General features: G+C 37.1%; 46 protein-coding genes and 2 riboswitches. Of the genes, 25 read left to right on the forward strand and 21 right to left on the reverse strand.

Going from position 1 to position 56,425, the window contains the following annotated elements:
* The first annotated feature begins 265 nt into the window (after positions 1 to 265).
* The 5 genes from IC621_RS09825 to IC621_RS09845 all read left to right on the forward strand — a co-directional run bounded on the left by IC621_RS09825 (position 266) and on the right by IC621_RS09845 (position 3,150).
* The gene (locus IC621_RS09825; RefSeq protein WP_191158119.1) at positions 266 to 1,573 is read left to right on the forward strand and encodes a CitMHS family transporter; all 1,308 of its coding nucleotides are present in this window, start codon (positions 266 to 268) and stop codon (positions 1,571 to 1,573) included.
* Positions 1,574 to 1,826: 253 nt separating this feature from the next.
* On the forward strand, positions 1,827 to 1,967 hold the full coding sequence (locus IC621_RS09830; protein ID WP_191158120.1) for a hypothetical protein: 141 nt from the start codon (positions 1,827 to 1,829) through the stop codon (positions 1,965 to 1,967).
* 308 nt (positions 1,968 to 2,275) lie between these two features.
* Positions 2,276 to 2,464: a hypothetical protein gene (locus IC621_RS09835; protein WP_191158171.1), complete on the forward strand. Its 189-nt coding sequence runs from the start codon at positions 2,276 to 2,278 to the stop codon at positions 2,462 to 2,464.
* Between the two features lie 164 nt (positions 2,465 to 2,628).
* Complete coding sequence (locus IC621_RS09840; protein WP_191158121.1) at positions 2,629 to 2,832, forward strand: hypothetical protein; 204 nt, start codon at positions 2,629 to 2,631, stop codon at positions 2,830 to 2,832.
* Positions 2,833 to 2,856: 24 nt separating this feature from the next.
* Entirely contained in the window at positions 2,857 to 3,150 is a 294-nt protein-coding gene (locus IC621_RS09845; RefSeq protein WP_191158122.1) for a spore coat protein, read from the forward strand.
* Positions 3,151 to 3,311: 161 nt separating this feature from the next.
* Here IC621_RS09845 and IC621_RS09850 read toward each other — a convergent pair whose 3' ends face one another.
* The 6 genes from IC621_RS09850 to IC621_RS26985 all read right to left on the reverse strand — a co-directional run bounded on the left by IC621_RS09850 (position 3,312) and on the right by IC621_RS26985 (position 9,368).
* Complete coding sequence (locus IC621_RS09850; RefSeq protein ID WP_191158123.1) at positions 3,312 to 4,181, reverse strand: class II fructose-bisphosphate aldolase; 870 nt, start codon at positions 4,179 to 4,181, stop codon at positions 3,312 to 3,314.
* A 2-nt stretch (positions 4,182 to 4,183) separates the two neighbouring features.
* Entirely contained in the window at positions 4,184 to 4,654 is a 471-nt protein-coding gene (locus IC621_RS09855) for a PTS sugar transporter subunit IIA (protein ID WP_224752434.1), read from the reverse strand.
* A gap of 6 nt (positions 4,655 to 4,660) precedes the next feature.
* Positions 4,661 to 6,097, reverse strand: coding sequence for a PTS fructose transporter subunit IIC (locus IC621_RS09860; protein ID WP_191158124.1), 1,437 nt, complete (start codon positions 6,095 to 6,097; stop codon positions 4,661 to 4,663).
* Complete coding sequence (pfkB, locus tag IC621_RS09865) at positions 6,094 to 7,023, reverse strand: 1-phosphofructokinase (RefSeq protein WP_191158125.1); 930 nt, start codon at positions 7,021 to 7,023, stop codon at positions 6,094 to 6,096. The genes IC621_RS09860 and pfkB overlap by 4 nt, the downstream gene beginning before the upstream one ends.
* 573 nt (positions 7,024 to 7,596) lie before the next feature.
* On the reverse strand, positions 7,597 to 8,376 hold the full coding sequence (locus tag IC621_RS09870; RefSeq protein ID WP_191158126.1) for a MurR/RpiR family transcriptional regulator: 780 nt from the start codon (positions 8,374 to 8,376) through the stop codon (positions 7,597 to 7,599).
* Positions 8,377 to 8,546: 170 nt separating this feature from the next.
* Positions 8,547 to 9,368, reverse strand: coding sequence for an AraC family transcriptional regulator (locus tag IC621_RS26985; RefSeq protein ID WP_318153021.1), 822 nt, complete (start codon positions 9,366 to 9,368; stop codon positions 8,547 to 8,549).
* 368 nt (positions 9,369 to 9,736) lie between these two features.
* Between IC621_RS26985 and IC621_RS09880 the strand changes: the two genes are divergently transcribed.
* From IC621_RS09880 to IC621_RS09895, 4 genes are all read left to right on the forward strand, one after another.
* A complete protein-coding gene (locus IC621_RS09880) occupies positions 9,737 to 11,101 on the forward strand; it encodes an MFS transporter (protein WP_191158127.1) in 1,365 nt (454 codons plus the stop codon).
* Between the two features lie 65 nt (positions 11,102 to 11,166).
* Complete coding sequence (locus tag IC621_RS09885; RefSeq protein WP_191158128.1) at positions 11,167 to 12,708, forward strand: sulfatase family protein; 1,542 nt, start codon at positions 11,167 to 11,169, stop codon at positions 12,706 to 12,708.
* A gap of 187 nt (positions 12,709 to 12,895) precedes the next feature.
* Entirely contained in the window at positions 12,896 to 13,783 is an 888-nt protein-coding gene (locus IC621_RS09890; protein ID WP_449809431.1) for a formylglycine-generating enzyme family protein, read from the forward strand.
* A gap of 176 nt (positions 13,784 to 13,959) precedes the next feature.
* Positions 13,960 to 14,613 carry a cache domain-containing protein gene (locus IC621_RS09895; RefSeq protein WP_191158130.1) on the forward strand — a complete coding sequence of 218 codons (654 nt, stop codon included), beginning with the start codon at positions 13,960 to 13,962 and terminating at the stop codon, positions 14,611 to 14,613.
* Positions 14,614 to 14,882: 269 nt separating this feature from the next.
* Here the strand turns inward: IC621_RS09895 and IC621_RS09900 are convergent, their stop codons facing one another.
* A complete protein-coding gene (locus IC621_RS09900) occupies positions 14,883 to 15,851 on the reverse strand; it encodes a formylglycine-generating enzyme family protein (RefSeq protein WP_191158131.1) in 969 nt (322 codons plus the stop codon).
* 74 nt (positions 15,852 to 15,925) lie between these two features.
* Positions 15,926 to 16,966 carry a LacI family DNA-binding transcriptional regulator gene (locus IC621_RS09905; RefSeq protein WP_191158132.1) on the reverse strand — a complete coding sequence of 347 codons (1,041 nt, stop codon included), beginning with the start codon at positions 16,964 to 16,966 and terminating at the stop codon, positions 15,926 to 15,928.
* Between the two features lie 433 nt (positions 16,967 to 17,399).
* On the opposite strand from IC621_RS09905, the gene IC621_RS09910 reads away from it, so the two are divergent.
* Both IC621_RS09910 and IC621_RS09915 read left to right on the forward strand, forming a co-directional pair.
* Positions 17,400 to 19,178, forward strand: a complete 1,779-nt coding sequence (locus IC621_RS09910; RefSeq protein WP_191158133.1) for a sulfatase — start codon at positions 17,400 to 17,402, stop codon at positions 19,176 to 19,178.
* Between the two features lie 85 nt (positions 19,179 to 19,263).
* On the forward strand, positions 19,264 to 20,649 hold the full coding sequence (locus IC621_RS09915) for an MFS transporter (protein WP_191158134.1): 1,386 nt from the start codon (positions 19,264 to 19,266) through the stop codon (positions 20,647 to 20,649).
* Positions 20,650 to 20,927: 278 nt separating this feature from the next.
* Here the strand turns inward: IC621_RS09915 and IC621_RS09920 are convergent, their stop codons facing one another.
* Positions 20,928 to 21,812, reverse strand: coding sequence for a LysR family transcriptional regulator (locus tag IC621_RS09920; RefSeq protein ID WP_191158135.1), 885 nt, complete (start codon positions 21,810 to 21,812; stop codon positions 20,928 to 20,930).
* 229 nt (positions 21,813 to 22,041) lie between these two features.
* Here IC621_RS09920 and IC621_RS09925 point away from each other — a divergent pair, with 229 nt between their 5' ends.
* A complete protein-coding gene (locus IC621_RS09925) occupies positions 22,042 to 22,668 on the forward strand; it encodes a chromate transporter (RefSeq protein ID WP_191158136.1) in 627 nt (208 codons plus the stop codon).
* Position 22,669: 1 nt separating this feature from the next.
* Entirely contained in the window at positions 22,670 to 23,209 is a 540-nt protein-coding gene (locus IC621_RS09930; RefSeq protein WP_191158137.1) for a chromate transporter, read from the forward strand.
* Positions 23,210 to 23,264: 55 nt separating this feature from the next.
* Here IC621_RS09930 and IC621_RS09935 read toward each other — a convergent pair whose 3' ends face one another.
* Positions 23,265 to 24,497, reverse strand: a complete 1,233-nt coding sequence (locus IC621_RS09935) for an AraC family transcriptional regulator (protein ID WP_191158138.1) — start codon at positions 24,495 to 24,497, stop codon at positions 23,265 to 23,267.
* A 171-nt stretch (positions 24,498 to 24,668) separates the two neighbouring features.
* On the opposite strand from IC621_RS09935, the gene IC621_RS09940 reads away from it, so the two are divergent.
* Positions 24,669 to 26,969, forward strand: a complete 2,301-nt coding sequence (locus IC621_RS09940; protein ID WP_191158139.1) for a glycoside hydrolase family 3 C-terminal domain-containing protein — start codon at positions 24,669 to 24,671, stop codon at positions 26,967 to 26,969.
* 583 nt (positions 26,970 to 27,552) lie between these two features.
* Here IC621_RS09940 and IC621_RS09945 read toward each other — a convergent pair.
* A complete protein-coding gene (locus IC621_RS09945; RefSeq protein WP_191158140.1) occupies positions 27,553 to 27,951 on the reverse strand; it encodes a hypothetical protein in 399 nt (132 codons plus the stop codon).
* A gap of 299 nt (positions 27,952 to 28,250) precedes the next feature.
* On the opposite strand from IC621_RS09945, the gene IC621_RS09950 reads away from it, so the two are divergent.
* Together IC621_RS09950 and IC621_RS09955 are read left to right on the forward strand one after the other, a co-directional pair.
* Positions 28,251 to 29,522, forward strand: a complete 1,272-nt coding sequence (locus IC621_RS09950) for a sugar ABC transporter substrate-binding protein (RefSeq protein ID WP_191158141.1) — start codon at positions 28,251 to 28,253, stop codon at positions 29,520 to 29,522.
* Between the two features lie 274 nt (positions 29,523 to 29,796).
* On the forward strand, positions 29,797 to 31,230 hold the full coding sequence (locus IC621_RS09955) for an extracellular solute-binding protein (RefSeq protein WP_191158142.1): 1,434 nt from the start codon (positions 29,797 to 29,799) through the stop codon (positions 31,228 to 31,230).
* A gap of 851 nt (positions 31,231 to 32,081) precedes the next feature.
* On the opposite strand, the gene fbp is transcribed toward IC621_RS09955, so the two are convergent.
* Both fbp and thiW read right to left on the reverse strand, forming a co-directional pair.
* Complete coding sequence (gene fbp, locus IC621_RS09960; protein WP_191158143.1) at positions 32,082 to 34,013, reverse strand: fructose-1,6-bisphosphatase; 1,932 nt, start codon at positions 34,011 to 34,013, stop codon at positions 32,082 to 32,084.
* Between the two features lie 308 nt (positions 34,014 to 34,321).
* Entirely contained in the window at positions 34,322 to 34,819 is a 498-nt protein-coding gene (thiW, locus tag IC621_RS09965) for an energy coupling factor transporter S component ThiW (RefSeq protein ID WP_191158144.1), read from the reverse strand.
* Positions 34,820 to 34,949: 130 nt separating this feature from the next.
* Positions 34,950 to 35,058, reverse strand: a riboswitch (TPP riboswitch).
* 404 nt (positions 35,059 to 35,462) lie between these two features.
* Here thiW and IC621_RS09970 point away from each other — a divergent pair.
* Positions 35,463 to 35,747 (forward strand): hypothetical protein, encoded by a 285-nt coding sequence (locus IC621_RS09970; protein WP_191158145.1) that lies wholly within the window; start codon positions 35,463 to 35,465, stop codon positions 35,745 to 35,747.
* On the opposite strand, the gene IC621_RS09975 is transcribed toward IC621_RS09970, so the two are convergent.
* Positions 35,744 to 36,070 (reverse strand): hypothetical protein, encoded by a 327-nt coding sequence (locus IC621_RS09975; protein ID WP_191158146.1) that lies wholly within the window; start codon positions 36,068 to 36,070, stop codon positions 35,744 to 35,746. The two genes, IC621_RS09970 and IC621_RS09975, sit on opposite strands and share 4 nt — an antisense overlap.
* 464 nt (positions 36,071 to 36,534) lie before the next feature.
* Here IC621_RS09975 and IC621_RS09980 point away from each other — a divergent pair, with 464 nt between their 5' ends.
* A complete protein-coding gene (locus tag IC621_RS09980) occupies positions 36,535 to 37,155 on the forward strand; it encodes a GNAT family N-acetyltransferase (RefSeq protein ID WP_191158147.1) in 621 nt (206 codons plus the stop codon).
* Entirely contained in the window at positions 37,145 to 38,110 is a 966-nt protein-coding gene (locus IC621_RS09985) for an alpha/beta hydrolase (RefSeq protein WP_224752435.1), read from the forward strand. Before IC621_RS09980 ends, IC621_RS09985 begins: the two co-directional genes overlap by 11 nt.
* Before the next feature lie 132 nt (positions 38,111 to 38,242).
* Here the strand turns inward: IC621_RS09985 and IC621_RS09990 are convergent, their stop codons facing one another.
* The gene (locus tag IC621_RS09990; RefSeq protein ID WP_191158148.1) at positions 38,243 to 38,788 is read right to left on the reverse strand and encodes a DUF420 domain-containing protein; all 546 of its coding nucleotides are present in this window, start codon (positions 38,786 to 38,788) and stop codon (positions 38,243 to 38,245) included.
* A gap of 530 nt (positions 38,789 to 39,318) precedes the next feature.
* On the opposite strand from IC621_RS09990, the gene IC621_RS09995 reads away from it, so the two are divergent.
* Genes IC621_RS09995 through IC621_RS10020 form a run of 6 tightly spaced genes read left to right on the forward strand, consistent with a single transcriptional unit; the run spans position 39,319 to position 47,659 of the window.
* A complete protein-coding gene (locus tag IC621_RS09995; protein WP_191158149.1) occupies positions 39,319 to 40,665 on the forward strand; it encodes an aspartate aminotransferase family protein in 1,347 nt (448 codons plus the stop codon).
* A gap of 6 nt (positions 40,666 to 40,671) precedes the next feature.
* Positions 40,672 to 42,183 carry a pyridoxal phosphate-dependent decarboxylase family protein gene (locus tag IC621_RS10000; protein ID WP_318153022.1) on the forward strand — a complete coding sequence of 504 codons (1,512 nt, stop codon included), beginning with the start codon at positions 40,672 to 40,674 and terminating at the stop codon, positions 42,181 to 42,183.
* Positions 42,167 to 43,930 carry an IucA/IucC family protein gene (locus IC621_RS10005; RefSeq protein ID WP_191158151.1) on the forward strand — a complete coding sequence of 588 codons (1,764 nt, stop codon included), beginning with the start codon at positions 42,167 to 42,169 and terminating at the stop codon, positions 43,928 to 43,930. The genes IC621_RS10000 and IC621_RS10005 overlap by 17 nt, the downstream gene beginning before the upstream one ends.
* 22 nt (positions 43,931 to 43,952) lie before the next feature.
* Positions 43,953 to 44,504, forward strand: a complete 552-nt coding sequence (locus IC621_RS10010) for a GNAT family N-acetyltransferase (protein WP_191158168.1) — start codon at positions 43,953 to 43,955, stop codon at positions 44,502 to 44,504.
* The gene (locus IC621_RS10015; RefSeq protein WP_191158152.1) at positions 44,479 to 45,846 is read left to right on the forward strand and encodes a lysine N(6)-hydroxylase/L-ornithine N(5)-oxygenase family protein; all 1,368 of its coding nucleotides are present in this window, start codon (positions 44,479 to 44,481) and stop codon (positions 45,844 to 45,846) included. The genes IC621_RS10010 and IC621_RS10015 overlap by 26 nt, the downstream gene beginning before the upstream one ends.
* Positions 45,847 to 45,865: 19 nt before the next feature.
* Positions 45,866 to 47,659 (forward strand): IucA/IucC family protein, encoded by a 1,794-nt coding sequence (locus IC621_RS10020; protein WP_191158153.1) that lies wholly within the window; start codon positions 45,866 to 45,868, stop codon positions 47,657 to 47,659.
* 578 nt (positions 47,660 to 48,237) lie between these two features.
* Here the strand turns inward: IC621_RS10020 and brnQ are convergent.
* From brnQ to thiC, 6 genes are all read right to left on the reverse strand, one after another.
* Positions 48,238 to 49,575: a branched-chain amino acid transport system II carrier protein gene (brnQ, locus tag IC621_RS10025; protein WP_191158154.1), complete on the reverse strand. Its 1,338-nt coding sequence runs from the start codon at positions 49,573 to 49,575 to the stop codon at positions 48,238 to 48,240.
* Between the two features lie 363 nt (positions 49,576 to 49,938).
* On the reverse strand, positions 49,939 to 50,643 hold the full coding sequence (locus tag IC621_RS10030; protein ID WP_191158169.1) for a DUF421 domain-containing protein: 705 nt from the start codon (positions 50,641 to 50,643) through the stop codon (positions 49,939 to 49,941).
* A gap of 243 nt (positions 50,644 to 50,886) precedes the next feature.
* Positions 50,887 to 51,201, reverse strand: a complete 315-nt coding sequence (locus IC621_RS10035) for a PTS lactose/cellobiose transporter subunit IIA (protein ID WP_191158155.1) — start codon at positions 51,199 to 51,201, stop codon at positions 50,887 to 50,889.
* Positions 51,202 to 51,429: 228 nt separating this feature from the next.
* Complete coding sequence (locus tag IC621_RS10040) at positions 51,430 to 52,779, reverse strand: PTS sugar transporter subunit IIC (RefSeq protein ID WP_191158156.1); 1,350 nt, start codon at positions 52,777 to 52,779, stop codon at positions 51,430 to 51,432.
* A gap of 16 nt (positions 52,780 to 52,795) precedes the next feature.
* Positions 52,796 to 53,101, reverse strand: a complete 306-nt coding sequence (locus IC621_RS10045) for a PTS sugar transporter subunit IIB (protein ID WP_191158157.1) — start codon at positions 53,099 to 53,101, stop codon at positions 52,796 to 52,798.
* Positions 53,102 to 54,044: 943 nt separating this feature from the next.
* Positions 54,045 to 55,829: a phosphomethylpyrimidine synthase ThiC gene (gene thiC / locus IC621_RS10050; RefSeq protein ID WP_191158158.1), complete on the reverse strand. Its 1,785-nt coding sequence runs from the start codon at positions 55,827 to 55,829 to the stop codon at positions 54,045 to 54,047.
* Positions 55,830 to 56,131: 302 nt separating this feature from the next.
* Positions 56,132 to 56,248: riboswitch (TPP riboswitch) on the reverse strand.
* Positions 56,249 to 56,425: the final 177 nt, after the last annotated feature.

The raw sequence follows: 56,425 nt of genomic DNA on the forward strand, positions 1-56,425 counted from the left end.
CATTTAGACGTTCCATTGTAACTTTGTATATATAGCTTATAGATAAAGGCTTCCTCTTTAGATAAATTTTCTATTAATGAAAAATAGGGAAAACAACTAATCTTCTTCGTGAACAAAATGAACAAAATGCATTTTTAAAATTAAAAGAATCTTATTTTGAAAACGGTTACACATTAAAAAAACTACTTTATAATTCAACTTAATATTCAAAAAATAATCAACAAAATGAATTGGAAGCGTATTCGAATTTGGGGGGATGGTAGTTTTGCTTGCTTTATTAGGATTTTTAATGATTATTGTATTTATGTTTTTAATCATGACAAAAAGAATGTCAGCTTTAATTGCACTTGCGGTCATACCAATATTGTTTGGAGTGATTGGCGGCTTTGGTCTTAAATTAGGACCCATGATGTTAGAAGGAATTGAGACTGTAGCCCCGACTGGGGTCATGTTACTGTTTGCGATCCTGTATTTTGGAATTATGATTGATGCGGGTTTGTTTGATCCTCTTATTTCCACAATATTAAAGATTGTTAAGGGAGATCCGTTAAAGATTGTGATTGGAACAGCAGCACTTTCATCGATGATTGCATTAGATGGGGACGGAACAACAACTTATATGATCACCGTTTCAGCGATGTTGCCGCTGTATAATCGTATAGGGATGAATCCTCTCATTTTAACATGCATAGCCATGTTATCATTTGGAGTCATGAATATGACTCCATGGGGTGGACCGACTGCAAGAGCTGTAAGTGCCCTGCAGCTTGATGTAGCTGATGTATTTATACCACTTATTCCAGTTATGGCTTGCGGCATTATTTGGATCTTTGTGACAGCTTTTATACTAGGAAAAAAAGAGCGCAAACGATTGGGAGTTGCATCAATTCAATATTCTCCAGAAGAAAAGCATACATTTCAAAGTTTAGCAGCAACTGCTGAAATTGATGACTTTAAACGCCCTAAGTTAATATGGGTAAACTTATTGTTAACTTTGGCTCTTCTTACTGGATTATTTCTAAGTATATTGCCTCTTCCAGTATTATTTATGGTTGCTTTCGCATTAGCTGTTCTTCTTAACTATCCAAACTTAGAGGAACAGAAGAAACGTATATCCTCACATGCTGCAAATGCTCTTGCGGTTGTCTCATTGGTATTTGCCTCGGGGATTTTTACTGGTATTTTATCAGGAACAGAAATGGTGGACGCGATGGCAAATAGTTTAATTTCGATTATTCCTGAATCTCTTGGATCTTCGATGGCAGTTATTACTGCGATAACAAGTCTTCCATTTACGTATTTTATGGCAAATGATCCATACTATTATGGAGTGTTGCCGATCATTGCAAAAACTGCTGCTGCCTATGGAGTTGAACCTGTTGAAATTGCACGTGCCTCTATATTAGGCCAGCCAATACATGCTATGAGTCCATTAATGGCATCCGCTTACCTTTTAGTAGGAATGGCGGGTGTAGATTTTGGAGAACATCAGAAATTCATATTCAAATGGGCACTTGGAACAGCTGTTGTTATGATCATTGCTGCTATATTATTTGGAGTTATTACTTTTTAACTGCCGCTTCAATATACATTCAATAGAGTTTTCCAGGGTCATTTGCAGGAATTTAAAAAACTCATAACAGGAATGTATGATTTAGCCTGCTGATCAGCTTTCCTACTTGTTATAAGTGTCAGACCTTCTGGTGAACCAAATAAAAAAGCTGCAAAAAAGGGTTATAAAATTAAATAAGAGATCATTTACTTTTAATAGGACAGACAATAAGAAACAAGATAAGAACCGTATCAACATAGGAGGCTAAAGACAAATGTGGGTAATCACTGTTTACTCAAAGAAAAATATCCGGATGTTTGAATTTGATAATGAGAAGGAAGCAAAAGAGAAATATAAAAGTATTAAAGAATGTAAGATTTTATCGAATGTGATTTATTATAATGATGTGATGTAAGGGAATGAAGGGAATCAAAAAGCTATTATAGCTTTTTGATTCCCTTTCTTTGTTTTAGACTCCTTATTAATTTTAGATAAAATAATTTTAGTTAACCTTCTTCTTTAAGGGCTGGCGGCATTTCTTAAAGGGAAAGGAACATCTTTGCTAACCATTTTTATCGTATGTCTATTTGCATATAAAGGAACAATATAGAAGATGAAGACTCGAAGGAGTTCCTGATCTTACAGTAATGCTTTTGTAAAAGGCAATTTTAAAGGATTGTATAAAAGTTCAGTTAATTAAAAACTAACATTGGAGGTTCTAACGTGGGAAAAGAAAATATAGAACAATATCATGATGATTCAAATCTAAATTCGAAAAGAAAGGCAAATGAAGAAGTGTTAGAAATAAGTTCAACAGGATATGGATTAGAATCTGTTTCAAAAGAGACTGTAGAAGAAGGGCAAAAATTACAAGATAAAAGAGAAGGAAATTCTTCATGTGGAGGATTATAAAGGATTATTATTTCATATGAAAATTCCCAGCTTAACTGGTTTTTTTTACAAATCGCGCTTTTTATTTGATAAAACTACCAACAAAAACTTCGTTAAACGGATAAAAAGCAGGAAATCGATGAATACTAGCAAGAGATAACATTACGTTTCTTGGGGGTGAAGGAATGCTTCAGCTTACATCAAAAGAGCTGTCTTTTATTGAAGATGAAATAAGAGCAGAGGAAATTACAGCAAAGACAATGAACTGGTGTGCTTCGCAATGTAAAGACCCTGAGCTCCGAAAAACACTGGAACAGCTTGCAGAGCATCATCAATTAAAGATTGCTGATCTTGCACAATATTTCAATCGGGCTGGAATGATTCAATAAAGGATTGAAAAGGGGGTACAACATATGCCAAATAACATGGAAGGACGCGGCTTGACGGATCGAGAAATGCTGCAGCTTTGCTTGGAATTAGAGAAGGGCCGGTGTCGGAGCATCAGCAATACCATGTTAGAAACAAGCCATAAAGAACTCCGCGAAATTTATAAACAGAATTTTGAAAATGCGAGCAGCAATCATGACGAGCTATATAAAATAATGAATGAAAAAGGCTGGTATAAAACTGATATAGCTTCAATGGAGCAAATTGGCAAAGTACAAGAATTTATGCAAAACAACTTACACCCTGATAATGAATTTTAACGTAATTGCTAACCTCCTTTGAAAAATAAAATGAAAAATAAAGAAGAGATTGTCCAAAATGATAATTGTTAGACAATCTCTTTTTTATTCAATTGTAAAAAAATCAAAACATCCTGACGTAAATAGCGTCAGGATGTTTTGATAACTTTCTAGTTTGCTAGTTAGACAAAGGCAGGAACGACTTTTCCTTCACTGCCGACCATACGGATTTTAGACTTAGCCATTTCTTTCGCTGCATCTTTTGCTTTTTGCAAGTAGGCGCGCGGGTCTAGGCTGTCCGGCTTAGCTGCAAAATGATGGCGAATTGCTTCGGAGTACGCGTTTTTTAACTCTGTTGAAACGTTGACCTTCGCCATGCCGAGTGACACACAGCGGCGAACGTCTGCGTCTGGAACTGCAGAGCCGCCATGAAGCACGAGCGGCACATCTACCATCTCAGCGATTGCTGCAATTCGATCAAAGTCGATGTCTGGCTTTCCTTTATAAATGCCGTGAGCCGTACCAATTGCCGGTGCAAGTGTAGGGACGCCTGTCATTTCAACAAACTGCTTACATTCTTCTGGGACTGCTTTTTGTGCATCCTCGTCAGCCACGACAATATCATCTTCTACACCCCCGACTTTACCAAGCTCTGCTTCGACGTTAACACCAAGTGACTTCGCGAGCTGTATTACTTCTTTAGTACGAGTAACGTTTTCTTCAAAAGGATGCATTGACGCATCGATCATCACAGATGTGTAACCTGCACGAATCGCTTCCTTAATCACCTCGAAATCCGTACAGTGATCAAGGTGGAGACCTGTTGGAATGTCATAATGCTCGGAAGCAGCTTTTGCCACTTGAACGATGTTCTTAGGGCCTAATGATTTTACCGTTCCAACGGTTGTTTGTAATATAACTGGCGATTTTAGCTCAGCAGCAGCCTCAAGAACCCAGAAGATGCTGTCAAAAGAGTGAACGTTGAATGCAACAATGCCGTGGTTATCTGCTTTTGCTTTTTCAAGCATCGGTGTTGTTGATAAAAGAGCCATAATTAGTTTTCCTCCTGAGTTGTAGTAATCGCTTTTTCCACAAGTTGTGCAAGGTCTTCATTCGTATTTGCATTAAGAAGTGCTTGGCGGTCCTTGTCATCCATTAATACTCGAGACAAGGCAGAAAGTGCTTGCAGGTGTGTCGTGCCAGCCTCTGACTTCGGAATGAGAAGTGCCAAGAAGAAGAAGGCTGGTTGATCGTCGAACGATCCCCATTCAATCCCTGTCTCAGTTCGAACAATGATAATTCCAGGTTTGACAACAGCTTCAGACTGAGTATGCGGGATAGCAAAACCGTCTTGGAAGCCGGTTGTGCTTTGCGCTTCACGTGTCTGAAGCCCTTTTACAACTTCATCTGCAGAGGTTGCGAGTCCATTTTCTATTGCGAGATCTGCAATCGCTTGAAAGACGCCCGCTTGTGATGAAGCAGTTGAGTTTAATTGAATATTTGTCGGTTGAATCATACTTGTCATCATAAATTACTCCTCTATAGGTGTATTTTTTGCGATTCTTTTGCGATAGAGACCGTAGATTACAGCTCCGATAATAGAACCAACTAGGATGGAAAGAATCCATTGAAACGCTCCTGTTACAACTGGAAGAACTAAGAATCCGCCATGTGGAGCTGGAACCTGTACCCCGAACAGATACGTCATAACGGCTGCTATTGATGAGCCGAGCATGATAATTGGAAGTACAATCACTGGGTTTTTAGCAGCAAAAGGAATCGCACCTTCCGTAATATGGGTCCCTCCTAGAATAAAATTGACCATGCCAGCGTTGCGTTCTTCTTTCGTGAAGTATCGGCGGAAGAAGACTGTTGCAAATGCAATGATAAGCGGCGGTGCGATACAAGCTGCAGACACGCCAGCCATGAAATAAAGGTTTCCTTGAGCTAAGAGGGCTGTTCCCGTCACGTAAGCAGCTTTGTTAAAAGGACCGCCCATGTCAAAACCACACATGGCACCAACGATAATTCCAAGCATTAGTGGACTAGTAGTTTGTACAGAAGATAGGAAGCTCATTAACCCCTCATTTAAACCTTGTACAGGAACCATAAGAGGCACCATAACCGCACCAATCAAGAATATTCCAATGACCGGATACAAGAAAATTGATTTCAAGCCATCGAGTGACTTGGGCATTTTCGTTAATAGCTTCTGAAGCAGGATAATGATGTATCCAGCTGCAAATCCAGCTAGGATCCCCCCAAGGAACCCTGCTCCACCTTGGTCTGCTAAAAGTCCTCCAATAAAACCAACGACCAAGCCAGGGCGTCTGGCAATTGATTCGGCGATAAAAGCTGCGAGTATTGGAACTAATAAACTAAAGCTAAGACCGCCGACATTCTTCAAAAACGCAGCGAATTCATTATACTGTTCATGATTTGGGTCGGCAGAGTATATGCCGAATAAGAAAGAAAGCGCAATAAGAACCCCGCCCCCAACAACAAACGGAAGCATGTGTGAGACACCATTCATTAAGTTCTTATAGATGGTGTGTGCCCATTTCTTTCCGCCATTTGCTTTTGACGGCGCGTTCTTCTCCTTGCAAGCAGTGGAAGATGCTTCGCTTGAAGATTGCCCCCGTACCTTATGAACAGGCGCTTCTTCATTTAATATCTGATTGATCAAGTCTTCTGGACCGCGAATCCCCCTTGATACTGGTACTTCTACAAGGCGTTTTCCGTGAAAGCGATCCGTATTGACGTCTTTATCAGCTGCAACGATGACGCCATCTGCTTCACGAATATCTTCTTCGGTTAAACCGTTTTCGATTCCAACTTGCCCGTGAGTTTCGACTTTTATATCAATGTCTAATTTTTCAGCCGCTTTTTTTAATGCTTCTGCTGCCATAAATGTATGAGCAATACCAGTTGGACAACCAGTTGCTGCAACAATTTTTTTACGAGTCATGTTAATGCCTCCTTAATAGGGTTGATCGTTACTTCTTCTAATAAATCTGGTACATCTGTTAAGTCGCTAAGCCCCTTTGAAAAAGCAGTAGAAGCCCCTGTTGCGACAGCATGGCTTAGTGCGTCTTCAAGGGTATGTTTCTGTATTTGTTTCCCAATAAATGTCGCAAGCATGGCGTCTCCAGAACAGGCAGTGTTGACAACTTGTCCTAGAGGAGAAGTCGCCTTTAACAAATCTTTTTTTGAAAGGAAGAGAGCACCTTCCTTTCCTCTAGAAACGAGCACGTGCTGAGCGCCTTTTTTTAGAAGCTTCATGCCGTATTTAATCAGCTCGCTTTCGGAAAGAGGATGCTGTTTGTGAAAGAGATTCGCTAGCTCTTCCTCATTTGGTTTAAGTAAGAACGGCTTGTAGGGTAGTGTATCAATGACTGTGCTGACACTTGTATCTAGGACTAGTTTGACCCTGCGCTCTTCACAAATTTTAGCGATGTCGATTATGATTGATTCAGGTACACCTTTTGGCAAGCTCCCAGAAACAATCAGTATACTATTTGCTGGAATGGCTTTTATTTTAGCTAAAAGCTGTTCTTGCTCATTTGGTTGAATCATTGGTCCTTGATTGACGATTTTGTATTCTTCTGTTGAATTTATAAAAACATTAATGCGAGTTATACCATCTACTTTGACAAAATCTGTTTTAATTCCAAGATCTCTTAAGGAATCTTCAATATACTTACCGGAAAATCCGGCGATAAACCCCAAAGAGACGCTGTCAATCCCTAATTTTTTCAGCATAATTGATACGTTAACCCCTTTGCCATTAGGCTGATAATCTTCATCATGGGTCCGGTTAACTGTATCTGGTTTCAATTCTTTAACAGCGACATACAAGTCAATGGCTGTATTTAAGGTGCAAGTATATATCATTGCTTCACCTTCCTTCTATATGGTGTGAATCTGGGAACATTTATTAAAAGTGAATGGATGGATTTTATAATGGCTGCTATACCATCTGCTAATTATTAAGAATTAAAATAAATTCAGGCCATGAACTTTTTTAAATCAGCAGTTGTTGCCTGAATTCAGTATCTCATGTTTAGGGATGAAAATGTTTTCAGTTTCTGTAAAGGTTTACATGAGTGGGTTATGAGAATGTACATACGTGGGGATGAAAATTGATTGCTAATTGGGATAACAGAGTAAAGGAAGCATAAGCCTCCTCATGTTAACAGAGATCTATATAGTAAGGGGGGGAGGAGAAGAAGTGGATCGCTGGACTAACACATATTTGAAACTGAAATAGAAAGAGAGAAGCACAGAAAAGAGAAAATAAGGGGAGCATAGTTTCAAGGTTTCTTTATGACTTATTCGATTAGTTATACTTTGAATCCAGTAATAAAGACCTTATAAACATGTACAGGAATTTCAAAACATTCATTTCGCAAAGGAACCAAGTATTAAAAGACAGTTCAAGTGATGGGAAAACTGGAGAAACTGATTTTAACCTTTCGTACGAATAACATAGGCATCTAATAAAATCCGCGCAATGACGTTCAAAGAAAGCCTTGAGCGCACCTCATACTCTGGAAAGAGAGAGTGTTCGCTTTTATAACCGATCAGCGTCATATCGGAGAGCCTGCTTAAGGACGAATCAACCCGTGTCGTTAGCGTGATAGTCGTGACCTGCTTGATATTTAAATTTTGACAGGCTTCGACGAGTTCTTGAGTTTCACCTTGAAGGGAAATAAAAATCGCAAGCTCGTTTTTTTCCATTTTACGAGATTTTATTCTGATAATATTCGGGTCGTCGTGATTCTCACAAGTTTTGCCCATAACTTGAAGCTTGACCATCATTTCTTTAGCGATCATTTCGGAGAAGCCTCTCCCAAAAATATAAATTTTCTCGGCGTCATGAATCTTTTGCACCGCATCCTCAATTTGACCAATGCTTTGAAGCTGAATCGTTTTCAGGACTTCCTCTTCGTTTTTCTTGATGGCTTGTTTAATGTCTTCATCAATATTGCCTAGTTGATCTTCATAATCAATCATCTGCTTATCCTGCTTCAGCCGGTATTTAAACGATGTGTAGCCATTATATCCGATCTTTTTCATCAAGCGAACAATTGTAGCAGTGGATACAGTTGCCCGCTCACTTAAGGTGACAATGGACATTGTTGCGATTTCTTCTAAGTGTTGATGGATATATTCAAGCAAATATCGTTCAGATTCACTTAAAGAAGAGTAGGTTGTGGCAGGGATGTTAAATAGCGGTTTCTCCATTTGTCTAACTCCTTTATGTATTTGTATCCTAGTATAAAGGAAATCTTTATAGTTTGTACGAATTTATTTCAAAATAATACAATCGTTAAATAAGGTTGCCAAGAATCTTGGCAGCCTTATTTTGGGTTGTTACAACATAATGTTATAGAACGTGTAAGCGGGTACATAAATTATGTTAATAAATTTGAAAACTCAATTTGATGTCCATACATTGAAAACTCTTTTGGTGACATCGAGGTTAACTTTTTGAACATACGTGAAAAGTATGAGGGGTCGTAGTACCCTAAATAATCAGAAATGGCCCCAATTGTCATATCTGTATTTTGTAAGAGATTACAAGCCTCAATAATTCTGAGCTGATGAATATATTTAATTGGAGATTGACCCATTAGTTCCTTAAAGACTGATATTGTATAACTTGGTGATCGGTTTATTAACTTTGCCAGTTGTTCAATTTCTATGTTTTTACGGTAATTTTCTAACAAGTAATTTTCAATAATAGAAGTGTATTTTACCTTGCTAGGTGTGATTGTAGGACTATCTAGTTCTCTTGCAAACATTCCAAGTAATTCCTGCAGTACTCCAACACAAATATAGGATCGGAATTTTTTATCACCTCTACTATCCACAAATAATCTCTCAAAACGATGCTTTACATATTCAGGGTTTCTTGTTTTAATTTTATGAAATTTTTTATCGATAGGAAATGGATTTGAATAATCGACATTTTTATCAATTGTAAACGCAACTGTATATTTTTGGTGCTCACCAGATTCATGATTCTCCGCACCACGTAAAGTTCCAGAAGGAATAAAAACGAGATCTCCTTTTTCAGCAATAATCTGTTCTCCATTTATTGAATACTTGACTTTTCCTTTTACTACTAAAATAAAGACATTATAATCAATTTTTTCTGCTTGTGAATGCCACTTTGGAATAAAATTATCAAAAAAAACTCCTAATATGTAAATGATATGGATCCCTCCAAACACGAATTTAATTCTATGAATTTACTATACACGATCTCTCTGATTAGAAATTTAGAAAAATTTAAATGTTGTAAAGAATCATACATGAAATCGATAAATCGTACATGGACTATAATTCTATAATAACGCTATACTTATTATTAACAAAGGGATTAAGCGCTTTCAATTATTGTAGTATTTTTTAAAATCACAATGATTTTGTAATGTGTGGAAACGCTTAAGGTAATCGTAAACTTGACCATGTGAAGTAAAGTTTAAGGACTTAACTAATGTAAAGGTGGTGACATAGAAAAGAAATAATATATTGTCCTATAAAAGTAAACCAATACTTCATTTTGATTTTAGCTTAACGCAATATGGGAGGATTACTTATGTATAAAGTAGATCAAGTTTCATGGAAAGAAAGAATTAGTTATGGTATAGCAGATACAGCTTCAAATTTAATTTTTGTGATGGTCTCAACTTATTTACTTTATTTCTATACAGATGTTTATGGTATTGGAGCAGGGGTTGTTGGTACATTATTTTTAATCGTAAGATTTCTTGATGCTGGAACAGATTTACTTGCAGGGTATGTAATTGATCGTACCAATTCAAGATGGGGGAAGTGTAGACCTTATTTTCTATGGTTAGCCCTCCCGTTTGCAGCTGTAGGTGTCTTAACGTTTTTAACTCCAGACCTGGATACTCAAGGAAAGATCTTATTCGCTTATTCTAGTTACATCTTGTTAGGTCTTATTTATACGTTTATTAATATTCCTTTATCAGCCATGCTACCAAGCATGTCTAATAATCCACAAGAGCGTCATGAAGTAACGTCTATTCGTATGATTTTTGGGCAGATTGGTGGTTTTATAGTTTCGGTTGCTACTTTACCTTTAGTTGCTTATTTAGGGGACGGTAATGATGCAAAAGGTTTTGCGTTAGCTATGACAGTATTTGGTATCGTATCAATCCCTATGTTTATTAATGCATTCAAGAATACGAAAGAAAGAGAATACTACAACAGTAAAAAGAATATTCCGATTCGCGAAGGAATTAAAGCGTTTAACATCCCATGGTTAATTATTTTTACAGCAAAACTTGCTTTCTTCTTTGTATTTATTATTCGTAATCAAACGACCGTTTATTTCCTTAAATATAACTTTGGTAGAGAAGATATTGTTCCAGTTGTGATGGCATTAAATTATTTAACGATTGTTTCCTTATTTTTAATTCCATATGTTACAAAGAGACTTGGTGGTAAGAAAACGATGCAGTTTGGGATTATCGTTGCAGTTGTAGGGTCTCTTATCATTTATTTCGGTTCAACTACACAATCTATTCCATTATTGTTAATTGGGGTAGGTCTTGGTGGATTAGGTCTTGGTTTTGTCCCAAGTCTATTATTCTCACTTATTGCGGACACAATTGATTATGGTGAGTGGAAATCAGGTGTTCGTGCAACAGGACTTTTATACTCTGGTTCTACATTTGCAGCAAAGTTTGGAATGGGTATCGGGGGAGCTGCTGGAGCATGGTTGTTAGCAATGTATAATTATGACCCGACACTAACTCAACAATCTACTGAAACTTTGAAAGCGATTGAATTTAGCTTTGTGTGGTTCCCAGTCATCAGTTTTGTGATAGTTCTTATCCTGTTGCAATTTTACAAACTTGATAAGATTCATGGTCAAATTATGGAGGACCTAAAAAAAAGAAATAACTCTATTAAAGACATTGCAAAAGAAGCTTAATTATCTAGAGAAAAATGAATAAAATCTCATTCAACTAGAATAAGGAAAAAGGAGAAGTGAAAAATATGAGAATACTATTTTTAGATTTAGATTCAGTTAGCCCACGCCATTTAGGATGTTATGGATACCATCGAAATACATCCCCTAATATCGACAAAATTGCCGAAAAGGGAGTTCGTTTTAATAATTACTATACTTCAGATGCACCATGTGCACCTTCCCGAACAGCACTGATGTCTGGTCAATTTGGAATACGTAATGGTTTAGTCGGACATGGAGGAACAGCTGGGGATATGAAACTAGAAGGAGTGAATCGTAACCTTTTTGGTAGACTATCAGTGGGTGGCTCTCTACCTTCCTTCTTACAATTAGGGGCAGGTTTAAATACAACCTTAATTAGTCCATTCCCTCAACGTCATGCAACGTATAATTTTTACGCTGGCTTTAACGAAATTATCAACACTGGTGAGTTTGGAATGGAATCAGCTGAACAAGTTTCTCCTGTTGTAAGGGATTGGTTAGAAAGAAATGCAGAAAAAGATGACTGGTTACTTTACGTAAATTACTGGGATGCTCATACACCATATCGTGCACCGGAAATTTTTGGTAATCCATTTGCTGATGAACCACTACCAGAATGGGCTAGTGAAGAAACATTGGGAAAACACAAAGAAGCTGTTGGTCCACATACAGTACACGAATTAGTTATTGATCATAACGGAAACACATATACGAATGTAGAAAGTGAAAAGTTCCCAAGAAGTCCTGGTGAGATCAAAAACATGGACGATTTAAGAGCGATGATTGATGGCTATGACTGTGGTATTCGATACCTTGATGATCATGTTGGTAGATTGTTTGCATTATTAGAGGAGAAGGGAATTTTAGAGGACACGATTATCATCATCTCAGCAGACCATGGAGAAAACATGGGACAACTGGGGATTTATGGAGAACATGGAACAGCGGATGATGGCACATGTCGTATTCCAATGATCATTTCTTGGCCAGGTATGCAACAAGGAATTGTTGATGATGGCTTACATTATCATCTAGATTTACCAGTTACATTAGCAGAAATGCTTGAGCTACCTGCTTCACCAGATTGGGATGGAAGAAGTTATGCCTCTGTATTAAAAGAAGGAAAAGAATGTGGACGTGACTACCTAGTTGTGTCTCAATGTGCTCACGTTGCTCAACGTAGTGTACGTTTTGGTGACTGGTTATATATGAGAACATATCATGATGGATATCATTTATTTGATAAGGAAATGCTATTTAATCTTAAAGAAGACCTTAGGGAAGAACACAATGTTGCAGAACAAAACAAAAATATTTGTATGGAAGCAACCTACTATTTACATGAATGGCATGATGAAATGATGCTCAAATCTGGTGATGACGTTGATCCTTTATGGACTGTTATGAAAGAAGGCGGACCTTACCATGCGAAGGGATTCCTTAAAAACTATGGAGAAAGACTTGTTCAAACTGGAAGAGAACATCAATTTAATGAATTGAAACAAAAACATCCTAGTGAGTTTCCTGAAGAAAATGTTGAAGCAAGAGCAGCGTTTACTAGAGCGATGATGAAGAATTTGTTTTAAGTATTAAAGACTATATTTATACCTTTATACCTTAGTTTAGTTTTTACTAGACTAAGGTATAATTTGTTTAACTTGATTGCCATGGTAAAATGTTTTTTAAAATTAGGAGTGAGGAATGAATATGGAAAAGGAACTAAAATCATGCTGCAGCGCGAGTCGTAGTAAAAGTGAAGAACAGGTGAAAAGTATAACTCCTAAAATAAAACAAGAAGGAATTGATACATCTCATTTTGTTCATATAAAAGGTGGAGAGTTCCTGATGGGAACTGAAAAAAAAGAAGGTTTTTCAAGTGATGGTGAAGGACCTGTCCGTAATATTAAAATAAATGAATTTTACATTTCTCCGTATACCGTTTCAAATCAAGACTTTCAAGCATTTGTAGATGCGACAGGTTATAAAACAGAAGCGGAGAAATTTGGATGGTCGTTTGTGTTTCACTTACTAGCGTCCAAAAAAACAAAGAAACAAGTTCGCCAATTTCCACAAGGATTGTCTTGGTGGTTGCCAGTTGAAGGGGCTTATTGGAGTAAACCAGAAGGTCTCGATTCTAATATTAAAGATCGTATGAACCATCCTGTAACACATGTTTCATGGAATGATGCTAATGCTTATTGCAAATGGTCCGGAACAAGGCTCCCGACGGAAGCCGAATGGGAGTATGCGGCACGTGGTGGTTTGGTTAAAAAAACCTACCCTTGGGGAGATGTACTAGAGCCGGACGGGAAGCACCGCTGTAATATTTGGCAAGGGACGTTTCCAACTGTAAACAGTGCAAGTGACGGATATATTGGAACAGCACCAGTGGACACATATGAGCCTAATGGTTTTGGTTTATACAATGTGTCAGGGAATGTATGGGAATGGTGTAGTGATTGGTTTACACCAAAGTATCATTCTCAGACGAGCAATGAGAATCCAAGGTTTACAAAACCAACCGGGAAACGAACTATGCGTGGCGGGTCGTTTTTATGTCATATTTCTTACTGTAATCGCTACCGTGTAGCTGCAAGAAGTTCTAATACACCTGATAGTTCTACTAGTAATTGTGGTTTCCGTGTTGTGGTTGATGCTTAATATGCATGGATAATTCTTTTCATTCTGAAAGTCATTTAAAGTCTTTCAGAATGAAAAGAACTTTATTCTATTAGTACTATCATCATTCATCATTATCCTTATTAAATTTTTGTTATCTTTATCTTTATCAAATCTTATCATAACAGAAGTGTAACAAAATTTAAGGAGAGTCTACCTTGAAATTATTAATTAATAGATTTGACCATTGGAGTAGAAATATAAAAATAAAGCCCAAATTATTGATTACATTTTACTTTGTTAGTTTTGTTCCACTTTTATCTTCGGCAATATTCTTTTACTTTTCTTCCTCGGAGATATTGAAGGAAGAACTAGGTGAATATATGGTAGGAACAACTAAGCAAATCGATCAACGTTTAGGCTCATTTATAGAAGAAACTAACCACCTTACAGCTACAATTCATTTTAATGAAAGCGTTCAAAATTTTCTCGAAGTAGAAGATCCATATAATCAGTCTACGATAGCCGAATCACAAAGGCTCAGACAATTTCTTGATACCATGTTATACCACCGCTCTCGATTACTTTCATTATATGTCATTAATGATTTTTTAAGTGACACCTGGTATAGCGATATAATAACAAAGGAAAATTTTCGTTTGTTACCAGTGAGTCAAAAGCAATTTGCTAAAGGAGAACCTTCTTTTACATTTACAGGTAGATTGTATTATACGTCAGAATTTGAAGAACGAGGGACAGTGCTATTAAATTTTGACCCTGGGTATCTATCAGAAATGACGAATTCTATTAAATTAGGTGAAACAGGTTTTGTTTTTTGTTTACAAAAGATGGAAATTCAGCAACTTCTTTAGGTCAAAAAAAGGAAGAACTGATAAGTCAACTTTCACCTTCTATGTTAAAGAAAGATAAAGGTTATGCATTGCACAAAATTAATGGGGTTCTAACATTAATTAGTTTCTCTACCTCAAAATCGTTTGAGTTGTTCCATTTCATAAGGTGTCATCGAAGATTTCATCAGTTAATCTTGGTATCTTAGTCTTTTGTCTAATTGGAATTATTTTCATTTTATTTTTTTAGATTCTTTTGTTTGTTGCTCGTTCTTTACTATACTAGCATACTATTACACATCTATCACACATCGAAAGCCTAAATGCCCCGATGAACTATCTGGTGTATTTGAAGTTCGTGCAGCAACTCGATAACGATTACAATAAGATATATGACATAAATAGGAGCCTCCACGCATTAACTTTGTTTCACCTTTTGATGGACCTTGTGGATTTGTACGTCCACCACGACTGTGAATACTTCTGCTAAACCAATCAGAACACCATTCCCAAACATTTCCTGACATGTTATAAAGACCAAACCCATTTTCCGGGAAAGATATGGCTGGAGCAGTTCCTTTAAAGCCATCCTCAATTGTATTTTTTTCAGGGAATTTTCCTTGCCAAATATTACAGTAATGATCACCATTAGGAGTTAATTCATCACCCCATGGGTATCTTTTTTGCTCAAGACCTCCTCGTGCAGCATATTCCCATTCAGCTTCTGTTGGCAATCTCTTACCGGCCCATTTACAAAAAGCTTGGGCATCATTCCAGGTTACGTGAACAACTGGATGATCCATGCGATCATCAATAGTTGAACTTGGACCTTCTGGTTGGGACCAAAAAGCTCCGTTAACTCCACACCACCAAGGAGTTGATACAACTCGATTTACACAGCCTAACAACTGTGGAGGTAAGAAGCTGTAAAACACATATGACCAACCAAATTTCTCCGCTTCTGTTACATATCCAGTGGCTTGTACAAATTCCTTGAATTCAGCATTCGTAACAGTATACCGGTCAATTAATATAGGATCTACATTTACTTTCCGAACAGGACCTTCACCATTGGCTGGAAAACCTTCTTTTTCATTAGTCCCCATTAAAAATTCCCCACCAGGAAGATATACCATTTTATCTCTGAATTGAGTTTCGGTTGAAGGTGTCATTTTTTGAATAGATTGTGCTAAAGTTTCTTTGTCTTGAAGTGTTTTTCCTCTTTTTATCGCACAACACGACATCTTTTGTTCCATTTTCATTTCGTCACATCCTTAAATAAATCTCTTTGTTGCTCGTACTTTTTAGAACTGATAGGGGAGTGTTGTACCTCTCATCATGTATTTCTCAATTTTGTCATGTTTTTAACAGATTCCCGTTTTATGATCTTTGAATCAACAATAATTTCATTAGAATAGCCTTGTGACTCTTGTAAATATTCAAAGAGGACCTTAGCGGCCTCAACACCCATTTGATAAGCAGGTACATACACACTTGTAACGGAAGGAAAGCATTTTTCAGCATCTTGATATTTATGTTCGATCGTTATGATCGATACATCATCAGGAACAGACAATTGTATATTGTTCAAAAAGTTAATAGTCTGTTGGACCTTCGTTAGATCATGGACTAATAATGCTGATGGCTTATCTTCACTAGTGAAAATTTTTTTTAATAAGTCGAGATAAGAATTCACATTCTCTGGGTCAAAATGATGCTCCACCTTTAGCTCGTCATTATGTTTATCATCCTTGAACTCACGTATTACCGACTCTAATCTTTCTTCTAAACCAATAACAGCTATATGTCGATGATCTCTACTATAAAAATAGTCTAATACATCTTTATTGTATTGTTTAAATTGAGCGTATACATTTAGTCCATTATGAAATAGTTTTTCACCAATATACACCATTGGCAATTTAAGATTGAGTAGCTCTAAGAAGGAAGAGCATGCTATTGGAGCGCTCCCTAAAATAAGGCCATCTATGCGATTCTGTTTAATAAAAGAATAATACTGAGGTCTGCATTTATCTGATAAAATTTGTTCTTTATCATTCATTTCATTAATCAAAAGAAGATGATATCCCCATTGAATCAACACATCATTGACTCCTTTTATAAACTCTAGGATGTACGTACTTGATAGAATTTCTGTTGAGTCAACTAAACAGGGGAAATATAATCCAATTAATTTTGTTTCATTTTTCGCTAAGTTTTGTGCAACAACGTTAGGTATATAATTTAATTTAAAAACTGCATCATTTACTTTCTTTTCAGTTTTACTGCTTACATACCCACTTTTGTTTAAAACTCTTGAAACGGTTGAAATAGAAACTCCAGCTAAATTCGCTACGTCATAAATAGATGCTTTCATAATTGTTTACCACAATATTAAGTTTCAGCATAATCAAATAAAGTATCTTATTATTTGCAAAGAAATACATAATATTGTTCCTTTCATTTCATTGAAAAAAGATATTTAAAATGTGGAAGTGCTTCCACATTTTAAACTTATCAAATTTATTAAGGCTGGTCAATTTTATTATCATATTTATGAGAGTAATAGGTATAACATTTAGTTATACCCCTATAAATTAATTGTTGTTGTAAGGTTGATAAATATCTGATAAATTTGTTGAATAGAAAGTAAAAGCGCTTTCACATTATTAGTAATTAAAAAATTAATATTATAACTTGTTGAATTTTTATTTTTAAACATTTATAAAAGCGCTTTTATATTTTTGATAACCTACAAAAGATACAAGACAATTTTATCAGCAGGAGAAATAAAGAGGAGATGAGTTAAAATGCGAGCAATTATGGTAATGTTTGATTCGCTAAACAGACATATGCTTCCAAACTATGGCTGTGATTGGACACATGCACCTAACTTTAAACGGTTAGAAGAGAAAACAGTTGTTTTTGATCAGTGTTACGCAGGGAGCTTACCGTGTATGCCAGCCAGGAGAGAGTTGCATACAGGTCGTTATAACTTCTTACATCGTAGCTGGGGACCTATCGAACCATTTGACAATTCGATGCCAGAAATGTTGAAACAAAATGGTGTGTACACACATTTAGTAACAGATCACCAGCATTATTGGGAAGATGGTGGTGCAACTTATCACCCAAGATATAGTTCCTTTGAAATGGTCCGAGGCCAAGAAGGTGACCCTTGGAAAGGGCATGTAAAAGATCCAGAAACTCCAGAAACTGAAACACCTGAGCCTTTTGTTAGTTCTAATATGTTCAAACAAGATATTGTGAATAGAGCTTATTTTGAGTCAGAAGAGAATCATCCACAGGCTGTTACCTTCTCTTTAGGAATGGATTTTATCCAAAAGAATAAAGACGAAGATAATTGGTTTTTGCAGTTAGAGACATTTGATCCTCATGAACCATTTTTTGCTTATCAGCATTACAAAGACTTGTATCCTCATGAGTATAATGGTAACCATTTTGATTGGCCACCTTATTATTTTGTACAAGAATCTGAAGAAGTGGTGGAACATGGTAAGTATGAATATGCTGCTCTACTAAGTATGTGTGACAATTATTTAGGAAAAGTCTTGGATATGATGGATGAATATGATATGTGGAAAGATACAATGCTTATTGTAAACACGGATCACGGGTACCTACTAGGTGAGCATGGATGGTGGTCAAAGAGCGTTATGCCGGTTTACGATGAAATCGCACATACACCACTATTCGTTTGGGATCCTAGAGAAGGAAAAAAAGGAGAAAGAAGACAGTCAATCGTACAAACAGTTGATTTAGCTCCTACTTTACTTGAATTCTTTTGTATTTCATTACCGGAAGATATGGATGGGAAGCCGTTAAGACAAGTAATTCATTCAGATCAGCCAGTTCGTGAAACCGCTTTATTTGGCTACCATGGAGGACATGTCAATATAACAGATGGTAATTATGTCTATATGAGAGGCCCTGTTTCCCCTGAAAATAAACCGTTATTTGAATATACATTAATGCCAACACATATGAGACAGCCGTTTGCTCCAAGAGAGTTACAAAACATAGAAATTCATGAGCCATTTCCATTTACTAAAGGGTGTCAGTTGATGAAAATTGGAGCTGGAAGTGGTTTTGTAAATGCTTTCCAGTATGGGTCTAAACTATACAATTTAGCAGTAGATCCTGAACAAAAAGAGGAAATTGAAGACCTTGAGATAGAATTAAAGTTTATCCAAAAAATAGCGGAGCAAATGAGAAAAAATGATGCTCCTAAAGAGCAATTTATTAGATTAGGTATTCCTGAAAACGGCATCATGACTATTGAGGAATTAAAGAAACAGATAGAAGCCATTCGAGAAGCGGAAAAAATAAGTATTTTAGCGGAACATCGATGGGATAGAGCAGCACAAAATCAAATGAGGGCAATACTTAATATTACTTCAGAGAATGGACGCCAGAAACTATTAAATGGTTTTAAAGAATTTGTATTAAGTTATAAGTACACTGAAGTTAATACTGATGTAGTTGAGAAATTTATAGATGTTTTTCTACCAAATGATGAAAAAGCGAAAGCGCAGTATTTTATCGGATTAGCGGGTCGTACAAGTTAAACAGAATACAAGTGAAGTTTCAAAGATTGAAATAAGGGAACTTCACTTGAAATTATTCTAAGATAAAAAAAGGAGTGTTAACCACATGCAAAATCTTAATAGAGTAGCAAGCAAAAGTGAAGTTTTTAAGTACGCGTTTGGTGGTTTAGGGTCTAATTTACCTTTCATGTTAATTCTAACTTATTTAATGTTTTTCTATACTGAACTAGAAGGGATTTCCCCTGCATTAGTAGGTACTTTGTTCTTTATTACTCGCTTTATTGATGCTGTTACAGATCCACTAATGGGGATGTTAGCAGATCGAACGAATTCGAAATTAGGTAAATATCGTCCGTATGTCATTTTCGGTGCTCCGTTACTAGGTTTAAGTACAGTTTCTTTATTCTGGATTCCAGATTTACCAGATGGTCAAAAAATAGTGTACGTTTTTGTTACCTATATTCTCTACTCATTAATCTCAACTGTAGTAAATATTCCATATCATTCATTAACACCTGTTTTAAGTGAAGACCCAAATCAAAGAACTTGGATTGCGACTGCAAAGCAATTTATGGGTATTCCTGCTCAAATGTTAGCTCAAGTATTATTCTTACCTTTAGTAGCTATATTGGGAGGAGGGGAACAAGGTTATCTTTATACAGCCATTTTATATGCTATTGTTATAGTTATAAGCTTTTGGACGTGTGCAAGTAGTGCTAAACGACATGATAAAGTTGATGTTGTAAATGACAAACTTGAATCAAAACCTAAAATCGCATTTAAAGATCAATTTTCATTAATAGGAAAAAACACACCATTGTTAATGCTAATGGTCGCTATGAGCACAAATCTAATTGCAACATCAATTCAAAGTGCCGTTGCTCTATATTTCTGGACTTATAATGTTGGTAGAGCTGATTTGTTTCCGATATTATCTCTAGTTGGTTTATTGCTTTCTATTCCATTATTTTTCATTATGCCTAAGTTGTCTAAGAAGATTGAGAAAAAAGGTGTCTTCCTTTATGGAAGTATTGCATCAATCATTCCATTTATCGTTTTACTAATAGCTCCATCGGAAATAGTTTGGGTTAACTTTACAGCAGCGGTACTAGTGAATGTTCTTGCACCATTTACAGGAGCAATTGCATGGGCTATGCTTCCAGATTGTGTTGAATATGGAGAGTGGAAAACAGGTTTAAAAGGTGCTGGTGTCGTATCTTCTAGTTTAACTTTTATTAATAAATTAGGAAGTGCAGTTGGTGGAATTCTTGGTGGAGCACTTTTAGCGAGTGCTGGATATGTTGCAGGACAAGCACAAACACCTGAAACATTACAAATGATTTTATATCTTTATGCAATCTTCCCAATTTTAGGGCATGTGGCTACAATTATTGCACTAAAGTTTTACAAAATTGACAATAAATTATATGCGAAAATTATTCAAGAGATTAAAGAAAGAAAAAAGGCTAAGCAACTACCAAAGGAAGCTTGAAATAACCTCGGAAATTAATGCCTAGCAATTTTAAAGAATACAAGAGCAATAAAACTTTAGGAATGAAGCATGAAGCTAGTAATTTTTGAAAACGCTGTAAAAGAAAAAGTTATTGCTTTACTGGTTCTTTCATATGTAAGATAAGCCCAATTCCTTCTTTATAGGAATTGGGCTTAATTGATGAAACATATAGATTTTTCCACAAATATGTATAATATCCATTTATTTACAGTCTCTTAAGTTAAGTAATCAAAAGTAATAAAGATCTAATCTTTTCATTACTTCTCATGAATAAACTGAACAAATTTGGTAACACCATCTCTATTAAATCTCTGCGGCTTTTTCACAAGCCATAAACTTCGATTAATATGTACACCTTTAATTTTCATTTCTTGTAAAACACCATGCTCCAATTCTCTTGCAACTGTTAACCTTGGGAGAATACTTATTCCAAGACCAGATTCAACGGCACTTTTAATGGCTTGGGTACTACCTATTTCCATATAGCTATTAATTTTATGTAATACTCCATGCTCATTTAAAGCGTTTTCTACAATGAGTCTTGTGCCGGACAAGGACTCACGCCAAATCATTCGTTCATGAGTTAGTTCGTCTTTATCAATTTCCGATCGATCTTTCCAAGGGTGATCAGCCGGATAAATGAGAATTAATTCGTCGTCAGCAAATTTTTCAACAGTAAAACTCTTGTCTTCAACAATTCCTTCTACTAGAGCGATATCTATTACATCATTTGATAAGTCTTGTAATACACCTGGTGTATTACGGATTACTAAACTTACTTTTATTTCAGGTGTACGTTTTTTGAAACGACCAAGCAAGCTAGGAAGGAGATATTCACCTATTGTTAAAGAAGCACCAACTCTAAGGCTTGAGTTGTACTCACCTGTCGCCTGTAGAATCACTTCTTTTGAACGATTAAAGTCTTCAATAATGGCTTTTGCAAAAGGGTGAAGCATTTTACCTGTTTCGGTCACGGTTAATTTTCCTTCTGTCCGGTCAAATAACAAGGTTCCATAAAAATTCTCCAATTGGCGAATTTGTCTTGTGACAGCAGGTTGAGATACGAAGCTTAATCTTGCTGCTTGGCTTATACTGCCTTCATCAACTACTAAACAAAACATTTTAAGGTTTTCAATGTTCATGAAAACACCCCCAATTCAGATATTTTTATTACTTATTAATATATTACCCTATATATGGACTGCAGGAAATCTTCATAAGTATAACAATCTGTTATACGCTATGCATTTGTTGCAATATCGCTTCTTATCGCAACGTGGTATCGTAATAGTAAGATCAATATACGAAAATAGTCAGCTAAAAATTTCAAAACATTTACATGGAAAATAAATAGGGAGTTGAGGAATCGAAATGAAGGAAGAAACGAAAAAGCTCTTTCAACTTTTCTGGACCTTCTTAAAAATTGGTCCAGTTACGTTTGGTGGTGGTTATGCGATGATCCCACTTATAGAACGAGAAGTAGTAGATAAAAAGAAATGGGTAACTCATGAGGATGTTACTGATGTATTTGCTATTGCAGAATCTATTCCTGGAGCAATTGCCATAAATTCATCTACATTTATCGGTTATCGAATAGGAGGTATTAGAGGGGCGATTGCTGCATTATTAGGAGTGTTTTTACCAACCTTTCTTATTGTAGTCGTTCTAAGTATTGTCTTTCTGCAAATTCAAGATAACCCAAAAATTGAAGCTGCTTTCCAGGCAATTCGTGCATCTATTGTTGCCTTGATTGTTTATGCAGGATATATGATCGGTAAAACGGCGATCATTGATAAAACGACTTGTGTTATTTCATTTGGGTCTATGGCCATTCTGTTTTTCCTCCATTTACATCCGGTTTTAATTATCTTTTCCGGTATTATTCTTGGTATTCTGCTTGTTAACATCAAACGGAAATTGGGATTCTCTATTGGTGATAAAAAGGAAAAGACCCCACCATCGCAGCAACTAGAATGGTTTATGGGAGATGGAATTTAATATGATATTATTTGAACTCTTTTGGACGTTTTTATTAATCGGCTTTGTCTCATTTGGTGGAGGATATGCGATGATCCCTGTCATTGAGTTAGAAGTTATGAATAAGGGCTGGATGACAACTCAACAGTTTACGGATGTCATTGCGATTGCAGGTATGTCACCAGGTCCAATTGCGACAAACAGTGCTATTTTTGTAGGTTACCAGGTTCAAGGAATCACGGGCGCCATTGCAGCTGGGTTAGGTATGGTTATACCATCCTTGTTACTTGTCATCATCATTGCAACATTTTTCTATCGAATTAGTAAAAACAAACATGTTGAGTCGGCTTTTTATGGTTTACGTCCAATCATTACCGGTTTAATTGGCTACGCGGCAATAAAATTTGCGATTAGTAATAACTTAGTAGGCTCATTTTCTTGGTACTCAGCTAGTCTATTAATCATTTTCGCTCTATCACTCTTTTCTTTAATAAAGCTTCGTGTTCATCCTGCATTGGTGATTGTGATGTCGGGTGTTTTAGGGGCTGCAATCTATTCATAACAAAAAGGAGTCAAATCTGGATTAGGCTCCTTTTTGCTTTCATAACTTGTAAATGTTAAGTTTCAGATATAGAATTTCTAAACTTCTTCGGCGTAACCCCCACATTTTTTTTAAACACCTTTGTAAAATAGCTTTGATCATGAAAGTTTAGGATTGTAGAAATTTTTAATAAGGAATAATCTGTAAATGTTAACAAAACCTTGGCCTCATCTACTTTTGTTCGGTGAATATATTCAGCAATTGAAATTCCTACTTCTTTTTTGAAAAGAGAGGACAAATAATTGGGATGCATCTCTACAAGGTTAGCTAGGCTTGTAAGGGTTAAATCTTCGTAAAGGTGTGTGTAAATATAATTTAGACACATATTAATAGGTTTAGAGTATCTTTGTTGTTTATGTTTTCGTACTCGATCAGCAAAATCACTTAAGGCTTGTTCCATAAAGGCGTCAACTGATTTAATATCTGTTAATTCCTCTAGATTTTGAATATACAAGTCGCTAAGTGTATAGGCAATTTCATGATGAAGTCCACCATCCATTGCCGCACGTGTAGCTAGAGTAATGGCGGTAATGGCGAGGTTCTTACTATTACGTAACTGACTTTTTTTCGATAATACTCCTACCTCTCCTTTTTCAGGACTAAGTTTATATACTTTTAAAAATTCGTCCTTCCTACCTTCTTTAATATATTGAAATAGCCTTTTCTCGTAGATAAAATCATGGTGAAATGACACATTTTCACGTTGTTGAGAGATTGTCACATGTGGATCCTCAATTTGTAATATATGATCTCCCACTTCAATATTTTTTAAAATGATATCTGCTGGGTCTAGTGTTTTTTGGTAGAGCATATAGTACAGCTGCATACTAATGTTGATAAATTTCATATTTGATATACGAGGTAATAATTCAAAGTAATGGACGAGGTTCTCACCTAAATTATTTTGAACAGGCATGTCATTAACCAGAGCTTCTAGTCTTTCATTCGTAAGGTCAGAAGGAAGGGCAGGGCCGACAATAATTGTCCCTTTGTATTGGTTATGATTTCTCACTTGAATCATAAAGTAATGTTCATAGTATTCCGATTTGACCAATAGTGGGAATGGATAGTGATCATGATTTAAGTGAAATTTCTTCAATATTTCTTGTTGAGATGTAGGAAATGGATTTTCAATATTTGGATAAGCAATCTCTAACTCCAAAGCATCATTTTCATTTAGGTAAATAACAGGAATGTTAAAAGATTCATAAATCAGTTTGCAAATATAATGTAAATCCTGAATTTTCATAGTAGACTCCTTACACCCTATTTTCTAGATCATATCATAAAAAATAAAAAATATTAAAAAACAGCTAAAAAAACTATAATATTACCAAATTTAAGTGAGGTTGTTATTTATAATACCCTTATAGTTACTTAGAAAGCGTTTTCTATTATGAATTTTCATGGAGGGTTTATGATGACGAAAGATATTAAAGCTCTTATATCACAAATGACATTAGAAGAAAAAGCAGGTCTTTGTTCTGGAAAAGACTTTTGGAATTTAAAAGGTATTGAAAGATTAGGCATCCCATCTATAATGGTTACAGATGGTCCACATGGATTACGCAAACAAAGAATGGGTGCTGACCACTTAGGTTTATTTGATAGTGTACCTGCAACATGCTTTCCATCAGCTGCAGGGATGGCGAGCTCATGGGATCGCAAATTAATTCAAAAAGTTGGAGTTGCTTTAGGAGAAGAATGTCAAGCTGAGGATGTGGCTGTTCTTCTTGGACCAGGTGCAAATATTAAACGTTCTCCTTTATGTGGACGTAACTTTGAATATTTCTCAGAAGACCCATATCTATCATCAGAAATGGCAGCAAATCACATTAAAGGTGTACAAAGTCAAGGCGTTGGAACATCGTTAAAGCACTTTGCAGCGAACAACCAAGAGCATCGAAGAATGTCAACAGATGCAATTGTTGATGAAAGAACATTCCGTGAAATTTATCTAGCTAGCTTTGAAGGGGCAGTGAAGCAATCACAACCATGGACGGTAATGTGTTCTTACAATAAAGTAAATGGAGAATTTGCTTCTGAAAACAACTACCTATTAAACGACATCTTAAAAGAAGAGTGGGGCTTTGAGGGCTTTGTTGTTTCTGACTGGGGTGCAGTAAATGAACGTGATGTAGCTCTTGCAAATGGGCTTGAGCTCGAAATGCCAGCTTCAAAAGGAATCGGTGAGAATAAAGTTATCGAAGCGGTTCAAAATGGAACATTATCTGAAGAAAAACTAAATGCGGCTGTTGAACGTATTTTACACATTATTTTTAAAGCAGTAGAAGAAAAGAAAGAAAATGCAACGTATGACCAAGAAGCACATCATCAGCTTGCAAGAGAAACAGCGAGAGAAAGTATGGTGTTATTAAGGAATGAAGGTCACATCCTTCCACTTAAAAAAGAAGGCGAATTTGCAGTAATCGGTGAATTTGCAAAGGCACCAAGATACCAAGGTGGCGGAAGCTCTCATATTAAACCAACAAAGCTTGAAAATATTGTAGAGGAAATTGAAAAGTCTGCTGGATCAGAAGCAAAAGTTACGTACGCTCAAGGATATTATCGTGACAAAGATACAATCGATGAGGCATTAATTGAAGAAGCAAAACAAGTAGCTTCACAAGTCGATACGGTTATCTTGTTTGCTGGTCTACCAGATCGCTATGAATCTGAAGGTTATGATCGTGTACACCTACACATCCCTGAAAATCAACAGCGTCTAATTGAAGCGGTTGCTGAAGTAAATTCAAATGTAGTTGTTGTACTGAGTAATGGTGCCCCAATTGAAATGCCTTGGTTAGACAAAGTAAAAGGTTTACTTGAAGGCTATCTAGGAGGTCAAGCTCTTGGAGGCGCGATTGCAGACATTCTATTTGGAGATACAAATCCAAGCGGAAAACTTGCAGAAACATTCCCTAAACAGTTAAGTGACAATCCTTCCTATTTGTTCTTCCCAGGAGATGGAGACAAAGTAGAATATCGTGAAGGAATTTTCGTTGGATATCGCTATTACGATACAAAAAATGTAGAACCATTATTCCCATTTGGTTATGGATTAAGCTATACAACGTTTGAATATAGCAATCTAAGTGTAAACGCCAATGAAATCAAAGATTCAGAAACACTCACTGTAACAGTGAATGTGAAAAACACAGGAGCTGTTACAGGAAAAGAAGTTGTTCAACTTTATGTTAAAGATTTTGAAAGTAGTGTAAGTAGACCTGAGAAAGAATTAAAAGGGTTTGAAAAAGTTGAACTTCAGCCTGGTGAGGAAAAAACAGTTACGTTCTCATTAAATAAGCGATCTTTTGCCTACTACAATACAGAATTAAAAGATTGGCAGGTAGAAAGTGGCGAATTCGAATTATTAGTAGGAAAAAGTTCAAAAGAAATTGTTTTAACAGAAAAAGTTACTGTTGAATCGATGTTAGATCTTCCATTACTTGTTCATCGTAATACAACAATAGGTGACCTACTTTCAAATCCTAAAGTAGCACCACTTGCGAAAGAACTATTAGTAAAAGCACAAGAAGGAAGCCCATTTGCAGCAGCAGCTGAGGAACAAGGTGAATTTTCAGATATGATGGAAGCGATGATGAAATATATGCCATTACGTGCTTTATCTAATTTTAGTGATGGTCACTTTACCGAAGAGAAGCTACAGGATATGATTCAACAATTAAATGATGTACAGAAAAATACTGTTGTGAACTAATATGAATAGATTGATTCTTGTTTCATGAGTCAATCCATATTTATATTAAATGCAGTGTTTAGACTCAAATTTATATCATCTAGGAGTCAAATGAAAATATGTGAGTAGGAAGGACTAGTTATGTTCATCCTTTTTTTCAAAAGAGGTAAAACAGTCATCATATAAAGCCTAGTGATACAAGACATTAAAAAACTCTAAAAGGACATCAGAAAAACCACATACTTCGCATTGCACAAAAATTGCACAGACTTATTTTATTTCAATGAGTTTAATTAACTTATTTTACTACCAAAAGTCAAATATGTTGATTTATCAATACTTATTTAACTCAGTTTCCTTCCTTTTAACCATATTTATTCCCCACCCAATTTTGACAGGGTAGGGGTCGGGGGTTCGAATCCCTCTCGGATCATCAGAGTAAGAAGCTTCAGTTCCTTTTAGATAAGGATTGGGGCTTTTTTTGTATTATTCTATGCATATTTACAGGTTAGGATAGTTGATTGTTCATGGCATTCACTATCTCCAGAGACAGTATGGTTCCTGGTGAGCAGTATGTTCGGAATTCGTCCTTTATTCAAGACACTTAAGGAGATGGGTTGGGTCGCAGTGCAAATTTCTCCACTTTTTCCTCACTAGGTACAAAGCGGTATAAATTTTTGCTTCCAGCAATATAAACTGTTCCATTCTTAAGCACTTCAAGTCCCCAGGCATCAGAAGCCCCCTCTAGTTGAAAGCTATAGATCCTCTCGCCAGTGTGGGAATCAATCACACTTAAAACCGCAGGGGACCCTTTTGCAACTGTATAGATCCATTCCTCTCCATTCGGTCCTTTTCCATATCCCGCGCCAAGAATGGTAATACTATGCAGGGGGGTTCCAACTTTGGTAACCTGCCCTTCCTGAGCGATTGCTCCTGTCGCATTGGTAAACAAGGTACTAACTAACAACACTGCAAAGCTGAAAATCGCAACCCACTTTTTCAATTGCTTTCCTCCTTTTTCATCTGGATTAAAACTGGTATTCGTTAGATAGTATACAATAACGCTCAAATAAGTTAAATGAATTTTGTGAAAATTAAGTAAAATAATTAATCTTACCTAAACGCTATATAGCATAGCTAATGATTAAGACAAAGGCACACTAATCAACACCTCTCAAATTTTTATATTATTTTTTGATAATTCAAAAAATGAATTGACAAGTGAAATAGGTTAATTTATTCTATAGGTGTGTGATCTAGATTTAATCCAGTTTTACACAAAAAGGGGGAGGAATTTTTAAGATGGTTCTAAAAAAATTGGGGGTATTGTTTTTTACCATTGTGCTTGTCTTTTCACTTGCGGCTTGTTCTAATAGTGATGAAGCGTCTAACGCTGCCGTTGATAAGGAAGAGTCTGCAACTCTAACAGTTTGGATTCATCCTTATGTATCAGAGGATTTAAAGGCTGAACAAGCCAAGGTGTTTGACCAAATGGCTGAATCGTTTAAAAAAGAATATCCAAATGTAAAAATTAACTATGAGGAAATTCCTTGGGCGAACAGAGAACAAAAAATTTTAACAGCTCTTGGGGCAAATCAAGGACCAGATATATTCTATATCATTCCTGACATGATGGCACAGTTTGCTGACAAAGGAGTTTTAACGCCGATTACAGATTTACTTGGCGAAGATTGGGGGAAAGAGGATTTCTCAACCTCATCATTAGAGGGGAGTTCCTACAAAGGTGAACTTTATGGGTTACCTATTTTGCAGGAGTCTGCTACCTATATTTATAACAAAGATATTTTAGCTGAGGTTGGAGGAGACCCGAACAACCTTCCTAAAACATGGGATGAATTTAATGCACTAGCCGAAAAGGCTGCTGAACTAGGGTATTATGCTCGAAACTTTGAAGGAGCTAATACACCTAATGGGACTATAAACCCTATCATTTGGCAGGCTGGCGGAGAAGTTATTAATAAAGAAGGAAAAGCAGCTATTAATGAACCTGAAGCTGTAAAAGCGTTTGAGCAAGTAAATGATTGGTATAAAAAAGGCTGGATTCCAAAGGATTCTATTAGTGCGTTAGATGAGCATTTTAACCTATTTATTGAGGGGAAGATGTTAGCAGTATGGGGGTCTGGTGCAACTGTAAATAGTTTGAATGAAAGAAATTTTGAAAACTATGTTATAGGTACCCCTATTAAAGAACAGGAAAGTACAACTTTTGCAACAACTGGGTTGTTTACGATACCAGAAAATAGTGAACATAAAAAAATAGCTGCTGAGTTTATTAAAACGATGACAAATACAGAAAATTCCATCGCTTTTAATGAGGTAACAAATTATATCCCTCCTAGAGAATCTGCAAGTAAATTGTATGAGGATGACGAGGATATGAAGAAATTTGCAGAGCTGCTGCCTTCTGCTAAGCCAGGCGTAATCCATCCTGTTGCCAGAACGATTTTACCGAAAGTACAGGCTGAATTGCAAGCCATGTTTGAAGGCAAGAAGACTCCTCAACAAGCTGCAGACGATGCAGCTAAGGTGATTAATGACGAGATAAATAAATAAGAAGTGAAAACAAGGTTAAGAATGAATTCAGGCTGCCATACTTAAAACTGTTTTTAGCATACTTTATATTTGCTATTATTAAAACAAAATAATGAATCGCCTCTTGAGATGAAGTATCGGAATAGAAGCAATTAAACCGCCGATTGCTTCTATTCTGGCGGCATATATCTATCAAAAAGCAGCAATCCTATAGAAAAGAGCCATACTAAAACTAGCAAGGGTAACCCGTTCGATAAATAAGGTAACGGGAAACAAAAGATGAGGAAGGTTAAATATGAGTGAGAAAACAAGCCGTGAAGAGTTTAAAATGAAATTGCAGCAATTTATTGAAACAACAAAAGAACAGATCGTTACTGGAAAAATTCCGATCGGTGAATATTTGCCTGCTGAGCTAGCATTGGCTGAAAGGTTTGACTTAAGTAAAAACTCAGTCAGAAAAGGGCTGGATGAATTAGTAAGGCAAGGATTAATTGTAAAAAAATTAAGGATAGGGAACTTAGTCGTTTCAAATAAACCCTTTGATCAAATCATTCTAAGGCTAGGTTACTATCCATCAATACAGGAAGAAGCGGTTCTGTCAAAATTGCTCAGAAAATTTGAGGAAAAGTATCCATTAATAAAAGTTCAGACGATTACCTTGCCTTATGATCATTATCATAAAACCGTCAAGGATTTTTTCCAAAACGATATTGTCGATGCTGTGACGATTAATTATAACGATTATTGTTCCTTGAGCCAATCAGGAAGAGAGCTTTTTGAACCACTTGAAACAGACAATCAAAATTATTCTTTCTTGGAAAAAGCCTTTCTTAAAGAAGAGTTGTATGTGAAACCATTCATTTTTTCGCCTATTGTATTGTGTTACAACGAGGATCACTTTAAGAAAGCAGGTTTGGCTTTTCCAGACAGCGGTTGGCAGTGGGAAGAAGTTTTGAAAACAGCAAGTCTCCTATCAAAAGAGAAGAAACATGAGAAGCATTGCGGTTTTTATTTTCATTCACTTTCTGTGAACCGTTGGCCAATTTTTCTCCTGCAAAATCAGGTTTCTTTCATGAGGGATCCGAATGGAGAAGTAAGCTTTAATAAAGAAAAATTTATCGAAAGTGTCAACTTATGCAAGGATATTTTTAAAGAACAAGAAATCGTTCAGAATATTTTATCTGACAGTGATAAGGATGCAGAAAAGTTATTTTTAGAGGGAAAAGTCTCAATGATTATGACTTCTTATTTCAGCTTGAATCACATGAAGGAAGCACCGCTTAATTATGATATTGCACCACTTCCGTATTTAGAGGATGCCCGCACTCTTTTATTAATGATTGGAATAGCGATTAATAAGCATTCTACGAAAATTGAAGCAGCCAAACTACTGTTGAATTACCTGACAAGTGAAGAATGCCAGGAGATCATTCGCACAGAGACGCTCAGTATTCCTGCTGTTAAACATATCGCTGAACGAACAGGCGGAGAAAAGGTATATCAACCGCCAAGGTTTAAATTATTCCGGGAGATTATCCCGACCTTCCGCCTATATGAAAAGCTGGGGCTCAGTTTCCAGGAGTTAAACGAAATTGGGAGTGAACTTCGATTATATTGGTCAGGTTTGATCACCGAAGATTTACTTTGCAATCGTATAACAGCTAAACTCTTTAAAGCTTCACAAGAAAATATGGATAGTGAAGAAAATGTGAAATCTCAAAAGGAATAGCTTTAGAAATAAAGCTGAAATGCATAGAAGTAAAAGTTCAGATTGTTTTATAAGTGAGTAAAGGTTCTTACGCATGGCATGTGAAGCAGCAAATACGAATAGTACATCTCTTCGTAATTAGGGTGGTAGTCGATTGAGAGTAGGATATATGATACGGATCTTGTGTGAAAAAGCACATATTCCCTCACCAACGAGAGTATATGTGGTTCCATCCAAACTTTACTCCTTCATATTTTTAAAGATATCATCAAAGGAAGGTTCTTTTTCAATTAAACCAGATTTTTTCAGCCGCTCACATGTTTCTTGCCATGATTTTTCACTTTGACTTCCAAAGTCTTCTTCAGACTTTATCTTTGGCAGGAGAATATCCAAGCTTTGTTTCTCAACTTCTTTACAAGAGGAAAGTTTGCTTAATCCTAGTTGTCTAATAAAATTTGAAGAGCTTCGTCTGGGTGCTTTGTCATATAGTTGTACCCTAGGGCAAAAAGAAAATGAAATGGAATTAATACTGATGAATTTTTTCAATTGAGTAGAGGAGAGAATTGATGAAAAACCCAAAAAATAAGTAGATGCTTTTCCATAAGCATCTACTAGAAATTGATTAAACTAAACTTTTTAGAATTTCTTTAAGAGCCTTTACATAAATCCTTGTATTTTTGTCACTTTCTTTAGATTCATTGACTATATCCTAATTGATTTTAATCCTTGGATGGTCAAATCTTGTGCTTCCTGTCGGAGCAAATTAGGAAGAATTATTCTTGGTTGTATAAGAGAAGACCCTGGATTGTTAACACAATGTTACTAAACATTACTCTAATGATAGAATCTATTAAATAGTAATGATTGATATCTCAATTCATATAGCGATATTCCATAAGACTTTTCAAAATAGAGACTTCCTGTAATAATTCCTCTCCAACATTCGTTTCTAGAACCTTTTTTCTCTCTAATTCTTTATCCACCAATCTTTTTACTGATAAAACATCAGTTCCATTTAGCAGAACATCTTCTTTTGAATTAAAATGTTTATGCGCGACAAGTTGTTTACCGTAGGAATTATATAATAAAGTGTATCCAGCAATCCCTGTTTTTGATTGATAAGCCTTGGAAAAGCCTCCATCTATAACAATCATCTTTCCATTTGCCTTAATTGGATTTTCTCCTTCAATTTCTTTAACTGGTGTATGGCCATTTATAATATGACCTTGATCAGGATTAAGATCAAATTCTGTTAGAATTTTGCGGCAGATTTCCTCATTTTCACGTAAATGGTAGTATGGGTTCTTTTTCTCTTTATGGGATTCCTTATCCTTAATGAAATACCTTTCAAAGGTTGTCATTTCTCTTTTCCCAAAGAGTGATGAATATTCTCCTGTCCACAAATACCAGACCATATCTGTTGCAAGATCATCTGTCTCTTCAGGATGTGCAAATGCATGTCGTAAATAATGTTCAAAAATATCTAATAAATCACGACCTGCATAGGTTTTATTTTCAATCACCATTTTTTCCATATTTCCTTTTTCATCTAAAGGAATACAGCCATGTAATAATAAGTTCCCATTATATTTTAAATAAAGACTGCCTTTTTTCATAAGAAAATTCATATGTCTAGCCAACTTTTCCGAATGCTGGACAGAAAATAACAGCTTGTCCATCACTTGCTCTTCTTCCTCTAATAATTGATCAGGTTGTTCTGGATTAACCGTTGCAAAGCAAGTATTCTCTAATGGGTAAATTTTCCCGTGAATCGTTATTTCTTGTTTGTCATAATCAATTTTCTCAAGCAAAAGCCTATCTGACATATTAAAGTTCGGACGTCTCTTTATGATCGGGATTTCAAGTTTAAACTGAATCATAGCAATGGCTTGATGAATTTTCGTAATTTGTAATAATTCATGATCAGATACTTTTTTATCTGAATGTCTCTTTGGCCTAAACGCCGGATTGTCCTCATAGTATTTCTCCGCAAGATTAAGAAGAGGTCTAAGGTTGATTCCATACACATCTTCAATAATATCCAAATTGTCGTACCTTGCACAGATACGAATAATATTAGCGAGACAAACCTTTGAACCAGTAAAGGCACCTAGCCATAGGACATCATGATTTCCCCACTGAATATCAACGGAATGGTAATTGATTAGAGTATCCATTATTTTATCAGGTTCGGGTCCGCGATCATAAATATCCCCCACTACATGAAGATGGTCAACAACCAATCTCTGAGTGCAATAAGCAAGACCTATAATAAGCTTATCAGCCTGTCCGAGAGAAATAATTTGCTGGACAATTTTTGTGTAATACAGTTCCTTATTTGCGGACTCATCAGTTTTGTATAGCAGCTCTTCTATTATATAGGCAAATTGATTAGGCAATGCTTTACGTAATTTCGAACGTGTATATTTGGAAGAGGCATAAGAAATGAGCTTAATCATACGATCAATGATTTCTTTATACCATTGGATTAATTCTTGTTCATTATCAAAACTATTCTTAAGGATCTGTAATTTTTCTTCAGGATAATAAACTAATGTCGCCAATTCATTAATTTCTTTTTCGAATATTACACCATTAAAAAGGTCTCTTATTTTTTCTTTTACTCTTCCGGAACCATTTCTTAACACATGTTGAAAGGCTTGATACTCCCCGTGTAAATCACTGACAAAATGTTCTGTCCCCTTTGGGAGATTAAGAATGGCTTCAAGATTAATAATTTCAGTTACTACTTTTTCTTCACTATCATATTTTTGGGCCAGTAAATCTAAGAATTTTTTATTCAAAGTCATGTATCCCCTTTCAAAAATGCAAAATCTTTACCCTTATTTTACATCAACTAGATTGAGATGAAATACTTACATTATATAAGAAAACTTAAATTGCAATTATAACTATAATTATATTTTTATTGTCTTTGTTTGCAATTGTAAAGGATTTTATTTTTCTAAATAACTTAAACTACGCAGACTGATATCTATAATAAAGTCATCTATACGGAATCATATACTCATGGCACTTTGGAATAACCTAAATATCCGAAACCATAGATTTCAATTTTGTATACTGGTTAAATTTACTTTTCCGCTTGTCCTTATTTTTCATAATGAAAGTTCCATCTGTTTGTTTTTTTCAGCCGATGGACAAGGATAAGACCAATAAGAGCACCAGAAAAGCTGCTTACAATAAATGGAGGCAAGAAGAAAAAAGCGCCTACTGTTGTGCCCATCACTATTTTTGCATAGGGAACGGCAAATAATGGTGCAATCAGTCCTGAGCCGATGACTTCACCCACTGGTGCTCCCCAAGTCCGTTTTACTTTGCGAAATAAATAGCCTGCAAGGAAAGCACCTATCATCCCTCCAGGGAATGCTAAAAGTGATCCTGTGCCCATTAAGTTTCTCAACAATCCTGTCACAAACGCAATAATAACAGCTGGAATCGGCCCAAGCATGACGCCTGCTAATACATTCACAATATGCTGAACAGGATAGGCCTTTGCAACACCTGCTGGAAACCACAATAAAGATGAGCCAAACGTACCGATAGCAGCAAATAAAGCCATAAATGTTAATTTATATGTTCGATTCACTATTTATTCTCCCCTTTACATGACAGACGCCGTATTTGGCGGGGACGTACGCCGAAATTAACGGGATAAAAACTCCAAGTATAAAAAAGCAGATCCACTTTAAATGGATCTGGCATACTGGTAAAGAAATAGACGTTTTAATCTACTTCCCTACGCTGGTATAATCCAGATCAGGTGTATAGGGTTGAAAACCTCACATGTTTTCTCTCAGCCTAAAAAAGGCACCCCTAGTAGACAAATTGATATTATTTTGAATTAAAACACATTATAACACAATTAAAAAAGAATCCATACATATCTCAAGTGTTCTGTTTACTCATCGATTACGTCTGCATGGGGAATGACACATCAAAGTAGTTGGATCTTTAAAACAATCCATTTTTTTAACTGGTAGTTTCTAATCTTTGATAAGTATTTTTTGGAGATGTTACAATGAATCTATTAGAGAAGGTGAGGTAAGCGATCATTTTTCAGTGGGGCCAACTATTATAAAATTTAGAGAATATCTAGCTGCTTTAGCGGAAGCATGAATATAATCCGAAATTATTGCAGGATTTAGAAGAAATCAAAAAAAGAAATTGAATTGGACATGGAGTATAGGAGTATTTTATATTTTTAAAAAGCAGTAAAAGGAGCAATCTAATTGAAGGAGCTTGCATCTCAAACATTTGTCATTGTAAAACGAATTGTTGAATGGGACCGCCAAATATATAAGGAAACCGAATATAGCCTACTCCTTTTTGAAGATAGAGTCATTTCTCATCATCATCAGTTTTTATTGAGGGATGTATTTGATATGTCATTTAAACCAATGTCAGGGAAATACGGTTTCCTTTATTTACATACGAATCAGGGCGTGTTTGCGTATCAAGTATTAACCCATCCACAAGCCTTTATTGATACGTTTAAAAGCTTGAAAAAATCCTAGCGTTTGTAGCGCAAGTAATCATATTCTGAAGTAGGCTTACTCTCAATGATGTTACCCTCATCATCTGTAAATATTTCAAACTCCTGGTACACCTCTACTAAATACCCATCAATTGCAGCTGTTCCAACTAATTTATTTTCGAATGATTTTGTTAAGTGTTTCAAGCCTTCTTCTTCCTCTTCACTAGCTGTTTCCGTTTCTTCAGCAAAAACTGGTAAGCTTGTAATAGGGTTTTCTTGTTGAAAATTCTGAGGAGAATCAAAGAAAGCTACAATTGCAATAAGCAGCATGGACATGATGACAAAAAAAGAGTTGGTTTTCATCATTGGACTCCTCTCATATGTTCTAAGAAAGAAAAAGTAGAATTGGAATTTGCATAGACATTCATCACAATCACCTATCTTCCTCTATACATATGCATGTCCTTCTTACTTTTATGACGCTAAAATAATGAACCGATTTTTCAGCAACTAAAGAAAAAAGATGTGCCAACGAGTGCCTGGGAATTTCTTTAGGAGCTAATCTAGCCTCCTTCTTCAAACAATCCATCCTATCAATAAGCTTAAGGGAACAACTCTTGAAAGATAAAACTAAGCTGGTTTTAATTAATCATATATCACGCAGGGCTTGTAGTCTTTTTGATATGAATCAAATAATGGAAAATTATCTATTTAGGAAAAAAGGCTCATTTCATTCGAACTGAATTGACATGGTGATAATCGTCCCATAAGATAAGTTCGAATTGATATGACCTGAGAATCAATATCATTTGCAAAGGGGAGATAGTATGGAGGAATGGGAAAAACATGATTTTTTACTTTTTGACCACGAAATAGGGAAAACGATCTCATTAAGACAAGTGATTTATGAGAAAGATATAGAGACACTTTATGATTGGATGCATCAAAAACATATTGCCCCTTTTTGGAAGCTCGATGTACCAAAACATGAATTCAAAGAATGGCTGAAAAAATCAATCGCATCTAAGAAAAAAGATGTTTATATGGGGTTTATCGATGGAACAGCTGTAAGTTATTTAATTGTATATTCAATAAAAGACGATCCAATTCGTCATTATTATGAATATCATGAAAAAGACATAGGAATGCATTTGCTTATTGGTCCAAGAGAATACTTAAATAAACAAGCTGGGTTTTCCATCATCCGTGCAAAATTAGCCTTTCTTTTTAGCAAATATGACGCAAAGCGGATTATTGGAGAACCAGATGTAAGAAACCGCATTATCGTTCCAATTTTAAAAAAATGCGGGGGAAAAGTTGTCACAATGCTTGAACTGCCTCACAAAAAAGCTTACTTGATTACTGGAGACAGAGAAATATTCCTTGAAAAGATGGAGGGCTTGCAAAGATCACAAGTGAAGAGCGGGGAGCAGATCCATGGCAATTAAAACGGTTCTTGATCAGCAAGTTTGCCTTATATTAGATCGAATCAACAAAAAAATGCAAGAATTGGGACACCCTTCATTAGATGTATTAACACCAGAAGAGTCACGTTATTTTTACAAGGAAGCAAGAAAATTCTTTATAGGAATTGCTATCCATGATGTTTTTGTGAAACAAGAGGTTATTCAGTGCACTGGTTATGATCTTCCGATTAGAATTTATACACCTAAAGGAGAAGGTCCTTTTCCAGTCCTGCTTTATTTTCATGGGGGCGGGTGGGTATTTGGGGATCTGGACAGCTGCGATCAAATTTGCCGTTACATATCAAAGCATGCAGAATGTCTCGTTCTTTCTGTAGGTTACCGGCTCTCACCAGAGAATAAATATCCCGCAGCAATCGAGGATGCTATATCTTCGCTTAGTTGGACATTTAACCATATTAGTTCTTTAAATGGCAGATTAGACCGAGTTTGTGTAGGTGGGGAAAGCTCTGGCGGCAACATCGCTACAGCCTGCGCTTTAAAATGGAAAGAAATAAACAACCTTCCTATTCACAGCCAGCTGCTGATTACTCCCGTGACAAACCATGCCTGCGACACCCCCTCTTTCCAGGCTGATTACTCATACAACTTAACCAAAGAGAAAATGGTCTGGTTCTGGTCCCATTACTTGAAAAATGAAGAAGAAGGTTTTGATCAATATGCATCACCATTACGAGCGGAAAGCTTAATCGGCATGCCGAAAACACTATTAATTACAGCAGAGCTTGATCCTTTGCGAGACGAAGGTAAGCTATACGCGAAAAGGCTGCAGGAGCAATTGATTGAAGTGGACTATGTGAATTATCCAGGACTCGTCCATAGCTTTATCAACATGATTGGAGAAGCAGAGACCGCTAAAAGAGCCGTGGACGATATAGTAGAAAGATTCCGAGAGCTGATTGAATGTGAAGGTGAATAAATTAAAGTGCATTCCATTCTGTCAGAAATGAGTGTAATTAAATGGAGAAAGAAGCAATCATTCAGATATCAGTGCAATAATTTCAACCAATCAAAATGAGGGCTGATCTCACAAAGAGATCCAGCCCTTTTCTTAATAGTAAGGCGATATCATCAAATAAACAATAACGCCTGTAAAGCTTACGTACAACCAAATTGGCATGCTCCATCTAACAATTTTTCTGTGCTTTGTTATTTGTCCGGTCCATCCCCAAATCAGCGAGAAAAGGGCAAGCGGGACAATGATAGCTGCCAAAAAACTATGTGTGATTAGAATAAAAAAGTAAACGGTTCTTAAGAAACCTTCTCCACCGTAACGTGTCGTTTCAACTGACAAAAAGTGATAGGTCAAATAAGATACACAGAAGAGCAATGTCGTCGTAAAAGCGGCCAAGATGAATCCTTTATGAAGCTTAATATTTTTCTTTTTAATCGCAAAGAGAGCTACCAATAAAAAGACAAATGTAAAGCTATTTAAAATCGCATTGATCCTTGGGAAGATTTTAATATCAAACGTAACATCTCCGCCATACCCAATCGGCCCAAAAAAGAGGGCGAGGATCAGTGTGTTGACAACAATGGACAAAGTGATTACGATGCCTGTATAGTTTTTACCTTTATTTGTGTGTTCCATGGTCATTCTCCTTAAATGTGAGGTACCTCTATCTTATCATGCAAGACTCCTGCCAAATTCGACAATAATTCGAACCATGCTGGCACCTGCAATAAATAGGCTGACTCCAAGTTATCATAAGAGTCAGCCGACACACAAATAGTCAATTTGTTATTTTTCTTAAACTTTCCAAGTTAGCAGAAAGGCTCTCAAAAGGATCACCTTCAAATTCTTCCTGCTCTACAGTATACCATTTTACCCCGTGTTTTCTGGCTTCGTTAATGATAGAAGCAATATCAATTTCTCCACCACTTAAAGATACATTTCATTCTATGAAAAATTTTACCCCAAAATTTTTTTAAAACCGAAGAGAAAAGGATAAACCTAACATTATTTGAAAAAAAAATCATTCATAAGGCCTAGAAATTTTAAAAAGGATAGAAAAAAATCATTGATAATAGTTCTCAAGTACAGTTGACGATGATAATCATTTTCAATTATTGTAGTAGAAGAAAAGTTAATTGAAAATAATTATCAATAAAAAGGAGTGCTTTTCATTGATTTCAACATATGCTTCCAAAAATAAGGAATTATTAGAGCAACAAACAAAACGGGAATCTAATGCTCGTTCTTATCCGCGAAGAATACCGATAGCCATTAATGAAGCAGAAGGGATCTTTGTCAAGGATGCAGACGGGAAAAGCTATTACGATTGTTTAGCCGGAGCAGGAACACTCGCATTAGGCCATAACCACCCTGTAGTCATTGAAGCATTGGAGAAAGTGATTTATGATAAGAGACCTTTACATACATTAGATTTGACGACACCTGTTAAGGAAGGATTTATTGATGAAGTTTTTGCAAGCTTGCCTAAAGAATTTGCCAGCAGAGCGAAAATCCAATTTTGCGGGCCTACTGGAGGAGATGCGATTGAGGCAGCTATTAAGCTAGTAAAAACGGCTACTGGGAGAAGAAGTATTTTATCCTTCCAAGGAGGATACCATGGAGCCACACATGGCACGATGGCGTTAAGCGGAAATTTAGCTCCAAAGGAAAAAGTAAATGGTCTGATGCCTGATGTCCACTTCCTCCCGTATCCATATGAATATAGATGCCCATTTGGTGTAGGTGGAGAGGAATGCCATAAAATAAGCAGTCGATATATTGAAAATGTATTAGATGACCCTGAAAGCGGGATCCTGCCGCCGGCCGGGATGATTTTTGAAGCTGTTCAAGGAGAAGGAGGATCAATTCCTGCACCGGTCGATTGGATGAAAGAAATGAGAAGAATTACGAAGGAGCGTCAAATCCCATTAATTATTGACGAAGTTCAGACCGGTATTGGGAGAACTGGGAAATTGTTCGCATTCGAACATGCTGACATCATTCCAGATGTTATCGTTCTTTCTAAAGCTATTGGTGGAAGCCTGCCATTATCAGTTGTCATTTATGATCAAGATCTGGATGTTTGGTCACCTGGAGCACACATAGGGACATTCAGAGGGAATCAAATGGCAATGGCGACAGGAGCAGCTACACTCAAATTTATTAAAGAACATAAGCTGGATGAGCATGCAGAAAAAATGGGAAAAAAGCTGCAAGACTTCATAAAAGAACTAAATGCGCCTGAAATAGGTGATGTTAGGGGACGCGGCTTAATGATTGGTGCCGAAATAGTAGATCCCTATTTATCTCCCTCTAAAACAGGAAGTTATCCTGCAAATCCTCAGCTTGCAAGCAGAATACAGAGAGAATGCTTTGATCGGGGATTAATCTTAGAGGTAGGCGGAAGACATGGCAGTGTTGTGCGGTTCCTGCCGCCGCTTATTGTCACAGAAAGACAGTTAGATGATATTTGCAGCATATTTAAGGAAGCTGTAAAAGCAGCGGTCAAGGCGGGGTGAAGGTTGGTGGAAAGAGAATTTGACGAATTTTTTCTGCATGAAAATGAAAAAGGCAAGCTGGCATACCTGGAGATTGTTCAGCAAACAGTCGAAATCCTCCTGAATTCATATCCTGGGAAAGGGTCTCCATATAACGGCAAAACGCCAGAGGCTCTTAAAGAAGAAATAGAAAGATTAGCTGCTATACAGGCAGAAGGAGAATCAGCGGAAATCGTCATGAGGGAAATAGGAGATTACGTAGTGGCAAACAGTATCCATGTCACTCACCCTACAAGTATGGCTCATTTGCATTGTCCGCCGCTGATTCCTGCATTGGCTGCAGAAATGGTAATCAGTCAATTAAATCAATCGATGGACTCGTGGGATCAAAGCATGTCGGCAACATATGTAGAGGAAAAAATGGTGAAGTGGCTTTGTCAGAGAATGAGATTATCAGATGGGGCAGACGGAACCTTTACAAGCGGGGGAACCCAGTCTAACTATATGGGGTTATTGCTTGCAAGAAACAGCTATTGTGAAAAGGTATTTAATACGGATGTCAAAAGAAGCGGCCTCCCAAAAGACGGTCATCGCCTGCGCATTCTTTGTTCAGAGAACGCTCATTTCACTGTAAAGAAATCTGCTTCACAGTTAGGGCTTGGGGAGGATGCAGTCCTGTTAGTGAAAACTGATGAACAGCACCGTTTATGTACAGTGGATCTTCAGAAAAAACTATCAGAATTAAAGGAGCAGCAGCTTCTTCCAATAGCCATTGTGGCAACGTGTGGAACAACGGACTTTGGAAGTATTGATCCGCTGGTAGAAATTGCTGATATAGCAAATGAGCATGAAATATGGCTCCATATAGATGCAGCTTACGGCGGAGCCTTCATGCTAAGTCATGAAAACCTTCAGAAAATAGCCGGGCTGGAGCTTGCAGATTCAGTTACTATTGATTTTCATAAGCTGTTTTACCAGCCGATCAGCTGCGGGGCCTTCTTTGTAAAAGATTCTATAAACTTCAAGTATATCCAGCATTATGCAGAATACTTGAATCCTGAGGAAGATGAAGAGGAGGGAATCCCGCACCTTGTAAATAAATCGATCCAAACAACAAGAAGGTTTGATGCTCTAAAACTATATGTTTCTTTGAAAATTCTAGGCACAAAAAGGTTTGGAGAGATGATTGACCGAACGGTAAGGCTTGCTAAACAAACGGCAGCTCTTCTAAGGGATACCAAAGACTTTAGTCTATTAAATCCGGAGCCTGAGCTGAACGCCCTTGTTTTTCGCTACGAACCAGCTGATCTTGACCCAAAGAAGCTAAATAAATTGTCAAGATTCATACATCGCGAGCTCTGGCAGAAGGGCATCGCAGTAGCGGCAAAAACAACGATTAATCAAAATCTTTATCTGAAGTTTACCTTGCTGAACCCAAGGACCACTTTACTTGATATTCAAAAAGTTGTTCACGAAATTACAGCCTTAGGAAAATCGTTTACTGAAAAGGAGGGGAAATCATTTGAAAAAATTAGCTGAACAAGCGACCATTCAAAGCTTTTTAAATTGTTATTTAAGAGAGACAGAGAATTATAGAGAAGAAGACTCTGCTATTTATTTTTCAAAGGATGAAAATGTGACTAAAGCCATCATTATCCCTTTAAAATCTCAGCACATTCAGCTTATCACAGGAATCAGCTATTGGTCAGAAACAGGAAGGCATTTATTCGCCTTTCCGCTTTATTATCAAGTGATAGGAAAGGAAGACTTGATTCCTCTGGATTATGTAACACTTACAGCGGCTATCACGAAAGAACTCCTGCTTGAACAAAACCGCCTGGATTCAGAGGATGAATTAATGCTTCGTGTGATTTTAAGCTGTAAAAATATTGAACATTATCTTCAAAAAAGAGGTGATGAGGAGAAGGATTTTACAACGTTTATTGAGGCAGAACAGTCGCTCTTGCTTGGACACCTTCTTCATCCTACACCAAAAAGCAAGCAAGGAATTACTACAGAGGAAGAAGAGATTTATTCTCCAGAATTAAAAGGTTCTTTCCAGTTAGATTACTTTAAGGCTCATAAAACGATTGTCGCTCAAGACTCAAGCCTCAAGCAATCAGCGGCCAATCTATTAAAAGAAGAATTAAAAAAAGACATGTCTATTTCTCAAAGCTTTTTGAAAGAACATGCAGAGAATCCTGACTATATCTTGATTCCTGCCCACCCTCTTCAATCGAAAATATTACTGGAAAAACCTGAAGTAAAGGAGCTTATGGCGGCGGAAAAACTAATTTACTTGGGAGCACATGGCCAAGCCTTTTCAGCAACTTCTTCAATGAGAACTGTATATAGCAAACACTCGTCTTTTATGTTCAAATTCTCTGTTCCTGTAAAAATCACAAATTCTCTCAGAGTGAATTTACAAAAAGAACTTGATCGGGGAGTTGAAGTTGGAAGGCTCCTTCAAACAAAGCTAGGGGATCTTTTAAATGAAAATAATCCTGGATTTTCAGTTATTCAAGATCCTGCCTATTTGAACATAGAAGGCGTCCCAGGATTTGAAGTTGTTTTTCGGGAAAATCCTTTTTCCAAAAACGAGGATGTCACACTGATTGCAGGGCTTTGCCAAGATGACCCTTTTAAAGGCAAAACAAAGCTAGAGCGAGTGATCAGACAATTAGCTGAAAAGGAAGAAAGAACAACGGAACAAGTAAGCAAGGACTGGTTCACCCGCTATCTTTCTCTTTCACTTGAGCCCCTCTACTGGCTATACGAAAATTATGGATTAGCATTAGAGGCTCATCAGCAAAATTCTGTCGTGAAGCTGGAGAATGGGTATCCTATTCATTTTTATTATCGAGATAATCAGGGCTATTATTATGCAGAATCAAAAGCAAATGAATTGAAATCATTGCTGCCAGAATTAAGCATGAAGAGTGAAACGATTTGTACCCAGGATGTGGCAGAAGAACGTTTCCGTTACTATTTCTTTTTTAATCACTTGTTTGGGTTAATCAATGGGTTTGGAGCGGCACGGTTAATTGAAGAATCAAAGCTGCTTAATCTATTATCAGAAAAACTAGAGGAGCTTGCTAATAAAAGCACTTACGCAGCCTCCTTGCTGAGAAGCTTATTGGATGAAAAAAAGCTTCCATGTAAAGCAAACCTGCTAACTCGTTTCCATGATATGGACGAATTAGTCGGTTCTTTGGAAACTCAGTCCGTTTATACAATGATTAAGAACCCTTTATATCAACGGGAGGCGTCTCTCTATGAAGTTTGATTATGAGCACTTCGATGAACAAATTCAAAAGAGGATTTCCTTTCGAAAGGTAGATGAGGTTCAAGATTTTCCGAGGCTGTATCAATGGATGCATAAAGAGCATGTGATCCCTTATTGGAACTTAAATATTCCAGAGAAAGCCTATCAAGCTCATTTGAAAAAGGCATTAGATGATCAGCATCAAACATTATATATCGGATATATAGATGACAAACCAATGAGCTACTGGGAGGCCTACTGGGTCCAAGAGGATGTTATCGAGAACTATTATCCTTTTGATACATACGATCAGGGCATCCACTTATTGATAGGGGAGGAAGAATTCCTTGGAAAGGGAATGGCCTTACCATTACTTCGAGCAATGGTCCAATTTCAATTTTTGAACCAGAAGACAAGAAAAATTGTCGCAGAACCAGATATCAGAAATGAGAAAATGGTCCATGTATTTAAGAAATGCGGTTTTGAGCCGGTAAAGCCAATTCAATTACCTGATAAAACAGGATTATTAATGTATTGCCAAAGGCAATTGTTTGAAAGCAGGTGGAGCTATGGAACAGCCAACATATTCACGTGATGAAATATATGATGTTATCGGCATCGGACTAGGTCCATTTAATTTAGGATTAGCTGCTTTGCTTGAGCCTGTAGCTGAAATAAAAGGTCTCTTTTTCGAGAGAAATCAACAATTTAACTGGCATCCCGGTGTTATGATTGATGGAACAACTCTGCAGGTTCCCTTTATGGCCGATCTTGTCACAATGGCTGATGCAACAAGCAAATACAGCTATCTTAGTTATTTGCAAGAGCATCAAAGGCTGTACCATTATTATTTTCTAGAAAACTTTCATATCCATAGAAAAGAATATAATCATTATTGTCAATGGGCGGCTGGCAAGCTGAATTCCTGCCGGTTTGGAATGAATGTTAGGCATGTTTCTTTAACTGAACAAGCTGGCAGGCCCCTTTATGAGCTTGAAGTATGGAACGAAAAATCAGGACAGCTCGAGATCTATTTCACTAAACATCTTGTGATAGGAATCGGCACCACCCCAGTTATTCCTGAACATTTAGCCGAGCATGTGGATGAATCATTTTTTCATTCGTCACAGTACATGAATCATAAGCAGAGAATTCTATCTTCGAATTCCATTACAGTGGTCGGATCAGGGCAAAGTGCAGCTGAAGTTTTCCAGGATTTATTGAAAGAACAAGAGCTGCGCGGATATTCGCTAAACTGGCTCACTCGTTCGAAAGGGTTCTTTCCAATGGAATATTCAAAGCTAGGATTAGAGTATTTTTCACCAGACTATATTGAATTTTTCTATTCGCTCTCTCAACAGAAAAAGGATGAGCTTCTTCCGAAACAAGACTTGCTTTATAAAGGCATAAGTGCAGCAACCATTGCTGAAATCTACGATGAGCTATATAGAAGAACGATTGCAAATGAAAGCATCGATATTCGCCTGCAAGCCATGACAGAAGTTTGTGAAGCGAGAAAAGACAGCGGTATTTGGAATCTAACCTGTAAAAATTGGGTAAGCGGAGAAATGAATGCACAAAGCTCCGAGGTTGTTATTTTCGGAACAGGCTATAAGCAAACAGAACCGTTTTTTCTGAATGGAATTACCCATTTCATTCAACGTGATGATAAAGAAAGGCTGGTTATTGATCGCCATTATGCTTTAAAACAAACCAGCTATACAGAAAATCAAATATTTATTCAAAATGGTGAGCTTCATTCACATGGAGTCGGGGCACCGGATTTAGGATTAGGAGCGTACAGAAATTCTGTGATTATAAATCAGCTTGCTGGCAGAGAAGTATACCCTGTTCAACAAAAAAATGTATTTCAAACATTTAGCCAAACTCAAACAAAAGAATCAAACGCATTATATCATGCTATGACTTCATCTTAATGAAAGGGGAGAATCGACAATGTTCCTAAAAGAAGAACTTGAACAAGTACTTGATAAAGAGAGATGGAAGGAAGTTAATCAAAAGCTGCTAGCGAAAATGTTAGCAGAATATATGTATGAGGATATGATTCATCCTGAAAAGGACGGCAATGTGTATGTGTTGGAAATTAACGAAGAAAAATTCTACCGATTTCATGCAGAGGAACGGTTATTTGATAGTTATGATGTGAAGGTTGATTCAATCGAAGTGTATGAAGAAGGTAAGTGGGTTGAGGCTGATCGGGCTATTGATTTTTTACTGGATATTAAACCCTTGATCGGAATGTCTCCTGATACGACTGGACATTTAATTCGAGAACTTAACCATACACTGCTGGCAGATTTGCATTTACTTGAAAACGCAAAAAAGACGTCTGATGAGCTTGTTGATGTCGACTATGCAGAGCTTGAGGGAGAAATGACAGGCCATCCATGGATTACGTATAACAAGGGGAGAATCGGTTTTGGTTATGATGATTACTTAAGATTTGCCCCAGAGCAGCAAAAGCTTGTAAAGCTCTATTGGATAGCTGTTCACAAATCCAGGTCAACCTTCAGCACGGTAAATGGCCTAAATTATAATAAAGTCCTATCAGATGAATTAGATCATGGGACGATTGAGAAGTTTACTGACCTGTTAGCAGGCAAAAGATTAATTGCAGACGATTATTACTTTATCCCAGTTCATGAATGGCAATGGAAAAACCATTTAATACAGAACTTTGTGGAGGATTTGGCGATGGAGTTGATTGTTCCATTAGGAGAAGGTGAGGATCTCTATCTTCCCCAGCAATCCATCCGTACATTTGTAAATGTATCTTCTAAAGGAAAGCACCATGTCAAGCTGCCGATGAGCATTCTGAACACTCTTGTGTATCGAGGGCTGCCGTCAGAACGCACTTTAATTGCCCCAAAAATTACGGAGCATATTAAAGGAATTGCAGAGAAGGATGTTTTTCTAAAAGAGACATGTAAAGTGATTTTACCTGGAGAAATTGCCAGCGCAAACGTGGATCAACGTCACTATCAACGACTAGATCAGGCTCCATATCAATACTTGGAGATGTTAGGCTGCATTTGGAGAGAAAGCATTTATACGTATTTGGAGGAAGGAGAAAATCATGTCACATTGGCTGCCTTGTTATATGAAGATAAAAAGGGCAAACCTTTTGTAAAAAGCTTGATTGAAAAATCTGGCTTATCAGCAGATGAATGGATAAAAACATTGTTTAATGTAGTGATGCCGCCGCTTCTTCATTACTTGTATCAATACGGAACAGTATTCTCTCCCCATGGACAAAATACAATTCTTGTATTAAAAGATTATAAGCCGCATCGTTTGGCAATCAAGGATTTCGTAGATGACGTTAACATAAGTGATCAACCATTCCCTGAATTAGAAGCATTAACAGAGGATTTGAAAAAAGTTCTTCGCAGTGAGCCGCCAGAAGGCTTAACACAATTTATTTTTACCGGACTGTTTATTTGTCACCTGCGTTACTTGTCCAGTATAATGGTTAACCAGGATTTGCTAGATGAAACACGATTCTGGGAATTGCTAAGCCAATCTATCAAAGACTACCAAAAAGCTTTTCCTCACTTAGAGGAGCGCTTTAAACTATTCGATTTTTTCAAGCCGCAGCTGACAAAGCTTTGTCTAAATCGAAATCGTATGGTGGATTACGGTTATGGAGATGATGATGACCGCCCTCATGCTTCAGAGTTTGGAAAGGTAAACAATGCGCTGGCGGGCTTTAGGGAGCAGCCTGTATAGTAAGGGAAAAGACTACCGGTTTTTTGGTAGTCTTTTATATTATAGCGTCAGAAAGTCCAGCTCCGAGCGCCATCGGCCCTTAGGTCTCAGGGTCAATCCGCCCGAGAAGGTTAAAGAACAACCTTCTCGGGCGGCTCGCCTTCTGCGCTTTTCGTTCTATGCAACCATAAGTAAGTAGAAGTATTTATATGATAGTCCATTTCCAGCTCAAGTTCATGACCAGCTTTCTGATTCTCTCAATAAAAGCAATGCGCTCGTCTTTTGCTTACCCAAGGTCGAACGCTTTTCGTTCCTGTTGAAGAACTTGCTAATATAACGGGGTGTTAGCCAATAAATCGTTTTGCTAGCTAGTAAACAGAAGATAAGTACAGTATATTTTTAAATCGGAAAGTAAATTTGCCGATCAGGCAAATTTATGAAAGGAATCGGAAAATAAAATCTGTGATAAGGAAAGTAAACGCTTTTTAAAAGTCAATAACAAGATAAAGCAGCTAATAATTGCTTTTATAATAGAAGAGTTTTAGTAAAATAAATAGAAAAGCGTCCGTGTGAGCGAAACTCATACCGACGCTTTTTTCTTAGTTTTCCGATTTAGCAAGTTTATGGACAGGGGTCCGATGCTGTATAACAAACCCAACGAGAATCCCAATAATAGCTGGGATTACCCAGCCTAAACCTTGCGAATAGAATGGGATGTTTTCATAGACAGAGACAATACCTTTTAAATTTATCCCCATTCCGGTAAGCCCTTCGACAAAACTGATAACAGCCGACCCAATCATTCCGCCTACATAGACAGGCTGACCAGCATTCAACTCATTTTGGAAGAGTGATAATAAAATCAGAACGATTGTTAATGGATAAATCATCGTTAAGACCGGAACAGAATATTCAATGATATTGGTGAGTCCTAAGTTTGAAATGGTTGCGCTTATTAAGCAAAAAATCAATACATATTGTTTATATGTTATTTTTGGATACAGCTTTTCAAAATACTGACTGCAGGCGACAACTAATCCAACAGTTGTTGTAAAGCAAGCTAAAGTTAACACTGTTCCAAGTAAAACCAAGCCGATATTACCTAATAATGCTGTTACCATGGAAACCAAAATTTCTCCGCCATTTGCGGTAATCCCAAGTGATTGGGTAGTAGAGCCAAGATAACCTAATGAGATATAAACCAATGCCAATCCGAGTGCTGCAATGGTGCCAACTTTAATGGTTAGCTTTTCAATGTGCTTTTTACTAGTGATCCCCTGTTGTTTCATTAAGGTAATCACAACAATTCCGAAGGTAACAGATGCCAAAGCATCCATTGTTAAATACCCTTCAGTAAACCCTTTGAAAAACACGCCATCTTGATAGCTTTCTTGGGGTGAACCCATTGTCCCAATTGGCAGAATTAGTCCTTTCCCTACTAAAATAGCGATTATAACAAGAATGGCTGGTGTTAAAATATTCCCAATTCTGTCAACAAGCTTAGAAGGATTCAAGCAAACCCAATAGGCAATTGCAAAATAAATAATCGCGTATAGTAAAAGCGCTAGTGCAGGCTGGTTTGCCAACTGCTCAGGCAATAAACCTGAAATACCTGTTTCAAAACTAACAGTTGCTGTACGCGGAATAGCAAAGAACGGACCTATCGTAAGATAAAGAATACTAGTAAATATTACACCGAATATCGGGTGAACCTTACTGGAAAGGCCTTCCAAATCTGAACCTGTTTTAGCAACTGCGATAATACCGAGCAAAGGCAGACCAACTGCCGTAATAATAAAGCCCGAAATTGCTGCCCAAAAGTTTGTTCCGGCAGCTTGACCAATCGATGGGGGGAAAATGAGGTTCCCGGCACCGAAGAATAAAGCAAACAGCATTAATCCCATAAAGACTGTCTGTTTTAAGGAAATGTTCTTCATACCGGTATGCTCCTTTCTGATAATTAATTATTCTGAAAATTGAAGAAAACACGCTTATCAACAATGAAACCTATCATATCACAACTTTCGACAAATTCCAACAAAGAATTATTATTGTATCATAATTATTTTTTATTAAAATAGTATGTACAAATTAGCCTGTCCGATTTCGCACATAGCCTGTAGATCGCTCATAGAAAGAGCTATTTCGCTCATAGGTAGGCTACCCAAATTCGCACATAGCCCGGACATCGCTCATAGAAAGAGCTATTTCGCTCATAGGCTACCCGAATTCGCTCACAGCCTGCCTATCCTTAAAGAAAGAGCCTATTCGCACATTTCACCTTTCCAAAATATTACTGCTTACTTATACAACTGAATTTTTACTTTATTGTTTTCTTCTAAGGTTGCAAGCAGTACGTCCTGTATTTCCACCTGATATGTCTGGATAATCTGTTCTTTCAACCATTGCTCGTTTTTCCCTGAATGGTTCAAATGAACGAAGTCAATCTTTCCATCTTTAATAATTGGCTGTGGCAGGCTGAATGCTTTGGGCTGCAGATTGAGATCTGAAGCTGTCACTGTTTGATAAGTTGGTTTGAGAAAAATTGACATCGTTCCATCTGGTTCCCACAAAGCCAGCGCTACCTTATAAATGTCTTCTATCTTTTCTTTTCTTAATTGTGATAGCAGGTACTCAACGGATATCCTTGCTTTTCTTAGATTTTTATAAAAAATTTGTCCATTTTTTATAAGAGGAAAAGGAGCGGGATCGAGAAATTTCTTAAGGTTCCCCCATTTTAAACTAAGAAAAACAGCAAACAAATATAATATGACAAGGACAGACATAGTAATCATAGACCCTTTTAATCCTAGTTCTTCATCTGATAATGGATGGGCAATGATGTTTCCCAATAATAGTGCCATGACGAAATCGAGCAGCCTCAATTGAGAAATTGACCGCTGCCCCATTATTTTTGCTGCCCCTAACAAAAAGAAAAAAGAAACACACGCCCGCAGTATCCAATCAAGCTCTGTCAGTGTTTCTTTACTATGAAAAAAATCCACTATCATTCCAGCTCCTCCGCGCTTATTACTAGTTGTTATTATTTCCTGATTATTAAACTTTCTATTACAGCTTTCAAAAGGTTTGTAGGTATTTTTAAGATGCAGATGGAATTAAGGAAAAAACACTAGGACCAAGAGGGGCAATTAGAAAGCCTTGTAAAAGAAACGTATCATTTAATAGAAGTAGATCATTTCAGCAAAAACTATGACTGGTCTAAAATAATGCCTTATTAGGCCAATCGTTTATTTTCGGAATTCCTCATACATAAACACCATTTCTTTTACAAGTTCTCCCATTGTTTCCGTTGTCATCATTAAATCCTCTGCGTGCAGAGTAAGTAGTGAAACGGGGACTTTTTCTCCTGCAGCTTCTTTTTGTATGAGCTGACTGTGAACTTTATGACCTTCAGATAAAAGGAGTGCCGCCTCTTTCACCTTTAACCCAGCCTCTTCAAATTTTGATTCCCTTCCAAGCTTCAAAGCCTCCATAAAGCTGCTTCGGGCAGCTCCTGCCTGACTAATTATTTGAAAACAAATGAGTTCCATCTTCTCTGTCATTACTTAAGCCTCCTTCGTTATGTGAATCATTGTAGATAAAAATATACTGCTTTTTACTATCCGTACCTAACTTAATAATGAGTATGGAGGGATTTTAAATTCCCAATTTTTTCTCTGTATAAATCCAGCTTCAACCGCTATTGCTCCCTGTCACAAGCTTTCGACCAGAGCAACCTTCTGACCGAAAGCTCAAGTGTTTGTCGCTGAAAGGCGGTTCCCTCTGGTCTTTCATCCGCTAAAATTATTTTGGTTTTCAATTGACTCTTTTGCGTCTACATTTGCTGTCTTATTGGCAGCCATTACAAATGGCAAGTAAACAATAGTAGAGACAGCTAAACAGAGGAAGCCTACTAAGAGAGCAATCCAATTACCTCCTGTGCCTAGAAATGGAATGAGCGGACCCGGTGTCGTCCAAGGAACAGCATAAGCAATAGGCGGGATAAACTGAAACTCAATGAAAAGATAGCCGATAAACGTATTAATAGCCGGAACAATAATAAATGGAATAATAAAAATTGGGTTTAACACGACCGGAAGCCCAAAAATTACTGGTTCATTAATGTTAAAGAGACCTGGGGCGATCGATAGTTTTCCAATATCTCTGTATTCCTGACGTTTCGATGCTATGAAGATGGCGATAAGGAGGCCAAGTGTCATTCCAGATCCGCCATAATTAGCAAATGCATCATTTAAGACCCAGGTTTCAGGATAAGGTGCTCCCCAAGGGGATCCAGTTTTTGCAACAAATTCTAAGTTCTGAAGGTTTGCTTCAGTGAAAATTGTTTCACGAATAGCCGCAATTGTGTTTGGACCATGAATACCAAAAATCCATAAAAAGTTTGCAATAATTCCAAGTAAAATGACGGTAAAGACATTTGTCCCCATCTCTTTTAAAGGAGATTGTAAAACTTTGTATACTAGGTCATGCAATCCTTGTGGAGCAATAAAGGTAATAAAATAGCTTAATAATGCAAAGATAACTGTAATAATTACGATTGGAAATAGTACTTTAAATGTTCGTGCGACTGCTGGAGGTACTTGGGGAGGCATGCTTATCTGCAGCCGTTTTGCATGAGAAAGGCGCCCGAATAACTCACCCACTAAAATTCCGACAATGAGCGCTACAAAAAGACCTTGAGCACCCAGCCATTGGGTAGTTAAGAAGTTCTGGTTTTCAATAACCGAATAAGGAGTGTAAATAATAAAATAACAGGATACAGACGTTAAACCGCAAAGAAGGTCATCTGCTTTCAAAGAAATGGCCATATTCCGACCTACCAAAAAGACAACTAATATGGCCATGATATCCAGAGAGCCCCGCAAAACTGGGGTGAAGATTTGCTGTGCATCCGCTAAGTTAGGAAAAAGCTTTTCTAAAAAGAGAATTTTCGCAATAAATCCGTCTGGAGAAAGAATAGCAAAATTTAAGAGGATAATAATTGACCCTGCCATAATAATAGGGAACGAAAGGATGAATGCATCCCTGATTGCACAAATATGACGCTGTGAGTTTAACTTGGTTGCAATCGGTACTAAAATCCGTTCAACAACTGACTCGAATTTCTGCATGAAGCTCATAAGTACACCCCCAAGTTTATTGATTCATAAGCTGAAGAGCTCTTTCTAGAACGGCCTTTCCGTTCATTGTCCCATAGTCACGCATATTAATAACTTCAATTGGGATCCCAGCAGGAATGATGGACTCAACTTGAGACTTTTGGTAGCGGACCTGTGGCCCCAATAGAACAACATCGACTTTGTCTGCAACAGAACTGCATTCTGAGATCGGCAATGCAAAAATCTCGATCGATTCCCCAATCGAATCAGCATGCTCATTCATCTTCGTAACTAGCAAACTAGTTGACATTCCTGCAGCACATACAAGTAAAATATTTTTCATTTTTTCAATCCTCCACTCTACTATTTTTTCAGATATTTCTGCTCATTTTTCTCAACCAATTGTGTCTGGTTAATATATTTTATGATAACGCTTTCATATGATGCTTTAAATAGGAATCGACGATTAAGTTTTTTGTTTCAATCGTAGGAATGTGCTTCGTTTGTGGAACAGGATGTTTTCTTAGAATTTTTTTATTGGGAAATATGGACTCGATATAGTTTTGAAGGTTTTCTGAAATGTAAGTTCCCGGGTTTGTCAGATTTGAGTAATAATTTGTGGAAGTAGAGATGAATGTACAATTATTTCGCTGATGTAGAGTTAGTCTAAAGCATGCAAATAATCGGATGAAAGGTGCCTTTATTTCCGTAAGCACCGTTTAATAATTACCAACCTTGAAACTCTCAATTATGAAATGAGAACGAAAAGCACAGAGCGCTAGTCCTTCGGCGACAAGCACTCGGGCGAGCAGGCAGGGATTGACCCTGAGACCTAGGGGCGATGGCGCTCGGAGCTGGACAAAGATAACATTCTTTATCACGTTAATACTTTAATTAACTTAAATTTTCTTAACTGATCAAAAAGCAGGCTGCTTTTGCAGCCTGCTTACTCAATTATATTTAATAGTCTATTTTTTTCGTAATCTTTGATGCGATTGAAACATAGTCTCCCTGAAGTTGGAGGTGAGAAATGAGACTTGAAGCAATGCTTTCCTTTATTAACTGTCTTTTATACTACAAAAGTAGCAATCTTTTAGAAAAGCCCCTTTTAATAATATAAAACCTCGACAAATTTGCATTTCACACATTTTCTGCTGAAATGTTCCTCTACAAAATGGTGCTGACAGGTTTTCTGTATGGCTGCTAATGCTTCCTCTAATTTAGTAACTTCTTGTTTGCAATGATTTATCTCACTTAATAGGCGGTTTACCTGTTCTTCGGTTCCCTTATTGATAAATTTTCCCCCCAGAGTTTTTAAATTCTGCTGATTTTTCCTTCATTCCTTGTTCAATCGCTTCCTCTGTCAATAAGTCACTTTCTTTTGCATAGTTTTTCCGAATATCATGAGAGATTCTCATACTGCAAAATTTAGGTCCGCACATGGAACAGAAGTGAGCTGTTTTGGCTCCTTCAGCAGGCAATGTTTCATCATGATACTCCAGTGCTCGTTCAGGGTCCAATGAAAGGTTAAATTGATCACGCCATCTGAATTCAAAACGAGCCTTCGATAAGGCGTCATCTCTTTTTCTAGCTCCAGGATGACCTTTTGCCAAATCCGCTGCGTGAGCCGCTATTTTATAAGTAATAACTCCTTCACGAACATCATCTCTGTTCGGTAATCCTAAATGCTCTTTCGGAGTTACATAGCAAAGCATCGCCGTTCCGTACCAGCCAATCATCGCTGCCCCAATGGCTGAAGTGATATGGTCATAGCCTGGTGCAATATCTGTTGTTAGCGGTCCAAGTGTATAAAACGGTGCTTCTTGGCACACTTCCAGTTGCTTATCCATGTTTTCTTTGATTAGGTGCATCGGAACATGACCTGGTCCCTCTACCATGACTTGGACATCATGCTTCCAGGCAATTTTCGTTAATTCACCAAGAGTATCCAGCTCAGCAAATTGGGCTTCATCATTGGCATCGGCAATAGACCCAGGTCTAAGTCCGTCACCAAGCGAAAAGGAGATGTCATATGTTTTCATAATCTCGCAAATATCTTCAAAATGAGTATATAAAAAGTTTTCTTTATGATGAGCCAAGCACCATTGGGCCATAATGGATCCTCCGCGTGAAACTATACCGGTTACCCGATTTGCAGTTAGAGGTACATATCGTAATAAAACACCTGCATGAATCGTGAAATAATCAACACCTTGCTCTGCTTGTTCAATTAATGTATCCCGATAAACTTCCCACGTAAGATCTTCAGCAACTCCATTTACTTTTTCAAGAGCTTGGTAAATAGGCACGGTTCCAACCGGAACAGGTGAATTTCGGATAATCCACTCCCGTGTTGTATGAATGTTTTTCCCTGTTGAGAGGTCCATAATGTTATCCGCACCCCAACGAGTGGCCCATGTCATTTTTTCTACCTCCTCTTCAATAGACGAGGAGACGGCGGAGTTCCCGATGTTAGCATTGATTTTTACATGAAAGTTTCTGCCGATTATCATAGGCTCACTTTCCGGATGGTTAATGTTGGCTGGGATAATTGCTCGTCCTTTAGCCACCTCATCGCGTACAAATTCAGGAGTACACTGTTCTCTTATAGCAATGAACTCCATTTCAGGTGTGGTGATTCCTTTTCTTGCATAGTGAAGCTGTGTGACATTTTGTCCGCTTTTTGCTCGATATGGCTTTTTGCTTGTTCCAGGAAAAATTTCTAGATTTGCTCGCGGGTCATCTGCTGATTTATAGCCATTGTCTTCTGGTTTAATATTCCGGCCGCTGTATTCTTCGACATCGTTTCTCTCTTGAATCCATTTTTCTCTTATTGGAGAAATTCCTTTTCGAATATCGATGGAACAGTTTGGATCTGTGTAGGGTCCGCTGGTATCATAAACTCTTAGCGGCGGGTTTTCTTCTTCGCCAAAAGAACCAGATGTGGGGCTTAATTCAATTTCGCGCATTGGTACTTTTAAGTCTGGTCTTGATCCTTCAACATATACTTTTTTACTGCCTGAAAAGCTGGACATGATGGAAATGTTTTTTTCATTTAATGAGTTTGGCATGGAATCTCTCCTTTAAGATAGCTCTTTTCTTATAGCTTGTTGCTAATTGATCTGAGAGTTCTGTAAATAAAGGCAATTGGTCAGTCAGCAATTGCTCCTAATTAGAACTCTGGCAGACTTAATGGCTCTGGATATCACCATTTTGTTTTACTAGCAACAAAGTGTACAAAAACAGCCTTTGAAATAGTGGTGGACAAGATCCGGTCGATACCAAATAGGAATAGATAGAAGAAAAATAAAAGCCGGATCCAAATAGATTGGACCCGGCTTGATACGCAGAAATAGAAGTATGTACTCATGGTACATGTTGACTCTAACTTCCCCACGCTGGTATGATCCAGATCAGGTCCGAAGGGTCAAGAAACTTCATCGCGTTTCTCTCTCAGCCCAAACTCATTTGGACCCCCCTAGTTATACTTATTCAATTTGTTCTTAATTATAAAGGCCGGTGAAGAAAAAAGAAAGGGGATAATAGTATGATTTTTTAAAAAATAGAAACATGAATGAATTTCATAAATTGAATCCTTAGAGCCTCAAGGGTTTTGAAACGCAAAAAAAGGAGTACCTCCCCAAATTGTCGAAATAAGTAAGCACCA

It is taken from the genome of Metabacillus arenae, from assembly GCF_014773385.1.
In the GTDB taxonomy this organism is placed as follows: domain Bacteria; phylum Bacillota; class Bacilli; order Bacillales; family Bacillaceae; genus Metabacillus_D; species Metabacillus_D arenae.

Excerpts from the sequence above, each read along its gene's own strand:
- IC621_RS09830 (WP_191158120.1), top strand. The coding sequence starts at position 1,827 with ATGTGGGTAATCACTGTTTACTCAAAGAAAAATATCCGGATGTTTGAA.
- IC621_RS09840 (WP_191158121.1), top strand. The coding sequence starts at position 2,629 with ATGCTTCAGCTTACATCAAAAGAGCTGTCTTTTATTGAAGATGAAATA.
- IC621_RS09845 (WP_191158122.1), top strand. The coding sequence starts at position 2,857 with ATGCCAAATAACATGGAAGGACGCGGCTTGACGGATCGAGAAATGCTG.
- IC621_RS09850 (WP_191158123.1), bottom strand. The coding sequence starts at position 4,181 with ATGGCTCTTTTATCAACAACACCGATGCTTGAAAAAGCAAAAGCAGAT.
- IC621_RS09855 (WP_224752434.1), bottom strand. The coding sequence starts at position 4,654 with ATGACAAGTATGATTCAACCGACAAATATTCAATTAAACTCAACTGCT.
- IC621_RS09860 (WP_191158124.1), bottom strand. The coding sequence starts at position 6,097 with ATGACTCGTAAAAAAATTGTTGCAGCAACTGGTTGTCCAACTGGTATT.
- pfkB (WP_191158125.1), bottom strand. The coding sequence starts at position 7,023 with ATGATATATACTTGCACCTTAAATACAGCCATTGACTTGTATGTCGCT.
- IC621_RS09870 (WP_191158126.1), bottom strand. The coding sequence starts at position 8,376 with ATGGAGAAACCGCTATTTAACATCCCTGCCACAACCTACTCTTCTTTA.
- IC621_RS09880 (WP_191158127.1), top strand. The coding sequence starts at position 9,737 with ATGTATAAAGTAGATCAAGTTTCATGGAAAGAAAGAATTAGTTATGGT.
- IC621_RS09885 (WP_191158128.1), top strand. The coding sequence starts at position 11,167 with ATGAGAATACTATTTTTAGATTTAGATTCAGTTAGCCCACGCCATTTA.
- IC621_RS09900 (WP_191158131.1), bottom strand. The coding sequence starts at position 15,851 with ATGAAAATGGAACAAAAGATGTCGTGTTGTGCGATAAAAAGAGGAAAA.
- IC621_RS09905 (WP_191158132.1), bottom strand. The coding sequence starts at position 16,966 with ATGAAAGCATCTATTTATGACGTAGCGAATTTAGCTGGAGTTTCTATT.
- IC621_RS09910 (WP_191158133.1), top strand. The coding sequence starts at position 17,400 with ATGCGAGCAATTATGGTAATGTTTGATTCGCTAAACAGACATATGCTT.
- IC621_RS09915 (WP_191158134.1), top strand. The coding sequence starts at position 19,264 with ATGCAAAATCTTAATAGAGTAGCAAGCAAAAGTGAAGTTTTTAAGTAC.
- IC621_RS09920 (WP_191158135.1), bottom strand. The coding sequence starts at position 21,812 with ATGAACATTGAAAACCTTAAAATGTTTTGTTTAGTAGTTGATGAAGGC.
- IC621_RS09925 (WP_191158136.1), top strand. The coding sequence starts at position 22,042 with ATGAAGGAAGAAACGAAAAAGCTCTTTCAACTTTTCTGGACCTTCTTA.
- IC621_RS09930 (WP_191158137.1), top strand. The coding sequence starts at position 22,670 with ATGATATTATTTGAACTCTTTTGGACGTTTTTATTAATCGGCTTTGTC.
- IC621_RS09935 (WP_191158138.1), bottom strand. The coding sequence starts at position 24,497 with ATGAAAATTCAGGATTTACATTATATTTGCAAACTGATTTATGAATCT.
- IC621_RS09940 (WP_191158139.1), top strand. The coding sequence starts at position 24,669 with ATGACGAAAGATATTAAAGCTCTTATATCACAAATGACATTAGAAGAA.
- IC621_RS09950 (WP_191158141.1), top strand. The coding sequence starts at position 28,251 with ATGGTTCTAAAAAAATTGGGGGTATTGTTTTTTACCATTGTGCTTGTC.
- IC621_RS09955 (WP_191158142.1), top strand. The coding sequence starts at position 29,797 with ATGAGTGAGAAAACAAGCCGTGAAGAGTTTAAAATGAAATTGCAGCAA.
- IC621_RS09975 (WP_191158146.1), bottom strand. The coding sequence starts at position 36,070 with ATGAAAACCAACTCTTTTTTTGTCATCATGTCCATGCTGCTTATTGCA.
- IC621_RS09980 (WP_191158147.1), top strand. The coding sequence starts at position 36,535 with ATGGAGGAATGGGAAAAACATGATTTTTTACTTTTTGACCACGAAATA.
- IC621_RS09985 (WP_224752435.1), top strand. The coding sequence starts at position 37,145 with ATGGCAATTAAAACGGTTCTTGATCAGCAAGTTTGCCTTATATTAGAT.
- IC621_RS09990 (WP_191158148.1), bottom strand. The coding sequence starts at position 38,788 with ATGACCATGGAACACACAAATAAAGGTAAAAACTATACAGGCATCGTA.
- IC621_RS10015 (WP_191158152.1), top strand. The coding sequence starts at position 44,479 with ATGGAACAGCCAACATATTCACGTGATGAAATATATGATGTTATCGGC.
- IC621_RS10020 (WP_191158153.1), top strand. The coding sequence starts at position 45,866 with ATGTTCCTAAAAGAAGAACTTGAACAAGTACTTGATAAAGAGAGATGG.
- brnQ (WP_191158154.1), bottom strand. The coding sequence starts at position 49,575 with ATGAAGAACATTTCCTTAAAACAGACAGTCTTTATGGGATTAATGCTG.
- IC621_RS10035 (WP_191158155.1), bottom strand. The coding sequence starts at position 51,201 with ATGACAGAGAAGATGGAACTCATTTGTTTTCAAATAATTAGTCAGGCA.
- IC621_RS10040 (WP_191158156.1), bottom strand. The coding sequence starts at position 52,779 with ATGAGCTTCATGCAGAAATTCGAGTCAGTTGTTGAACGGATTTTAGTA.
- IC621_RS10045 (WP_191158157.1), bottom strand. The coding sequence starts at position 53,101 with ATGAAAAATATTTTACTTGTATGTGCTGCAGGAATGTCAACTAGTTTG.
- thiC (WP_191158158.1), bottom strand. The coding sequence starts at position 55,829 with ATGCCAAACTCATTAAATGAAAAAAACATTTCCATCATGTCCAGCTTT.